Here is a 57,299-nt window from a genome sequence, read left to right as displayed (position 1 = left end):
TCGCAAAAGCAGATCAACGACACGAGGCTGCTCAAGGAGCAGCTCATGACGGAATTGTCCACGTGGATCGAGCAGCATCATCTGAAGCAAGCGGAGGCCGCGGAAATTCTCATGGTCTCGCGCCCGCGGGTCTCGGACGTGGTGAACAAGAAAACCACCAAGTTCACCATCGACACGCTCGTCGAAATGTTGAGCCGGATTGGCAAGCCGGTCACGATGGCGGTGGGATAGCGCGCGAGGTTGGCGGATTCGCGCGGCTCGCTGCTGGCAGCGAGCGCGCGCGCTTTGCCTGACCTGCTACATCGACCGGCTTACTCGACCGCGCCCGAACCGAACACTTCAGTGTGAATGTGCGTCGGCTCCACGCCCAATGCAACCAGCGCGTCGCGCTGCGCGCGCATGAAGGGCACGGGGCCGCAAATGTAGTAGTCGGCATCCAGCGCGATGACGCGATCCGCGATTTTCGTCACGTCGAGACGGCCTTCGAAATCGTAGTCGATGCCCTGCCGGTCGCTTGCATCAACGGCTTCGTAGAACACGACACGCTTCACGTTCGCATGCGACGCAGCGGTATCGTCGAGCCACTCGCGGAACGCATGCACGCGGCCGTTGCGGCATGCGTGAACGAAAGTGACGCTCCGCTCGCTGCCGTCGGCGAGCAATGTCGACAGCATGGACGTCATCGGTGTGACGCCCACGCCGCCGCTCATCAGCACGACCGGCGTGATCTTCTTGCGATCGAGGGTGAAGTCGCCCATCGGCGCGCTCACGTGCACGATCGTGCCCTCCTCCACGCCCGCATGCAGCAGGTTCGACACGTGACCCGGCGCGGCGTCCTCGCGGCCGTCTTCACGCTTGACCGAAATGCGCAGCCACTTGCCATGCGGCGCATCCGACAAGCTGTACTGCCGCGGCTGGTCGACGCCCAGCTTGTCGACAAAGCGCGTGACGCTCACGTATTGGCCGGGTTCGAACTCACAGGCTGCGGTGCCGTCGGCAGGCGTCAGATAAAAGGACGTGATCTCGTCGCTCTCCACCTGCTTGCGCGCCACCTTGAACGGGCGGAAGCCGCTCCATGCCGCGCCTTCGTACAGCTTCGCCTCGGTGCCGACGAAAATGTTCGCGAGTTGGCCATACGCGACCTGCCACGCGTCGAGCGTCGGCTGATCGACCGCGTCGCCGAGTACGTCGACGATCGCACCCAGCAGATGGCGGCCGACAATCGGATAGTGCTCGGGCCGAATGTTCAGGCTCGCGTGCTTGTTGGCGATTCGCGAGACGGCCGGGCCGAGCGCGCCGAGATTGTCGATGTTGGCCGCGTACGCGTACACGGCGCGAGCGAGCGTCTCGGGCTGATTGCCGCTTTGCTGATGCGTCTGGTTGAAGAGATTCTTCAGTTCCGGGTGATGCGCGAACATGCGCTTGTAGAAATGCTTGGTGATGGTCGTGCCATGTTCGGCGAGCACGGGAACCGTGGCTTTGACGCGGGCAATCTGGTCGGCGGTAAGGGCGGTCATTTGTACTTCTCCTTAAAGATGCGCATACGATACATCTTATAGAGCGCCCTCGCCCAGACAGATTGTCGCAGGCTGAATTGCCCTGGCGTTGATGCCTACAGAATCGCGTCTGCTGCCTAGCCGTGACCGCGGTCGTGCTGCCAGAGGACGTCGGTGCCGCCGTCAGCGCGATTGAGCACGCGAGCGAGCACGAAGAGCAAATCCGACAGACGGTTCACATACTGGCGCGGTGCCGCGTTGATCGTCTCTTCTTCGCCGAGCGCGACAATCGCCCGTTCGGCGCGGCGGCAAACCGTGCGGCAGACGTGAGCAAGCGACGCCGCCCGCGAGCCGGCCGGCAAGATGAACTCCTTGAGCGGCGGCAATGCGGCGTTGTAGTCGGCGAGCCAGCCGTCGAGTTGTGCGAGGTGGCGGTCGGCGATCATCGTGTGGCCAGGAATGCAGAGCTCGCCGCCGAGGTCGAACAGGTCGTGCTGGATCGCCACCAATGCCGCGCGCACGTTCTCGGGCAGGTTTTCGCACAGCAGCACGCCGAGATTGGAGTTGAGTTCGTCGACGTCGCCGATTGCCTCGATGCGGGCGCTGCTCTTGCGTATGCGCCGGCCGTCGCCGAGGCCGGTGGTGCCGTCGTCGCCGGTGCGGGTGGCGATTTTGGTTAGGCGGTTACCCATGGTGATCCTCTGGTTGGTCGGTCGGGATGCGGGTGGTGTGGCGGAGTCGCTGATGCCTCGGCCGATACGTTGGCCGGTGGGCGTTGATCATGCTTGGCGGCGGCTGGTTAGTCGCGGCGCAGCTATCGCATCGAACATATTGCGCGCATCGGGCGGCCGCCGCCATTATAGGAGCGACGTCCCGGCCGCAGTGATCGTCGGCGGCCTGCAAGGACTCGAGCCGGCCTGCAAACGATCGGCGTAAAATGAAACGGTTGCTGCAGAATCGCTTCGGCTGACAATGATTGATAACCGTGGTTGATGGACTGGGGTAAGCGCTGAGGTGCCAGACTTGGGTTGACCGCTAGCATGGGACCGGAGTAAGCGCTAAAGCGCCAACTTGGATCGACCGCTAGCATGGGACCCACGTAAGCGCTGAAGCGCTAACTCCAGTCGACCGCTAGCATGGGACCGGACTAAGCGCTGAAGCGCTAACTCCAGTCGACCGCTAGCATGGGACCGGACTAAGCGCTGAAGCGCTAACTCCAGTCGACCGCTAGCATGGGACTGGAGTAAGCGCTGAAGCGCTAACTCCGGTCGACCGCTAGCATGGGACTGGAGTAAGCGCTGAAGCGCTAACTCCAGTCGACCGCTAGCATGGGACTGGAGTAAGCGCTGAAGCGCTAACTCCAGTCGACACAGGAGACATGCGTGAATTATGGTGTTCCGCCGGCCGCGCTGCGCCGGCCATTTCCCCCCGAATTGCTAAACGCCCTCACCGACGCCTTCGGCGAACGTGTGTCGGTCGCCCAGGCCGTGCGCGAACATCATGGCCGCGATGAATCGCCGTTCGACCCGCAATTGCCCGACGCCGTCGTGTTCGCGCGCAACACCGAAGACGTGCAAACCATCGTCAAGCTCTGCGGCCAGTACAACGTGCCGATCATTCCGTACGGCAACGGCTCGTCGCTTGAAGGACATCTGCTCGCGGTGCAAGGCGGCGTGTCCATCGATCTGTCGGAAATGAACCGCGTCCTGTCGATCAACGCGGAAGATCTGACGGTCACCGTCGAGCCCGGCATCTCGCGCAAACAGCTCAACGAGGCGCTGCGCGACACCGGCCTCTTTTTTCCGATCGATCCAGGCGCGGACGCCAGCATCGGCGGCATGTCGGCCACGCGCGCGTCCGGCACGAACGCGGTGCGCTACGGCACGATGCGCGAGAACGTGCTCGGCCTGACCGTCGTGCTCGCCGATGGCCGCGTCATCAAAACCGGCACGCGAGCACGCAAGTCGTCCGCGGGTTACGACCTCACGCGTCTTTTCGTCGGCTCGGAAGGCACGCTCGGCGTCATCACCGAAATCACCGTGCGCCTTTATCCGCAGCCGGAAGCGGTCTCCGCGGCCGTCTGCGCGTTTCCGTCGATGGGCGATGCAGTGCGCGCCGTCATCGAAACGATTCAGATGGGCGTGCCGATCGCCCGCGTCGAATTCGTCGACGCGCTCGCGATCCGCTCGATTAACCGGCATTCGAATCTGACGCTGCGCGAGGCGCCCACGTTGTTCTTCGAGTTCCACGGCACCGAGGCCGGCGTGAAGGAACAAGCCGAACTCGTGCAGGAACTGGCCGCGCAGAACGGCGGCGAAGGCTTCGAATGGGCGACGCGGCCGGAAGACCGCAGCCGTCTGTGGAACGCGCGTCACAACGCCTATTTCGCGATGCTGCAATTAAAGCCGGGTTGCCGCGCCGTCACGACCGACGTCTGCGTGCCGATCTCGCGCCTCGCCGAATGCGTCGTCGAAACAGAGCAGGACCTGAAGACGTCGCCGCTGCCCTGCCCAATCGTCGGCCATGTCGGTGACGGAAATTTCCACGTCGCGATCCTGATCGATCCGAACAAGCCGGAGGAACTGGTCGAGGCCGAACGTCTGAATCATCGCATCGTGCAGCGCGCGTTACGCATGGACGGCACGTGCACCGGCGAGCACGGCGTCGGTCTGCACAAGATGAATTTTCTGCTTGAGGAACACGGCGATGTCGCGATCGACACGATGCGCTCCATCAAGCACGCACTCGATCCGCACAATCTGATGAACCCCGGCAAGATCTTTAGCTGGGCGGCTTGACGCGTCGGCAGACACACAGGCGAGCGCAAGCCAGCGCAATTCAGGCGCAATATGAGTAGTAGCAACGGTAGCAAACGCGGCATGAGCGCGGACCACCCCGCCGGCCGCAACAGTCGCCGCAATACAAGCGCGCGGGAAGCGCCCGGAAGTGCCTGAAAGCGCGCGCGGCGAAAGACAAGAGGAGACGACGCACATGAACGCACCCGCCGAACTGTCGGCAGAAGTTCTCGCCCAGCGCCAGCGCGAAGTCGTGCAGGCGCTGATGGCGGTCCTGCCGAACCACTGTCTGCTCTATCGCGACGAAGATACGGTCGCCTACGACTGCGACGGCCTCGCCGCATATCGTCGGCTGCCGCTTGCCGTCGCGTTGCCGGAGACCGAGTCGCAAGTCCAGCGCATCGTGCAGATCTGCCATCGCCTTGGCGTGCCGATCGTGCCGCGCGGCGCGGGAACCGGCCTGTCCGGCGGCGCGATGCCGATTCGTCACGGCGTCGTCGTGTCGCTCGCGCGCTTCAAAAAGATCATCGAAGTCGACTCGTACGCGCGGACCGCCACGGTGCAGCCCGGCGTGCGCAATCTGTCGATCTCCGAAGCCGCGGCGCCGTACGGCTTGTACTACGCGCCGGACCCGTCGTCGCAGATTGCATGCACGATCGGCGGCAACGTCTCGGAAAATTCGGGCGGCGTGCATTGCCTCAAGTACGGCCTCACCGTGCACAACGTGCTGCGCGTGCGCGCGGTGACGATGGAAGGCGAGATCGTCGAATTCGGTTCGCTCGGACCCGATGCGCCGGGGCTCGATCTGCTCGCGGTGCTGATCGGCAGCGAAGGCATGTTCGCGATCGTCACCGAAGTCACCGTCAAGCTGATTCCGAAACCGCAAACGGCGCAGGTCATCATGGCCAGTTTCGACGACGTCGTGAAAGGCGGCGATGCGGTCGCCGGCATCATCGCCGCGGGCATCATTCCGGCGGGGCTCGAAATGATGGACAAACCCGCCACGCGCGCCGTCGAAGAATTCGTCCACGCGGGCTACGACCTCGACGCGGCGGCGATTCTGCTATGCGAATCCGACGGCACACCCGAAGAAGTCGCCGACGAAATCGTGCGCATGACGGCGGTGCTGCGCGAGCACGGCGCAACGCGCATCGCGATCTCGCGCACGGAAAACGAGCGGCTGCGCTTCTGGTCCGGCCGCAAGAACGCGTTTCCGGCCGCCGGCCGCATCTCGCCGGATTACTACTGCATGGACGGCACCGTGCCGCGCCGCAGTATCGGGCCGCTGCTGTCGCGCATCGAGGAGATGGAGAAGAAGTACCGGCTGCGCTGCATCAACGTGTTTCATGCGGGCGACGGCAACATGCATCCGCTGATTCTCTTCAACGGCAACGACAAGGACGAGTGGCACCGCGCGGAAGCGTTCGGCTCCGACATTCTCGAAGCCTGCGTCGAACTGGGCGGCACGGTGACGGGCGAGCATGGCGTCGGCATCGAGAAAATCAATTCGATGTGCGTGCAGTTCTCGCCCGAGGAGCGCGATGCGTTTCACGCGGTCAAACGGGCCTTCGATCCGCCCGGCCTGCTGAACCCGGACAAGGGCATCCCCACTCGCGCGCGCTGCGCCGAATACGGCAAGATGCACGTGCGCGGCGGTCTGCTGCCGCATCCCGAGTTGCCGCGCTTCTAGCATCCACGCATCGCGCATAGCCCGTCGCGGCGGGGTTTCGCGTCATGTCACCCTGATTACCCGATAGGGGTCCGCTCCGGGTTGTCAGCGCGGCCCCGCCCGGTACAATCGTTCGAAACATAACGAAGCAGGGCATCATGGAAGAGGACGACATCGTCGCCATGTGGTCGGAGCGCGTGCGTTCCGCCAGCGCCGAGGGACGCGCGTTACGCGTGCGCGGCGGCGGCACGAAAGACTGGTACGGTCAGACGCTGGAAGGCGAGATCCTCGACACGCGCGCTTATCGCGGCATCGTCGCGTACGACCCGGCGGAGCTGGTCATCACCGCGCGCGCCGGCACGCCGCTCGTCGAGATCGAAGCGGCGCTCGCCGAACACAATCAGATGCTTGCGTTCGAGCCGCCGCACTTCGGGCCGCAGGCCACCTTCGGCGGCTGCGTGGCCGCGGGCATTGCGGGTCCACGCCGCCCGTCGGCCGGCGCGGCGCGCGACTTCGTGCTCGGCGCGGTCATCATGAACGGCCAGGGGCAAACGCTGCACTTCGGCGGCCAGGTCGTCAAAAACGTCGCCGGTTACGACGTCTCGCGCTTGATGGCGGGCTCGCTCGGCACGCTCGGGCTGATCCTCGAATTGTCGGTCAAAGTGCTGCCGCAGCCGCAGGCCGAAGCCACGCTCAAGTTCGACATGAACGGCACCGACGCCGTACGCAAGCTCAACGAATGGGGCGGCCGGCCGTTGCCGATCACCGCGAGCGCCTGGCGCCACGGCACGCTCGCCGTGCGTCTCGCGGGCGCGGAGAGCGCGGTCAAATCGGCGCGCTCGTCGCTGGGCGGCGAAGTCGTCGATGCGGTGGAAGCCGAACGCTTCTGGGCCGGCCTGCGCGAGCAGACCGACTCGTTCTTCGCCGCGATTCCGCCGAAGGCCGCGCTGTGGCGGCTCGCGTTGCCGTCCATCACCGAGCCGCTGCAACTGCCCGGCGCGCAACTGATGGAATGGGGCGGCGCGCAGCGCTGGTGGATCACGGACACCGACGCGCAAACGGTGCGCATCAGCGCGAAGCAGGCCGGCGGCCACGCGACGATCTTCCGCACCGGCCTCGGCTACGACCGCGGCGCGGGCGTCTTCACACCGCTTCCCGCGCCGCTGATGAAAATCCATCGCGGCCTGAAAACCGCTTTCGACCCGGCCCGCATTTTCAATCGCGGCCGTCTCTACCCCGACTTCTGAGCGCGCGATGCAAACCAATCTCGCGGACTTCATTCGCAATACGCCCGACGGCGACGAAGCCGACGCCATTCTGCGCAACTGCGTGCACTGCGGCTTCTGCACGGCCACGTGCCCGACCTATCAACTGCTCGGCGATGAACTCGACGGCCCGCGCGGCCGCATCTATCTGATCAAGCAAATGGTGGAAGGCGCGGAGGTGACGCGCAGCACGCAGGTTCACCTCGACCGCTGTCTGACGTGCCGCAATTGCGAAACCACCTGCCCGTCCGGCGTGCAGTACGGCAAGCTGGTCGAAATCGGCCGCAAGATCACCGAGGAAAAAGTGACGCGCCCGCTCGGCCAGCGGCTCACGCGCCGGCTGCTCGCGAGCTTCGTGCCGAACAGCGCGCTGTTCACGCCGACCATGCGCGTCGGCCAGCATTTTCGTGCGCTGTTGCCAAGAAAACTGCGCGACAAGGTGCCCGCGCGGCAGCGTCCGCTGACATGGCCGAGCGCGACGCACACGCGCAAGATGCTGATGCTGGCCGGCTGCGTGCAACCGTCGATGATGCCCAACGTGAATACCGCCACCGCGCGCGTGCTGGATGCGCTCGGCATCGAAACCGTGATCGCGCCGGACGCCGGCTGCTGCGGCGCGATCCGTCTGCACCTCGGCTACAACGACGAAGCGCTCGACGACATGCGCGCCAACATCGACGCATGGTGGCCGCATGTCGAACAGGGCGTCGAGGCGATCGTGATGAACGCGTCGGGTTGCGGCGCGACGGTGAAGGAATACGCGCACCTGCTGCGCGACGATCCGGAGTATGCGGAAAAAGCGCGCCGCATCGTCGAATTGACGCGCGACATCGCCGAAATTCTGCCGGATTTCGAGGAAGAGCTCGTGGCCGTCACGCGCCGCCGCGCGATCCATACGGTCGCGTTTCATCCGCCGTGCACGTTGCAGCACGGGCAAAAAGTGCGCGGCACGGTCGAACATCTGCTGACGAGGCTCGGCCTGGAAGTGCGACTGCCGGCCGACAGTCACCTGTGCTGCGGCTCCGCAGGCACCTATTCGCTGACGCAGCCGAAGCTCTCGTATGCGTTGCGCGATCAGAAGCTCGAGCGGCTGCATGCGCAGGAACCGCAGGTGATCGTATCGGCGAACGTGGGCTGTATTTCACATCTGCAAAGCGGCACGTCGACGCCGGTTGCGCACTGGATCGAACTGGTCGAGCACATGCTGTCCGTATAATCGGGGCATCGACTTCATCGACCCATCGACCTTTGGTCCGCTCCGGTTCGTTCCATGCCCGATCTGATTCATAACCTCGAAGCGGTGCAGCAACGCATCGCCCTCGCCGCGCACGTGGCGGGACGCGACGCGCGTTCCATCGCGTTGCTTGCCGTCTCCAAGACCTTTCCCGCCGAAGACGTACGCGCGGCCCATGCCGCCGGTCAACGCGCATTCGGTGAAAACTACGTGCAGGAAGCGCTCACGAAAATCGAAGTGCTCGCCGATTTGCGCAGCACGCTCGAATGGCATTTCATCGGCCCGTTGCAGTCGAACAAGACGCGGCCGGTGGCCGAACAGTTCGACTGGGTGCATTCGGTGGATCGCCTGAAGATCGCGCAACGGCTTTCCGAGCAGCGGCCGGAAACGCTGCCGCCGCTGAACGTGTGCTTGCAGGTCAACATTAGCGGCGAGGCGTCGAAAAGCGGCGTCAGCGTCGACGAAGCCGTGCAAGTCGCGAAAGACATCGCCGCGCTGCCGCGGCTCAGGTTGCGCGGCCTGATGGCGATACCCGAGCCGGCCGGCAGTATCGACGACCAACGCGTGCCGCATCGCCGCTTGCGCGAACTGTTCGAGCGTCTCGTCGGCGAGGGGCTCGAACTCGATACGTTATCGATGGGTATGTCGAGCGACCTCGAGGCCGCCGTGCTCGAAGGCGCGACCATCGTGCGCGTGGGCACGGCCATCTTCGGCGCGCGCGATTATTCGCACTAGCGTTGCGATTAACGTTGCATTAACGGGCGCACACGCGGTTTCACAAGCTCAATCCAACCTTCGCGGAACATCATGAAAATTGCTTTTATCGGCGGCGGCAACATGGCTGCGGCGTTGATCGGCGGCCTTATCAAGCGCGGTGTCGCGCCCGCCGATCTCTACGCGATCGATCCCAACGAAGACGCGCGCAAGCGCAATGAAGCGCAGTTCGGCATCAAGACCGGAGCGGCCGCGGACGCCGCGCTCGGCACCTATGACGCCGTCGTACTCGCGGTGAAGCCGCAGATCCTGAAGAGCGTCGCCGAAGCGCTCGCGCCGCATCTGAAGGCGGCGCAACTCGCGATCAGCATCGTCGCCGGCATTCGCATGGATGACATGTCGCGCTGGCTCAACGGCCATACGCGCATCGTGCGGGTCATGCCGAACACGCCGGCGTTGATCGGCATGGGCGTCGCCGGCTTGACCGCGACCGCGAGCGTCGACGATGCGGGCCGCGCGCTCGCATCGCAGGTGCTCGGCGCGGTGGGCGAAACCGTATGGTTCGACGACGAAGCGAAGATCGACGCCGTCACCGCGATTTCGGGCAGCGGGCCGGCCTACGTCTTTTACTTCATCGAAGCATTGCAGGAAGCCGCACGCCAACTCGGCATGGACGAAGCACAAGGCCGCGCGCTCGCCGTCGCGACTTTCACGGGCGCCGCGCAACTGGCCGCGAATTCCGACGAGCCGCCGGCCGTGTTGCGTGAGCGCGTGACGTCGAAGGGCGGCACGACCGCCGCGGCGCTTGCATCGTTCGACGCGAGCGGCATCAAGGAAGCCATCGTGCGCGGCGCGCTGGCCGCCGATGCGCGCGCGAAAGAAATGGGCGATGAATTCGGCAAGCAGTGAGCGGTTGTTGCTTGCTGAAACGTGACAAGCCGTGGAGCGCGGAGTCTTTATTCAATAAAGCCGGCGCCTCACGACACGAGGCCAACCGTCCACCCACGCCGCGCTAAAAACTAAAACGAAGCCACCGCATAATGCGCGGCAATGCCGACGAACAACGCGCCGCCGAGCCAGTTGTTATGCAGGAACGCCTTGAAGCACGGCATCCGTTCGCGGTGGCGGATCAGCGTGTAGTGATAGATCGCGCAGCCCGCCGCAGCCGCCCAGCCCAACCAGTACAGCACGCCAAAACCCAGCATCACGCCGATGCCGACATAGATGCCGAGCGTCGCCGCATAGCAGAGCATGATCGCCGCCACGTCGAAGCGGCCGAACGTGAGCGCCGACGTGCGAATGCCGATCCGGATGTCGTCGTCGCGATCGACCATCGCATATTCGGTGTCGTACGCGACGGACCAGAACACGTTGGCAAGCAGCATGACCCACGCGAGCATCGGCACCTGATTCTGCACGGCCGCGAACGCCATCGGAATGCCGAAGCCGAACGCGATGCCGAGATACGCCTGCGGAATCGCAAAGAAACGCTTCGTGAACGGATACGAGCCCGCGACGAACAGCGCCGCCACCGACAATTCCTTCGTCAGCGTGTTCAGCGGCAGAATCAGCAGAAAGGCCAGCAACGACAGCCCGGCCGCGAGCGCCACCGCTTCCCACGCCTTGATCTTGCCGGACGTGATCGGACGATTCTCGGTGCGCTTCACATAACGGTCGAAATCGCGATCCGCGTAGTCGTTGATCGCGCAGCCCGCCGAGCGCATCAATATCGTGCCCACCGTGAAGATGACGAGGAGCGGCCAGGACGGATGACCGTCGGACGCGATCCACAGCGCGTTGAGCGTCGGCCACAGCAGCAGCAGACTGCCAATAGGCTTGTCCATGCGCACGAGGCGCAGATACAGGGGAAGTCGGGCGAACATGGCGGACTCGTTGAATGCAGGCGAAGTGCGAGGACGGTGCCGTTATTTTACGGGATGCGGAAGGCGTGGCGCGTCGGTGCGAACTGCTACCGACGAAAGCAGATGGCAATGGCGACCCCGCCACAGCGTTCTCACAAACGGCGCGCAAAAAACAAAGCCTCCCGCGAAGGGAGGCTTTGCATCGTGCCACGTTACATCCGGCCATTCGGCTTCTGCGAAACGAACGCGAACAGCAACCGCAACCGACTCAAACCATCAAGCCAGCATCGAGCGCAGCATCCACGCGGTCTTTTCATGCGTTTGCATGCGCTGTGTCAGCAGGTCGGCGGTCGGCTCGTCGTTGGCGGCTTCCGTCGACGGGAAAATCGCGCGCGCGGTGCGCACCACGGCTTCCTGCCCTTCCACCAGCTGACGGATCATCTCTTCGGCGGCAGGCACGCCGTCCGCTTCGGGAATCGACGACAGCTTCGCAAAATCTTTATAGCTGCCCGGCGCATGCACGCCCAGCGCGCGAATCCGTTCAGCGATCGAATCGACGGCCAGCGCCAGTTCGTTGTATTGCGTTTCGAACATCAGATGCAGCGTGTTGAACATCGGACCCGTCACATTCCAGTGGAAGTTGTGGGTCTTCAGGTACAGCGTGTAGGTGTCCGCGAGCAGACGCGACAGACCTTCCGCGATCTTCTTGCGGTCCTTGTCGCTGATCCCGATATTGACGTGCTGTACAGCTTCTTTTTTGGCCATGATGACTCCTTCGAGAGTGATACGAACCGGTGACGAAGTAACGCGTGCGAGCGGCCTGCCGGCAGCAGGCCCGGCAAAAACGAGCGTTCGACAGTTTATCTTAGAACGGCGAAATGTTCGTGTGAGGTGTCGCCGCTACGCCGCGCCGCTCAGCCGCCAAACGCGTGTTGCAGCATTTGCGCCGCGATCACCGCGAATCCGCTCGTCACGATGGCGAAGCCCACGGCTCTGCGCAAGTTGAGCGTCTGCTGCTGTTGCGCGCGATGCATGGCCGGCGATCTGCCGGCGGTGGCTTTCATCAACTCGATCATGAGCGTGCTCCCTGTTAGTATCGATACTCGCGGGGCACACGCGCAAGCAACATGCACGCGCGCCCCGCTTTACACACTGCGTTACTTCTTGCCTTCCGCGAGTTCGGCCATCGCGGCGATCACGCCTTCGGCATAAGCGGGATCGATGCGGCGGAAATGCTCGACCGCACGCGCGACGATGTCCTGCGGCACACCGTTGATATGCCGCGCGATGTTGCCGAACAAACGTTGGCGCTGCGCTGCATCGAAGAGCGCGAACAGCATGCCCGGCTGCGTGTAGTAGTCGTCATCCGCGCGATGGTCATAGCGGTCCACCGCACCCGCGGCGAGCGCCGGCTCCAACGCATTCGCATCCTGAGCGAAGTCGCCGAAGCGATTCGGCTCATAGTTCACGTTGCCACCCAGGTTGCCGTCCGTGCGCATCGCGCCGTCGCGATGGAACGAATGCGGGTTCGCAACGCGCGACGCGTTCACCGGAATCTGATGGTGATTGATGCCGAGGCGATAGCGCTGCGTGTCGCCATACGAGAACAAACGGCCTTGCAACAAACGGTCCGGCGAGAAGCCGATGCCGGGCACCACGTTGGCCGGCGTGAACGCAGCCTGTTCCACGTCCGCGAAATAGTTGGCCGCGTTGCGGTTCAACTCGATCGTGCCGACGTCGATCAGCGGATAGTCTTTCTGCGACCACACTTTCGTGATGTCGAACGGATTGAAGCGATACGCCGCGGCTTCCGCCTCCGGCATCACCTGAATCGCAAAGCGCCACTTCGGGAAATTGCCTTCGTCGATGCTGCCAATCAGATCGCGCTGCGCGCTTTCGCGGTCTTGCGCGACGACTTGCGACGCTTCCGCATCGGTGAAATTTTCAATGCCTTGCTGCGACTTGAAGTGGAATTTGACCCAGAAACGCTCGTTGTTCGCGTTGATGAACGAGTACGTGTGCGAACCGAAGCCGTGCATCTGACGGTAGTTCTTCGGAATGCCGCGATCGCTCATCAGGATCGTGACCTGATGCATCGACTCCGGATGGCGCGTCCAGAAATCCCACGCGGCAATGTTGTTGCGCAGGTTCGTGTACGGATCACGCTTTTGCGTGTGAATGAAGTCCGGAAATTTCAGCGGATCGCGGATAAAAAACACCGGCGTGTTGTTGCCCACCACGTCCCAGTTGCCTTCGTCCGTATAGAACTTGATCGAGAAGCCGCGCACGTCGCGCTCGGCGTCGGCCGCGCCGCGCTCGCCCGCCACCGTCGAAAAGCGCATGAAAAGCGGCGTTTCCTTGCCGACTTGCGCGAACACTTTCGCCTTCGTGTAGCGCGAGATGTCGTGGGTGACCTTCAGCGTGCCGAATGCGCCGGAGCCTTTCGCGTGAACGCGGCGCTCGGGAATCACCTCGCGATCGAAGTGCGCGAGCTTTTCGAGCAGCCATACGTCTTGCAGGACGACCGGGCCGCGCACGCCGGCCGTCATCGAATTCTGGTTATCGGCGACGGGCGCGCCGGCGGCATTGGTGAGCTTCTGTTCGGACATGCGGGACTCCTGGATGGTTTTCGTTCAAAACGGATTGGGGGGAGAAGCGCGGCAAGGCAATGCCGAAAGCTTAGACGAACAATTAGCGGACTACGCGGACAAAGCGCGGTCGACCAGCAACGAAAACGCGGCCGTGCGCATGCCGAGCATGGCCGCCGCCAAGCCGGCATTGGCGCTGGCCGGTTCAGCGGCGAAGGTCTGAGTTTGCGGCACGTTCGATTGCGTCATGATGTCCTCCGGGTTTTTGTCATCGGGCGATGTATGAGGAAGACTATATCAACACTATCGAAATCGTGTGTTTTATAAATTTAATCTATGTCATAGGCGCAAGGCGGGCGCGAGTTGGGCCCCGCCTGCGGCTGCTGTTGCTTCCGCGCTCAACGCGCGTCAGTTCACCGCAACCGGCAAATCCAGCTTCTTCACGCCCGGCAAGTCGCAGGCGTTGATGGCGTCGCAGATCGCGTCGATGGCGGGCATCCGCGTAAAACTCTTGCGCCACGCGAGCACGACGCGGCGATCGGGCACCGGCTCGCCGAACGCGACATAGGACAGCAGGCCCGAGTCGATGCCGCCCGCGTGCGGCTTCACCTCATGCACCGACATGCGCGGCAGCACGGTAATGCCGACGCCGCTCGCCACCATATGGCGGATCGTTTCCAGCGACGACCCCTCGAACGTTTTCTGGATGCCGTCGGCGTTCTGCGAGAAACGCATCAGCTCCGGACACACGCCGAGCACGTGGTCACGGAAGCAGTGACCGCTGCCGAGCAGCAGCATGGTTTCCTGCTTGAGATCGTCGGCGTCGATTTTCGGACGGTTTTCCCACGCGTGACCGGACGGCAGCGCGACGACAAACGGCTCGTCGTAGAGCGGACGCAGCATCAAGCCCGTTTCCGGGAACGGCAGCGCCATGATCGCGACGTCGATCTCGCCCTGCTTCAGCAGTTCGATCAGCTTGAGCGTGTAGTTTTCCTGCAGCATCAACGGCATTTGCGGCACGCGCTTGATCATCTGCTTGACGAGCGTGGGCAGCAGATACGGTCCGATCGTATAGATGACGCCAAGGCGCAGCGGCCCGACGAGCGGGTCTTTGCCCTGCTTGGCGATTTCCTTGATGGCGAGCGTCTGTTCCAGCACCCGCTGAGCTTGCGTGACGATCTGCTCGCCGATCGGCGTGACACTGACTTCGCTCGTGCCGCGCTCGAAAATCTGCACGTTGAGCTCGTCCTCGAGCTTCTTGATGGCCACGGACAACGTCGGCTGGCTGACGAAACACGCTTCGGCGGCCCGGCCAAAGTGCCGCTCGCGGGCAACGGCGACGATGTACTTCAATTCGGTGAGCGTCATTGGGGGACCAATCAGTGCGGTGGATTCGATAGGTTCTAGTTATACACCCATAGGGTCGGTTCGCCAACCGGGTTCGCCGGTTTTCAATATCGGCGAAATACGCCATGCCGCGGCGCCGCCAACAGCAGCGTGTTCAAGCCTTCAGATACTGTTCGCGCGCGCCGAGCCAGCGCGCCAGATGCTGGGCGACGACTTCCGGATATTGCTCGAGCAGCGCCGCGGCCGCCTCGCGCGCGGGCTCGATCAGCCATTGATCGTTTTGCAGGTCGGCGAACCGCAGCATCGCCGCGCCCGATTGCCGCGCGCCGAGAAACTCGCCGGGGCCGCGAATCTCCAGATCGCGGCGCGCGATTTCGAAGCCGTCGGTCGTCTCTCGCATGGTTTGCAGGCGCGCGCGGGCGGTCATCGACAGCGGGCCGGTGTAGAGCAGCACGCACACCGACGCCGCGCTGCCGCGCCCCACGCGTCCGCGCAACTGGTGCAATTGCGCGAGGCCGAAGCGCTCGGCGTGCTCGATCACCATCAGCGACGCGTTCGGCACGTCGACGCCCACTTCGATCACCGTGGTCGCGACCAGCAATTGCACTTCGTTGCGCGTGAAGGCATCCATCACCGCGGCTTTTTCAGCCGGCGCGAGACGCCCGTGCACCAGCCCCACCTTCAATTCGGGCAACGCCGCGACGAGGGTTTCGTAAGTCTCGACGGCGGTCTGCAATTGCAGCGTCTCGCTTTCCTCGATCAGCGGACACACCCAGTAGACCTGACGCCCCGTCAGCGCGGCTTCGCGCACGCGGCCGATCACTTCTTCGCGGCGCGCGTCGGACACAAGCTTGGTGAGAATCGGCGTGCGTCCGGGCGGCAATTCGTCGATGGTCGAGACGTCGAGATCCGCGTAATACGTCATGGCGAGCGTGCGCGGAATCGGCGTGGCCGACATCATCAGTTGATGCGGCTGAAAATCGCGCGCGCCGTCGGCGGCGTTCTGCGCTTTCGCGCGCAGCGCGAGCCGCTGTGCGACGCCGAAGCGATGCTGTTCGTCGACGATCACGAGCCCGAGCCGCGCGAACTCCACCGTGTCCTGAATGATCGCGTGCGTGCCGATCACGAGTTGCGCGGTGCCGAGCGCGGCCGCTTCGATGGCCGCGCGCTTTTCCTTCGCCTTCAGACTGCCCGCGAGCCACGCGACGCTCACGCCGAGCGGCTCGAGCCAGCCGCGCAGCTTGCGCGCGTGCTGCTCCGCGAGGATTTCGGTGGGCGCCATTAGCGCGGCCTGATAACCGGCGTCGATTGCCTGCGCGGCCGCGAGCGCGGCGACAATCGTCTTGCCGCTGCCGACGTCGCCTTGCAAGAGCCGCTGCATCGGATGCGGCTGCGTGAGGTCGAGCGCAATCTCGCCGCCGACGCGCTCCTGCGCCTTCGTCAGCGAAAACGGCAGCGCTTTGAGCAAACGCGCGACCAGCGCCGCCTCATCGCCGAGCTTGCGGCGCGGCATGGCCGGCGCGGCGCGCGTGCGGCGCTCGTCGTGCGCGCGCTTGAGCGACATCTGCTGCGCGAGCAGTTCCTCGAACTTGATGCGCACCCACGCCGGATGCGTGCCGTCGATCAACGCGGTTTCGTCCGATTGCGCGTCCGGATGATGCAGCGTGCGCACCGCGTCCATCAGCGAGGGCACGCCAAGCGGCTGCAACCATTGACGCGCGACGGCCTCGGGCAACAGTTCGGGCAGCGACGTGCGCGACAACGCGTTGTCGATGGACTTGCGCAAATACGCCTGCGTCACGCCCGCGGTGCTCGGATAAACCGGCGTGAGCGCTTGCGGCAGCGGCGTGTCTTCATCGACGACGCGCACGGCCGGATGCACCATCTCCATGCCGAAAAAGCCGCCGCGCACGTCGCCGCGCACGCGCAGCCGTGCGCCGATCGCCATCTGCTTGACCTGTGAGCCGTAGAAGTTGAGGAACCGCAGCACGAGTTCGTCGCCGGCGTCGTCGCGCAGTTTGACGAGCAACTGGCGGCGCGGCCGATAGGCGATCTCGTTGTCGAACACGACGCCCTCGGTTTGCGCGATGCCGCCCGGCAGCAGATGGCCGATCGGCGTGAGGGAGGTTTCGTCCTCGTAGCGCATCGGCAGATGCAGCACGAGGTCGATGTCGCGCGTGAGGCCTAGCTTGGCGAGTTTGTCGACGGGCTTGTCGGCAGCTTTGGCTGCGGGCCTGGCTGCCGATTTGGCTGCCGATTTCTCGGCGGCTTTGGCAGACCCCGTTCGCGCCGCCCGTTTGCCTTGCGCCGCCGCGCCGCCGCGCGCGACGCCGGGTGCCGGCTCGGCGCTCGCATCATCGGTAGCGGAAGGCAATCGGCGGTCGGACAAAGGCATGGGCTGCTTCGCAAGTACAATATCGGCTGTCAAAAGTATCGAAGGCCGCGCGGCTGTTCGCGGGCTGCGCAAGCGCGCGGGCTCGCGGGCCGCCGCGGCGTCCCGCAATCATAGCCGCCCGGCTCAGGCTTCGGCTCAATTCAGTTTCCATTCGCTTCCAGTCGTTCGCATGTTTACGCTTTCCGATTTCGATTTCGATCTGCCGCCCGAGCTGATCGCGCAAGTCGCGCTGCCCGAGCGCAGCGCTAGCCGGCTGCTTCAGGTGGACAACGCGGCCGACGCCGATCGCGCCGCGCGCCTCATCGACCGCCGCTTCGCCGAATTGCCCGACTGCATTGCGCCCGGCGATCTGCTGGTCTTCAACGATACCAAAGTCCTGAAGGCGCGCTTCCTCGGCCAGAAGGCCAGTGGCGGCAAGATCGAGGTGCTGGTCGAACGCCTGACCGGCGAGCGCACGGCGCTCGCGCAAATCCGCGCGAGCAAGAGCCCGCAGCCGGGCACCACGATCCGTCTTGCCGATGCGTTCGACGTCACCGTCGGCGAGCGCGTCGAGCCGTTCTACACGCTGCATTTTCCCGCCGACTGCCTGACGCTGATCGAGCAGTTCGGGCGGCTGCCGCTGCCGCCGTACATCGAGCACGACCCCGACTCGATCGACGAAGCCCGTTATCAGACCGTGTACGCGCAAAATCCCGGCGCGGTTGCGGCGCCCACGGCGGGCCTGCATTTCGACGACGCGCTGTTCGCGCGGCTCGACGCGCACGGCGTGGAGCGCGCGACGCTGACGCTGCATGTCGGCGCCGGCACGTTCCAGCCAGTGCGCGTCGAGAATCTCGCCGAGCACAAGATGCATAGCGAGTGGTATCACCTGCCGCAATCGCTCGCCGACAAGATCGCCGCGACCAAGGCGCGCGGCAACCGCGTGATCGCGGTGGGCACGACGTCCATGCGCGCGCTCGAAGCCGCCGCGCGCGACGCCGAAGCCGCAGGCCGCCCGCTTGCGGCGACGAGCACGGAAACCGATATCTTCATCACGCCGGGCTACCGCTTCCGCGTGGTCGATCGGCTGGTGACGAATTTTCATTTGCCGAAGTCGACGTTGCTGATGCTGGTGTCGGCGTTCGCCGGCGTGGAGACGATCCGCGCCGCTTATCGTCATGCAATCGAACAGCGCTATCGTTTTTTCAGCTACGGCGACGCGATGCTTCTGACGCGGCGCGACGGTTGAGCTAACCCGGCGCTTCTTGTTTTCGTCGTTCCCTGAAGCCGCTGCGAACACTCGCGGCGGCGTTTTCTTATCGCGCCGGACTGTTTTCCGGTAGCACAGGAGTCATTTCAATGACCATCGGTCATCAAACGCAACCACCCGCCGACGGCCTCAAATTCGAACTGCTCGGCACCGACGGCCAGGCGCGGCGCGGCCGCGTCACGCTGAATCACGGCGTGGTCGAAACGCCGATCTTCATGCCGGTCGGCACGTACGGCACGGTGAAGGCGGTGCAGCCGCGCGAACTCGAGGAAATGCACGCGCAGATCATCCTCGGCAATACGTTTCACCTCTGGCTGCGGCCTGGGCTCGAAACCATTGGCGCGCATGGCGGGCTGCACGGCTTCATGGGCTGGAAAAAGCCGGTCCTGACGGACTCCGGCGGCTTCCAGGTGTTCTCGCTCGGCGACCTGCGCAAGATCACCGAAGACGGCGTGACGTTCGCTTCGCCGATCAACGGGGACAAGCTGTTTCTGTCGCCGGAAGTGTCGATGCAGATCCAGAAGGTGCTGAACTCGGACATCGTGATGCAGTTCGACGAATGCACGCCGTACGCGACCAACAACGTGCCGACCTCGCACAAGGAAGCCGCGGATTCCATGCGCATGTCGATGCGCTGGGCGCAGCGTTCCATCGACGAGTTCCGGCGCCTGGGCAATCCGAACGCGCTGTTCGGCATCGTGCAGGGCGGCATGTTCGAAGACCTGCGCGACGAGTCGCTCGCGGGTCTCGCGGAGAAGGATTTTCACGGTCTCGCGATCGGCGGGCTGTCGGTCGGCGAGCCGAAAGAAGACATGATGCGCGTGCTGAATCACATCGGCCCGAAGCTGCCGGCCAACAAGCCGCACTATCTGATGGGCGTCGGCACGCCGGAAGATCTGGTCGCGGGCGTCGCGGCCGGCGTCGACATGTTCGACTGCGTGATGCCGACCCGCAACGCGCGCAACGGCTGGCTCTTTACCGCGCTTTGGCGACATCAAGATTCGCAATGCCGCGCACAAGAATTCGCTGCGTCCGCTCGACGAGCAATGCGGTTGCTATACATGCAGAAATTTCACTCGCGGCTATCTGCATCATCTGCATCGTGTGGGGGAAATTCTCGGCGCGCAGTTGAATACGATCCACAACCTGCACTACTACCTGGAACTCATGCAGGAAATGCGCGATGCAATCGACGCGAAAATGTTCGAGCCGTTCCGCAAGCGCTTTCACGAGAACCGCGCGCGCGGCATCGACGACGCGCCATGACGGCGAACGTAATCTGATTGCGGACAAGAATCATCAGACAGCGAGCGAAAAACCTTACAATCCACTTTCGCGGACGGCAAAAATCGGCTTTAAGCGGTTGATCGCAAAGCCGAAACGCCGCGCCGACGCGCGCAATGCCGGTGGTAGAATAACCGGCTGATTTTTTTGATTGAATTGATCTATAACGGAGAGACCAACGTGTCGTTCATTTCCAATGCCTTCGCCCAAGGCACGGCCACAGGTGGTGGCATCGAATCAAACCTGATGAGCTTCCTGCCGCTGATCCTCATGTTCGGCGTGCTGTACTTCATCATGATTCGCCCGCAAATGAAGCGCCAGAAGGAACACCGCAACATGCTCGCCGCCATGGCCAAGGGCGACGAAGTGGTGACGAATGGCGGCATCGTCGGCAAGGTCACCAAGGTGGGCGAGGCTTACGTCGGCGTCGAAATCTCGGAAGGCACGGAAATCACCGTGCAGAAAGCGTCGGTCACGACGATTCTCCCGAAGGGCACGATCAAGTCGCTGTAAGGCCTGCTCTCTCGCGTCCGGCGCGGCCTCGCCGGCGATCCACGCATACCTGACCGGATCGCCCGCGCTCATCGCCGGGCGCATCGCTTTCAAGCCAACCTTCCGTTGGACCACTCATGAATCGTTACCCCCTCTGGAAATATGCCGTGATGCTGGTGGCTTTGGTCATCGGCCTCGTGTACACGCTGCCCAATCTGTTCGGCGAAGCGCCGGCGGTGCAGGTGTCGAGCGGCAAGGCAACGGTCAAGCTCGACTCGACCACGCTGTCGGCAGTCGAAGCCGCGCTCGCAGCCAATCAGATCAAGCCGGAAGACGTCACGTTCGACAACACGTCGGCCAACGCGAACATCCGCGTGCGCCTTGTCGACACCGACGTGCAACTGCGCGTGAAAGACCTGCTGCAAAAGTCGCTGAACACCGATCCGAACGACCCGCAGTTCATCGTGGCGCTGAACCTGCAAAGCGCGTCGCCGCGCTGGCTGACCGCGTTGCACGCGCTGCCCATGTATCTCGGTCTGGATCTGCGCGGCGGTGTGCACTTCCTGCTGCAAGTGGACATGGCGGGCGCGCTGAACAAGAAGCTCGACTCCGACGCGTCCGACGCCCGCACGCTCCTGCGCGACAATAATATCCGCGACGGCGGCGTGAACCGCGTCAACCAGACGGTGGTGATCAATTTCGCCGACCAGGCGACGGCGGATGCGGCGGCGAAACAACTGGGCCGCGGCATCGGCGAATTGCAATGGGCGTCGCAAAACAGTCCGGACGGCTCGGTGCAACTCGTCGGCACGTTCACGCCGACGGTGCAGAAAGCCGTGCAGGACGCCGCGCTCAAGCAGAACATCACCACACTGCATAACCGCGTGAACGAACTCGGCGTGGCCGAGCCTGTGATCCAGCAGCAAGGCACCGACCGGATCGTGGTCGAACTGCCGGGCGTGCAGGACACGGCGAAGGCGAAGGACATCATCGGCCGCACGGCGACGCTCGAAGCGCGCCTCGCCGATCCGGTCAACACGCATCCGAATCCGTCCGATCCGGTGCCGCCAGGCGACGAACTGTTCACGCAAGGCAACCAGACGCCGGTGCTGCTGAGAAAGCAGATCATCTTCACGGGCGACCGGATTATCGACGCGTCGGCGGGCTTCGACGAGCATCAGCGTCCGTCCGTCAACATTCGCCTCGACTCGGCCGGCGGCCGCGCGGTGCGCAGTGTCTCGCGCGACAACATCGGCAAGCCGATGGCGATGGTGCTGTTCGAAAAGGGCAAGGGCGAAGTGCTGACGGTGGCGACCATCCAGTCGGAACTGGGCGACCGCTTCCAGATCACCGGCCAGGCCACGCCGCAAGGCGCCGCCGACCTCGCGCTGCTGCTGCGCGCCGGTTCGCTGGCCGCGCCGATGGACATCATCGAGGAACGCACCATCGGCCCGAGCCTCGGCGCCGACAACATCAAGAAGGGCTTCCACTCGGTGGTGTGGGGCTTCGCGGCCATCGCCGTCTTCATGATCGCGTACTACATGCTGTTCGGCGTGATCTCGATGATCGGCCTGTCCGTGAACCTCTTGCTGCTCGTCGCGGTGCTGTCGATGTTGCAGGCCACGCTCACGCTGCCGGGTATCGCGGCTATCGCGCTCGCGCTCGGCATGGCGATCGACGCCAACGTGCTGATCAACGAACGCGTGCGTGAAGAACTGCGCAACGGCGCGCCGCCGCAACTGGCGATCCAGAACGGCTACGCGCATGCGTGGGCGACGATTCTCGACTCGAACGTCACCACGCTGATCGCCGGTGTCGCGCTGCTCGCCTTCGGCTCCGGTCCGGTGCGCGGTTTTGCAATCGTCCACTGTATCGGCATTCTCACGTCGATGTTCTCGGCGGTGTTCTTCTCGCGCGGTATCGTGAACCTCTGGTACGGCGGCAAGAAGAAGCTGAAGTCGCTGGCCATTGGCCAGGTGTGGCGTCCGGAAACCGCGGCCGCGGGCTCGGCTGCTTATCTGGGTAATGACCTGACCGCAGACGACGCTGCAACCGACACCGCGCAAGCCATGCGCGCGGCAAGCGCAGCCGCCGCCGCGAAGCAGAAAGCGCCGGCCGCCGCCGCGCAGTCGCGCGCGGGCAAGCCGACCGTGCGTCGCCGCAACGCGCCGGGCACGCCGAGCTCGTCGCAGAAACCGGGTTCATCCCGCTGAGTCCCGGAGAACAAGACCATGGAATTTTTCCGCTTTCGCAAAGACATTCCGTTCATGCAGCGTGCGTTGATCTTCAACGCCATTTCGCTGCTGACGTTCCTCGCCGCCGTGTTCTTTCTCGTGCATCGCGGGCTGCATCTGTCGGTGGAGTTCACCGGCGGCACGGTCATCGAAGTGCAGTATCCGGGCGCGGCGCCGCTCGACCCGGTGCGCGGCACGTTGAACAAGCTCGGCTATGGCGACGCGCAGGTGCAGAACTTCGGCACCTCGCGCGACGTGCTGATCCGTTTGCCGCTCAAGCAAGGGCTGACGTCCGCGCAGCAGAGCGACCAGGTGATGAGCGCGCTCAAGACCGATACGCCGCAGGTGCAGTTGCAGCGCGTGGAGTTCGTCGGCCCGCAGGTCGGCAAGGAACTCGCCACCGACGGCCTGCTCGCGCTCGCCTGCGTGGTTGTGGGCATCGTGATCTATCTGTCGTTCCGCTTCGAATGGAAGTACGCGGTGGCCGGTGTGATCGCGAACTTGCACGACGTCGTGATCATTCTCGGCTTCTTCGCGTTCTTCCAGTGGGAGTTCTCGCTGTCGGTGCTGGCTGCGGTGCTCGCGGTGCTGGGTTATTCGGTGAACGAATCGGTGGTTATCTTCGACCGGATTCGCGAGACCTTCCGCCGCGAACGCAAGATGACGGTGATCGAAGTCATCAACCACGCGATTACGAGCACGATGTCGCGAACCGTCATCACGCACGGCTGTACGCAGATGATGGTGCTGTCGATGTTCCTGTTCGGCGGCCCGACGCTGCACTACTTCGCGCTGGCGCTGACGGTCGGTATTCTGTTCGGTATCTACTCGTCGGTGTTCGTCGCGGCGGCGCTCGCAATGTGGTTCGGCGTGAAGCGCGAGGATCTGGTGAAGGACAAGAAAGAACGCGTTGATCCGAACGATCCGAATGCGGGTGCGCAGGTGTGATGGCGTTTAACTAACGCGCAGTGCATCGTTGTAAAGCAAAAGGCCGGTTCATCGACGAACCGGCCTTTTGCGTTTACCGCGCGATGTCCGCTTACGAGCCTACCGGAACCCCAACTTCCGTCGCGCCGCCACCAGCGACGCCAGGCTCAACAGCGCGGCGAAAATCAGGTAATAACTCGGCGCGGCCTTCGAACCGGTAAAGCTGATCAGCCACGCGATGATGAACGGCCCGAAGCCGCCGAACACCGTGACCGCGATGTTATAGGCGAGCGACATGCCGGTCGTGCGCGTTTGCACCGGAAACATCTCCGACAGCAAGCCCGGCAGCGCCGCGAAATAGCCGGTCATCAGGAAACCGAGCAGGATTTGCAGCGCGATCAGCGTGCCGAACGTAGGATGTGCGACCAGATAGACGAACGCCGGATAGATCAGCACGAGCAGCAGCACGCCGGAGATCAGCATGATCGTCGTGCGTCCGTGCCGATCCGACAGATGCCCAACGAGCGGCGCAAACACCATCTGGATCAGGCCGGTCAGCGCGATCGCCGAAAACGCAACCGATGGCGCGAGCCCCAGTTGCTTCACGCCGAAGGTGGGCATGAACAGCACGAGGTAAGTCGACACCGTGCCGAGCACGACCGCGCCGATTGCGATCAGGAGCCGCAGCTTCTGGCTCGTGAAGGTATCGCGCAGCGGCGTCGTGGTGGTATCCGCGGCGAGAAACTCGGGCGTCTCGTCGAGCTTCGTGCGAATGTACCAGGCAACCGGTCCGATCAGCAGCCCGAAGAAAAACGGCACGCGCCACCCCCAGGCCGCCATCTGCTCCGGCGTCAGATTGCCCGTCAGCACGACGCCGAAACCGGCCGCGAGCAGCGTCGTGAGCCCCTGGCTCGCGACCTGCCAGCTTGCGAAAAAGCCGCGCCGCGCCGGCACATGCTCCGCGAGAAACGCCGTCGCGCTGCCGAATTCGCCGCCGGCCGAGAAGCCCTGCATCAAACGCGCGATGACGAGAATCACCGGCGCCGCGATGCCGATGCTTCGGTACGTCGGCAAAATCGCGATGATCAGCGTGCCGCCCATCATCAGCAGGATGGACAGCGTGAGCGCCGCCTTGCGTCCGGCGCGGTCGGCGTACGCACCGATCACGATGGCCCCGAGCGGCCGCATGAAGAACGACACGCCGAACGTGCCGAGCGTGAGCAGCAGCGACACGGTGTCGTTGCCGGCCGGAAAAAACAGCTTCGCGATCACCACGGCAAAAAAACCGTAGACCACGAGATCGAACCATTCCAGCGCGTTGCCGATGGACGCGGCGATCACCGCCCGCCACGAATTTCGCCGGCTTCCCGCAAGGCTTGCTGCAGTCGTTGCGTTCATGCAGATCTCCAGTTCGCGCGAATATTATGGATGCGAGCCGACGCCCGATCTCGCCGCATTGGATGCGCGCACAACCAATGCGGTGCCAGCGCTCTATGTACCCGAAAAATTAAAGCGGCGCGAGTGCGAAATGTCGAACCGGCCTCACATAACGCCTCGATCGCCTTCGATTTCCGGCGACGCCATGAAAAAGCCGCTTCGTCGCGAAAGCGACGAAGCGGCCGGAACAGCGGTAAAACGCGCGGTAAAACGGACCGTTTGCTTTTTGATGCGCCGCGACGGCGGCATCCTCTCAAGCGCAACCGCAAGCGGCAGGCGCAAGCGGGCAGGCGCCCGCTGCGCCCTCACCAGCGCTTATTGCTTGATGCCCTCAGCCTGGATATGCAGCTTCGTCTCCATGCTAAAGCCGTACTTGCTGCCGAAATCCATGCCGTAATCCGCGCGATTGAATTGCGCGCTGGCCTCGACGCCGCACACTTCGCGCTTGAGCACCGGGTGCTGCATGCACTTGAACGACTCCACCTTCAGATTCAGCGGCTTCGTCACGCCGTGCAGCGTCAGGCTGCCGACCACTTCCGACGGCTTGTCGCCGTCGAACTTGATGTCGGTGCCTTTGTACGTCGCGGCGGGAAACTTGGCGACGTCGAAGAACTCCGCCGTCTTCAGGTGATCGTCCAGCTTGCCGTTGCCGGTGGAAATCGACGCCGCATCGACGTTCACTTCGACCGTGCCGGTCTTGGCCACGCGGTCGAGCGTGACCGTGCCCGAGCTTTTCGTGAACTTGCCGCGCCACACCGACAGGCCGCCGAAGTGGTCCGCCTCGAAACTCGGATAGGTGTGCGTCGGGTCGAGCTGATAGGTGTCGGCTGCGGCGAATGCGCCAAGCGAAACGCAGGAGGCCAATGCACCGGCGGCGATCAACGTGGATGTCTTCAATTCATGCTCCCAGTCAGGTAAGAACGGCTGCGCTCAACGCGCAGCGCAAGTCACTTGCGTGCGGCTACGATATGAAACTTGATGACGACGTCGTCGGCAACCACGGACGTGTCTTTCCACTCGCCCGTGCCGATGTCGAACTGCGAACGCTTGATCGGCAACGAGCCGTCGAACGCCTGCGTCGCGCCCTGCTGCGTCACGGTGACGGGCACCACGACCGTCTGCGATTTGCCCTTGATGGTCAGCTTGCCCGTCACCTTGTACTGATTGCCGCCGGCCGGCGCAATCGCGCTCGAAACGAAGGTCGCGCTCGGATAGGTCTTCGCGTCGAACCATTCCTTGCCGCGGACCTGATCGTTATAGCTCTCGTCGCCGAGATCGTAGCTCGCCACGTCGATGTTCAGTTGCGCGCTGCCCTCGGCGGGCTTGGCCGGATCGAACTTGACCTGCGCGGTGAATTTGCCGAACTTGCCTTCGACCGGCACGTTCATCTGCTTCGAGGTAGCCGTCACCGAACTCTTCGCGGTGTCGACCTGGGCCAGCGCGCCGCCGGCCGCGGTCAGCGAGGCTGCGGCAAACGCCGCCAGCATGTAGCGATAAAACGAGACCTTCATGGTGGTCCTTATTTGAGGAAGGGAATCATGCGCGACAGCAGCCCGTCGCGGTCCAGCCACTGATGCTTGAGCGCCGCCGCGACATGCATCGCGACCAGCGCCAGCAACGTGTAATTCAACACGATGTGGACGTTCTTGAGCAGTTCCTTCAGATGCGGGTCCGGCGCGATCAGCCGCGGCAGCGGGATCAGACCGAGATAGACGACCGGCACGTTCGCCGCCGAGCTATACAGATAACCGGAGACGGGAATTGCAATCATCAACGCATACAGCAGCAGATGCACGAGATGGGCGGCGCCGCGCTGCCAGGCGGGCATGCGGCGCGGCATCGCCGGCGCGCCGTGCGTGGCGCGCCACAGAATGCGCACGACAGCGAGCGCGAACACTGTCACGCCGATCCACTTATGCCACGAAAAATAGCGCAGCTTGGTCGGCGTGAAACCGGGAATGTCGGTCATCACCCAGCCGAGCGCGAAGCCGCAAACGATCAGCAGCGCGATCAGCCAATGAATCGCAATGGCGGTCCGCGTGTACGACTCCCGGCCGCCGAATGAAGGATTGTGTGCCATGACAGGTCAACGCTTGCTAAGAGAGGTTAACGGCGCGGCACCCCCGGCTATTCCCCGCCGATGTAAAGTCCATCGCCAAAGTGCCGGGCGCCGCGGCCTTCGAGACGCACCAGGCCGCCATGCTACCCGAAGCGCAAAAAGCTGGCTGCGGCAAAGCGAAATTGACCGAAGGACGCCTTCACGTTCCCGGATCAGCCGGTTGAACAATTGGGGACGGACGCTGTCAGAACCGTTGCGCGCCAAGCGTTTCGCGCTCACCGGCGCGGCGCGGCAATGCCTTTTGGTACTATTGCTCCACGAATTTTTACAGACCCGCCGAATCGGCTACATTGCGACCCGCATTGCAACCAGTATTGCCACCGAAATTGCGACCGGCATTGCACGCTCACTTACATATCGTTGGCCCGCTGCCGCATGGAACATGACAACCTGATCGCGTGCCATGAATGCGATACGCTGTTCCGCAAGCCACGGCTTGTCGGGCGCAAAGTCGCCCGCTGTCCGCGCTGCGGCGCCACGCTCTACGCGGGCGTATCGCGCAAGCTCGACGGCATCAGCGCCATGACGCTCGCCGCGCTGATCACGTTCCTGATCGCGCAGGGCTTCCCCATCGTCGAGCTGGAGACTAATGGCATTACCTCGCAGACCACGCTGTTCGGTGCGCTCGTCGCGCTGTGGAACGAGAACATGCAGATCGTCGCCGTCATGGTGTTCTGCTCGACGATTCTGTTTCCGCTCACCGAACTCGTCGCGCTGCTCTACGTACTGGTGCCGCTGCGCGCCGGCTATGTGCCGGGAGGCTTTAACCGCGTGTTGCGCGCGATCCAGTTCGTGCGGCCCTGGGGCATGATCGAAGTGTTCATGCTCGGCGTGCTCATCACCATCGTGAAGATGGTCAGTCTCGCGCGCGTGATTCCGGAAGCGGCGCTCTTCGCGTTCGGCGCGCTCACGCTGATGTTCGCCGTGGTCGTCACGTTCGATCCGCGCATTCTGTGGGACCTCGCCGACGAACTCGGCGCGCGCGGCCAGCGGCCGCTGCCGCGCACGTCGGCCGACAGCGCGGCAGCCGCGCTCGGCTCGATGGCCGGCCCGCCCGCGCCGCCGCTGCTGCAAGCCGGCGACGAAGCCGACTCCAGCCGCGACACACGCAGCGACCTTGGCCGCGGCACCACTCCCGGCGCCCCGCCGGCCTCCAATCGAGGATGACCCGCGCGATGAAATACGTCACCGCAAAACGCGCGGGGCTCGTGGCCTGCCATGCGTGCGGACGCGTCGAGCCGCGCATCCGCTCGGTCACGCCGCAGCACTGCGGGCGTTGCGGCGCACATCTGCACTCGCGCAATCCCGACAGCCTGATGCGAACCTGGGCGCTGCTGATCGCCGCAGCCTTGCTGTATATTCCGGCAAATTTGTTGCCGGTCATGCACACGTCGTCGTTGCTCGGTTCCGAGGACGACACCATCATGAGCGGCGTCGTTTATTTCTGGACCTCCGGCGACTGGCCGCTCGCGGTGATCGTGTTCATCGCCAGCATCATGGTGCCGATGCTGAAGCTGAGCGTGCTCGTGCTGCTCACCGTCACCGCGCAGCGACGCTCGCGCTGGCGGCCGGAGCAGCGCACGACGCTCTATCGGATGGTCGAGCGGATCGGCCGCTGGTCGATGCTCGACGTGTTCGTCGTCACGTTGACCGTGGCGCTCGTGCGTTTCAAATCGCTTGCCGTGATCACGGCCGGCCCGGGCGCGATTGCGTTCGGCTCGGTAGTGATCCTGACGATGATGGCCTCCATGCAATTCGATCCACGGCTCATCTGGGACCACGTGGACGGCAGTACCCAAAAACCTCAGGACCTCGAACATGACTAGCCCGCCAGGACCGACGCCCGCCTCCGATGCGCCGCGCAACGATTCGAACGGACCGAAGCTGCCGCCCCAACTGCCCGACCCCGACATCGAGCCGCGTAGCCGCTGGCTGCCGTCGCTCGTCTGGGTGATCCCTCTGATTGCCGCGCTGATCGGCATTGCGCTCGTCATCAAATCGGTGACGGAAAAAGGCCCGACCATCACGATCAGTTTCATCAGCGCGGAAGGGCTAGAGCCTGGCAAGACCAAGGTCAAGTACAAGGACGTCGACGTCGGCGCGGTCAAGTCGATCACGTTGTCGAAGGATCTTTCGCACGTGCTCGTGCAGGTGCAGTTGACGAAGGAAGGCGAAGACTTCGCGGTCAAGGATTCGCGCTTCTGGGTCGTGCGGCCGCGCGTGGGCGCGAGCGGCGTGTCGGGCCTCACCACACTGCTCTCCGGCGCCTATATCGGCGCGGACGCCGGTCATTCGCCGGACAGCGAGAAGAACTTCGTCGGCCTCGAGACGCCGCCGCCGATTACCGGCGACCAGAAGGGCCATCAGTTCATTCTGCATGGCGATTCGCTCGGCTCCATCGACATCGGCTCGCCGATTTTTTATCGCCGCGTGCAGGTCGGCCAGGTGGTCGGCTTCTCGCTCGACAAGGACGGCACCGGCGTGACCATGCAGGTGTTCGTGTCCGCGCCGTTCGACCAGTACGTCGGCACCAATTCGCGCTGGTGGCATGCGAGCGGCGTCGATCTGCGGCTCGATTCGAGCGGCTTCAAGCTGAACACGCAGTCGCTCGCGACGGTGATCGTCGGCGGCTTGTCGTTCCAGTCGCCGCCGGGTCAGGGCGTGGGCGCGCAGGCGCCGAACAACATGACGTTCCGCCTCGGTTCCGACGAAGGCGACGCGATGCGCGAGCCGGACGGCGTGCCGCTGCGCGTCGTGATGAACTTCAACCAGTCTCTGCGCGGTCTGTCGGTCGGCGCGCCGGTCGATTTCCGCGGCATCGTGCTCGGTCAGGTGACCAACATCGGCATCGACTACGATCCGAAGACGCGCAGCTTCACGATGCCGGTGACGATGAACATCTACCCTGACCGCCTCGGCAAGCGCTTCCGCGAAACCGCGCCGACGCCGGGCAGCCTCGCCGGTCAGACGCTGCTGCAACAACTCGTCAAGCACGGACTGCGCGGCCAGTTGCGCACGGGCAATCTGATCACGAGCCAGTTGTACGTCGCGCTCGACATTTTCCCGAAGGCGCCGCCGGCCACCGTCGACGTAGCCAGCGACCCGCTCGAATTGCCGACCATTCCGAACACGCTCGACGAGCTGCAATTGCAGGTCGCCGACATCGCGAAGAAGCTCGACAAGGTGCCGTTCGATCAGATCGGCAACAACCTGAACAGCGCGCTGAAGAATGCCGACCAGCTCTTCAAGCGACTGGACACGGAAGTCGTGCCGCAAGCCCGCGACACGCTGGCCGCCGCGAAACAGACGTTCGGCTCGGCCGAGGCGACGTTGCAGCAGGACTCGCCGTTGCAGTCGGATGTGCATCAGGCGTTGCAGGAATTGACGCGCACGTTGCAGTCGCTGAATGCGCTGTCGGATTATCTCGAGCGCCACCCGGAATCGTTGTTGCGCGGTAAAGCAGGAGACAAGCCATGATGTTCGTTCGACTCCCCCGTTTGTCGCGCGTAGTGGCGCGCAGCGCTGTTCGTGCCGGTGCGCTCGCCGCGGTGCTGGCGGTCGCGGCGTGTGCGTCGCCGAGTAGCCGGTTTTATACGTTGGGCGATGTGAATGGCGCTGCGTCCGCTGCGGCGTCGGGCTTGCGGACGTCGGCGGCGCCTGCGTGGCTGATCGAAGTCGCGCCTATCGATGTGCCGCCGCAAGTCGCGAAGACTCAGCTCGTCGTGCAGACGGGACCGACGCAGGTCAAGGTGCTGGAAGAAGATCGCTGGGCGTCGCTGCCCGGCGATGAACTGCGCCGCGCGTTGTCGACCAGTCTCACTCAGCAACTCAATACGATTGATGTGTACGGGACGGCTTATTCCGATGCGACGCCGGTGTATCGCGTGAGCATGAATGTGCAGCGGTTTGAGTCGTGGCCTGGGTCGCATGCGCTGATCGATGCGGTGTGGAGCGTGCGGGCCGTGCGCAGTACTGCTGTGATGACTTGCAGGAGTGTTGTTAGTGAGCCTGTCGGTGGTGGGTATGATGCGCTTGTTGATGGGCATCGGCGGGCTTTGATGCGCGTTTCTGCGCAGGTGGCTGCTGCGTTGCAGGCTATGGCTGCTGCTGCGGGTTCTGCTTCTGCTTCGCAGGGGACGAAGGCGAGTACTCGCGGTAGTGTGCCGGGGTGTCCTGCTTTGGATGCGGGTGTTGCTGGGCGGTGATTGGTTTTTGTGCTTTTCACGTTGGTTTTTTTGCTTTCTTTTTTGCCTTTCCTTGAATTCGTTGTGGTCTATTCGTGTTGCCCCTGTGCGGGGCGGCACTTACTTTCTTTGCCGCCGCAAAGAAAGTAAGCAAAGAAAGCGGGCTTACACCGCTAGCTTATAAGTGGAGCCCCTTGCTCGGAGATGGCGGTGGCACGCCTTACATCCGTGCTCTCGCGCACTCCGCACTTGTGACAAGGCAGTCATGCTTCCCGACTCGCACTCGTGCTCGTCGGAAGGGTTCGCTGTGGTGTCTGTTTCGCTCTTCGCTCTTCGCTTTTCGCTTTTCGCTTTTCGCTTTTCGCTTTTCGCTTTTCGCTCTTCGCTTTTCGCTCTTCGCTCTTCGCTCTTCGCTTTTCGCTCTTCGCTCTTCGCTCTTCGCTCTTCGCTCTTCGCTCTTCGCTCTTCGCTCTATTGAAGGGTCAGCGCTCGCTCATTGCGTTGGTTGCTTTGGGTCGGGGCCGAAGCGGTTTTGGCCTCGCGTTCCCTCGAAGCAGGCAAACACCAGGTTGGCGACGGGGCAAAGGGCCCACCAACCGCTTCGGTTGGAATCGTGCATGCGACGAACCAGCGCCGCCAGGCCCGGAAGGAACACCAGCAAGGGATAAAGGTTGCGCCAGAACCTGGACTCTTCCAGATCGAGGATGACCAGCACGACTCCGTAGGCAATCCCGATGATTACGTTGAACAGTAGGAACATCCAGTATTCCTTGCGACGCGCTCGTCCACTGAATTCAACGTACTTCGAAAGCACTAGCAGATACCATTTCATGTTTTTTCTCTTTCTGATAGAAACGACCGAAAAAACCGCGCGCCGTGACGGACGCCACGCGATAGATGCCATTAAGACCGTGGAAACGTGTGCAGCGCTGGTTGCGACGGCTGTGCAGCTCTGACCAGACTTCCACGTGGCACCCAATACAAGACTACGCCGGCGAGAACGGGATAGGCGCGGGACATTTCGCAAGACAACAGGCGCGATTTCCGGTCGTGCGCGAAGCGGCGTGCGCGCCGGAAGCAACCCTTCCGGCGAGCACGCAGTGCAAGTCGGGAAGCATGACTGCCTTGTCACTAACGCCGAATGCGCGAGAGCACGGATGTCTGCCGCACCACTGCCCGCACCGAGCAACGGAACCCACTTATAAGCTGGCGGTGTGAGCCCGCTTTCTTTGCTTACTTTCTTTGCGGCGGCAAAGAAAGTGAGTGCCGCCCCGCACAGGGGCAACACAAATAGACCACCATGAAAACAAGGAAAGGCCAACGGCGTTAACAAGCAAGCGAGAGGCTCTAAGCGAACCCTTCCGGCGAGCACGCAGTGCAAGTGGGGAAGAATGACTGCCTTGTCACGGGCGTCGAATGTGCGAGGGCACGGATGTCAGGCGCACCACTGCCGCCTCAGAACTGGGGGAGCCATCTATAAGCTGGCGGTGTAAGCCCGCTTTCTTTGCTTACTTTCTTTGCGGCGGCAAAGAAAGTGAGTGCCGCCCCGCACAGGGGCAACGCCAATAGACCACCGAGAAAACAAGGAAAGGCCAAAGCAAGCCAGGTGCAACACAAATAGACCACCGACAAAAAACAAGAAAAGGCCAAAGGGCCAAAAAGCACCCCCCACACCCCACCGCGTACAATACCCCCTTACCCACAGCCCACCGGCTAGCCCCTCCATGTCCTTCGATTTCTTCCTCCCCTGCCCGCGCGGTCTCGAAGCCGCGCTCGCCTCCGAACTCGCCGAGATCGCCGCGAAGCATCTGCACGGCGCGCCGTTCGCGCCCGGCTCGCAAGTCCCCGGCGGCGTGCATTTTCGCGGCGGCTGGGCAGCCGGCATGGCGGCCAATCTGCATTCGCGCCTCGCGAGCCGCGTGCTGCTGAAAATCGCGCATCGTCCGTATCGCAGCGAGCAGGACATCTACGCACTCGCCGTCGAACAACGCTGGGAGCAATGGTTCTCTGCGAACGAAACGCTGCGCGTCGACGTCACCGCGATCAAGTCGCCGCTGCGCAGCCTCGAATTCACCACGCTGCGCGTGAAGGACGCGATCTGCGACCGTCTGCGCGAAGTCAGCGGCGCGCGCCCGAACATCGACACTGCGACGCCCGACGTCCGCGTGTTCGCGTTCCTCACCGCGACGGACTGCACGCTTTACCTCGACACGTCCGGCGACCCGCTCTTCAAGCGCGGCTGGCGCCTCGACAAGGGCGCGGCGCCGCTGCGCGAAAATCTCGCGGCGGGCATTCTGCGTCTGACGGGCTGGAGCGCCGGCACGCCGCTATACGACCCGATGTGCGGCAGCGGCACGTTCCTCGCCGAAGCCGCGCAGGTCGCGCTCGACATCGCGCCCGGCGCCGAACGCCGCTTCGGCTTCGAAAAGCTCAAGCAGTACGACAGCAAAACGTGGCAGACGCTGAAGGCCGCCGCGCTCGACGCCAAGCACGCCGCCCGCAACTCGCGCGCCGACCTGCAGATTTTCGGCAGCGATATTTCCGGCGACATGCTCGACAAGGCGCGCGCGAATTTCCAGCGCGCCGGCTTGCCGACCATTCCGCTCAAACAGGTCGACGCGCGCGGCATGACGCCGCCGACTTCGGCGCCGGGCATTCTCGTCGCCAATCCGCCGTATGGTGAGCGGATCGAAGTGCGCGGACGCAACGCGCGCGGCGAAATCCGCGAAGGACGTGAAGGACGCAGCCGCGACAACCGCGAGGACGACAGCTTTCGCCGCGCCCAGGAAGAAGCGCCCGACAGCGAGTTCTTCCAGTCGCTCGGCGACGCGCTCAAGCAGCGCTTCACCGGCTGGCACGCATTCATCCTGACGTCGGATCGCAAGCTGCCGGGCCAGTTGCGCCTGCGCGAATCGACGAAGACACCGCTCTTTAACGGAGCGCTCGAATGCCGGCTGTTCCGCTTCGATCTGATCGCGGGCAGCGTGCGTCAGCGGCCGCAAGGCGATACGCCTGCCGGTTAAGACAAGCGGCAAGCGACAAACAACAAGCGCCAAGCAAACGCAGCCAGAAACAAACCGCGGCCACACACAGTGCCGCGGTTTTTTCTCACCTCGCCCATCCGCACGATCGCACGACCCAGCCCGACCGCCCCACCCTACTGACACCACGCTGTCAGCAGCACCCCCGCACACTCCTCCTCACGCCATCCGGCGATTTATCCGGCCTACCGCCATCCACAGGAGAGTGTCATGTCCGCATCGTCCAAAGTTGTTGCATGGTTCGAAATCCCGTCCGTCGATTTCGACCGCGCCGTGCGCTTTTATGAAGTCGCGCTCGACGTGAAGCTGAACCGCCAGGAAATCGGCGGCCAGCCCATCGCCGTGTTCGGCTACGAAGAACCGGCGACGGGCGGCGCGATCGTCCACAGCCCGTCGATGACCCCGAACGGCGACGGCGTGCTCGTCTACCTGAACGCGCAGCCGACCGTCGACGCTGCGCTCGCCCGCATCGAAGAAGCCGGCGGCAAGACCGATGGACCGGTCATCAAGCTGCCGCAGGACATCGGCTATATCGCGTTTTTCATCGACAGCGAAGGCAATCGCCTCGGCCTGCATTCGCGCACCAACGGCTAACCGCGCTGCGGACAGCGGCCATCGAACGGGTAACGCCCGCGCGGGCGACACACGCATCGAACCCGCCGTCCGAACGCTCACCTGAGCATCCACTCAAACGCTCGCGCGAACGCACACCCAAGCGCTGAACCCAACGCTAACCCGAACGCTGACCGGAGCGCGGCATGCGGCGCTATCATCGCGGGACTGTCCCTGTCCTCTTCTACAAGACGCCCACGATGACGCGCCGCGCCGACCGTCTGTTCCAGATCGCCGAATTGCTGCGCGGCCGGCGTTTGACCACGGCGCAGCAACTCGCCGACTGGCTCAACATCTCGCTGCGCACCGTCTATCGCGACGTGCGCGATCTGCAGCTATCCGGCGTGCCGATCGAAGGCGAGGCCGGCATCGGCTACCGGCTGAGCCGCAGCGCGAGCCTTCCGCCGCTCACCTTCACCGCCGATGAACTCGCGGCGCTCGCCGCCGGCGCGCGCATGCTCGAATCGTGGGGCGGAGCCGGCTTTGCAAGCGGAGCGCGCGGCGCACTGGCCAAGATTGCGTCGGCGATGCCCGCAGACAAGCGCGCGTCGCTCGAACGGCTCGCGATCTTCGCGCCGTCGTTCCATATCAAAAGCGATTTTTCGACGCAGCTCGACACGCTGCACCGCGCGATCGACGCGCGGCATGTCGTAAGTTTTGCGTACACGGATGCCAACGGCGCGGCGACGGAGCGGCGCGTATGGCCGCTCGCACTCGCCTATTGGGGCGCGCGCTGGACGCTTGGCGCGTGGTGTGAATTGCGCGGCGATTTCCGCAACTTCGGGCTCGAGAAGATCCAGCAACTCGAAGTGCGCGAGCCGTATCCCGATCAGGAAGGCAGACGGCTCGCGGACCTGCTGCGGCATGTGAACGCCAAACCGAAACAGAAGTGAGCATTGCGCGGCGCAGACCTTCGGGCGCCGCGCAATTTATCGCGTGTTATTCGACCGCCTTGACCATATCCTCGATCACTTTCTTTGCGTCGCCGAACACCATCATCGTCTTGTCCATGTAGAACAGATCGTTGTCGAGCCCCGCGTAACCCGCCGCCATCGAACGCTTGTTGACGATCACCGTGCGCGCTTTATAAGCCTCGATGATCGGCATGCCCGCAATCGGCGACTTCGGATCGTTCTTCGCGGCCGGGTTCACGACGTCGTTGGCGCCGAGCACGAGCACCACGTCGACCTGACCGAACTCGCCGTTGATGTCGTCCATTTCGAACACCATGTCGTACGGCACTTCGGCTTCGGCGAGCAGCACGTTCATGTGACCCGGCATGCGTCCCGCGACCGGGTGAATCGCGTACTTCACCTCGATGCCTTTCTCCACGAGCTTGTCGGTCAACTCCTTCAACGCATGCTGCGCGCGCGCAACGGCAAGGCCATAACCCGGCACGATGACGACGGTTTCTGCGTTGCCGAGCATGAACGATGCGTCATCGGCAGAACCCGATTTCACCGGACGCTGCTCAGCCGATCCGCCCGCCGCAGCCGCGCCCGGCTCGTTGCCGAAGCCGCCGAGAATCACGTTGAAGAACGAGCGGTTCATCGCGCGGCACATGATGTACGACAGAATCGCGCCCGACGAGCCCACCAGAGAGCCCGCGATGATCAGCATTGGATTATTCAGCGAGAAGCCGATGCCCGCCGCCGCCCAGCCCGAATACGAATTGAGCATGGACACGACGACCGGCATGTCCGCGCCGCCGATCGGAATAATGATCAGCACGCCGAGCACGAACGCGATCAGCGTCATGATGATGAACGGCAACCACGACTGCGTGAAAAAGAAGATCACGCCGAAGCCGAGCATCGCAATCGCGAGCATCAGGTTGATCAGATGCTGACCCGCATAGACGACCGGCGCGCCCTGGAATAACCGGAACTTGTACTTGCCCGACAGCTTGCCGAACGCGATCACCGAGCCGCTAAAAGTAATTGCGCCGACGAACGTGCCGATGAACAACTCGACGCGATTGCCATAAGGCAGAAAGCCCGGCACCGGATTCTCCGGATCGATCAATCCGAATGCCGCTGGCTCCGACACCACCGCATACGCGATGCACACCGCCGCGAGACCGATCAGCGAGTGCATCGCCGCGACGAGTTCCGGCATCTTCGTCATCTCGACGCGCGCGGCGACGAACGCGCCAATCGCACCGCCGACAATCAGCGCGGCGAACAGCAAGCCGAGCCCGAGCGCAAGATTCGAGCCGAGTGCATTCGCCTGTTTGGCGATCAGCGCGATGGTCGTGAGAATCGCAATCGCCATCCCGACCATGCCGAACGTATTGCCGATGCGCGCCGTCTTCGGATTCGACAGCCCCTTGAGCGCCTGAATGAAGCAGACCGACGCAACCAGATAAAGCAGCGTGACGACGTTCAGACTCATTACGCGTTCTCCTTGCTCTTATCGGCGATGAGCTTTTTCGGCTCTTTCTTGCGGAACATCTCGAGCATTCGCCGCGTGACGAGGAAGCCGCCGAACACGTTGACCGCCGCGAGCGCGACGGCGAGCGTGCCGAAGAACTTGCCCGGCGTGCCGAGCGTAAGGCCGGTCGCAAGCATTGCGCCCACAATCACGATCGCGGAAATTGCGTTGGTCACGGCCATCAGCGGCGTGTGCAGCGCGGGCGTGACGTTCCAGACGACGTGGTAGCCGACGTAAATCGCCAGCACGAAAATAATCAGGTTGATGACGGTGTGGTTGAGCACTTCCATCGCCGTTTCTCCAGGTGAATTCGCGTTATGCCTTGCGCGCGACTTCGCCGTCGCGGGTGAGCAGCGTGGCCGCGACGATGTCGTCGGCGAGGTCGATGTTCAGCGCGCCTTCCTTCGTGATGATGAGCTTGAGGAAGTCGAGCAGGTTGCGCGCGTAGAGCGAGGACGCGTCCGCGGGCACCATCGAGGCGAGATTCGTGTAGCCGACAATCGTCACGCCGTGCCTGACGATCACTTTGTCGGCTTCGGTGAGCGGGCAGTTGCCGCCGCGGCGGCCTTCATAGTCCGCGCCGCGGCCCGCTGCCAGATCGACCAGCACCGAGCCCGGTTTCATCGCCTGCACGGTCTCGACGGAGAGCAGCGTCGGCGCCGCGCGGCCCGGAATCAGGGCGGTGGAGATCACCACGTCGGCCTGTTTCGCGCGTTCGTGAACGAGTGCCGACTGGCGTTGCAGCCAGGAAGGCGGCATCGGCCGCGCATAGCCGCCGACGCCTTGCGCGGCTTCGCGCTCTTCATCGGTTTCGTAGGGGACGTCGAGAAACTTCGCGCCGAGCGATTCGATCTGCTCTTTGACGGCGGGACGCACGTCGGATGCCTCGATCACGGCGCCGAGGCGCTTCGCGGTCGCGATCGCCTGCAAGCCCGCCACGCCCGCGCCGAGAATCAGCACGCGCGCGGCTTTCACCGTGCCCGCGGCGGTCATCAGCATCGGCATGAAGCGCGGATAAAGCGTCGCGGCGAGCAGCACCGCCTTGTACCCGGCGATGTTCGCCTGCGACGACAGCACGTCGAGGCTTTGCGCGCGCGTGGTGCGCGGCGCGGCTTCGAGCGCGAAGGCGGTGACGCCCGCCGCGGCGAGTTGCTGCGCATTCTCCGCATTGAACGGATCGAGCATGCCGACCAGCGTCGCGCCGCGTTTGAGCAGCGGCAGTTCGGCTTCGGTGGGAGACTGGACTTTGAGGACGAGGTCGGCGCCAAAAGCGGTGGCCGCATCGACGATTTCCGCGCCGGCTGCCGCGAGAGCGTCGTCGGGAAAGCTCGCGCCGGCCCCGGCGCCGCTCTGGATGGTGACCCGATGGCCCTGCGCCACGTACTTCTTGACGGTCTCGGGCGTCGCGGCGACGCGGGTTTCGTGCGCGCGCGTCTCGGCTGGCACTCCGATGTGCATCGTGTTCCTCCTCGACTTACTGTTTGACGACAGATCGGCCGACGAGGCACGCCGGCTTGCAAGTGCAACGGCTAACGCCTCACTTTACCCGAAACATGGGGGGCGGCAGAAATCGGGGACAATCCGGGGGTGTGCGCGGATACGGGGCTCCGAGGCGTGTGGGCGGCGGCAGTCGCATGCGGCAAGTCGCCGCAGCCGGCCGCATGTCACCGGTCACCGCCGGCCGCCGCAATGAACCGGCAACGACCCGGCCGCGTCCCGCCCGCATCCCGGCAGTGAGCGGCCATAAACGGTAAAATGCGCACCCATGAAACCGGAAACCTGGCTGCCGCATGTGACCGTCGCGGCCATCGTCGAGCGTGACGGGCGCTTTCTCGTGGTCGAGGAACACACGGCCGCCGGGCTGCGCCTGAACCAGCCGGCCGGCCATCTGGAAGCCGGCGAAACGCTGCTGGAAGCGGTGATCCGCGAAACGCTCGAGGAAACCGCGCATCCGTTCACGCCCGAGGCGCTCGTCGGCATGTACATGACGCATTTCGAACGGCCGGACAACGGCGGCGTCACCTATTTGCGCTTCACGTATTGCGGCGCCGGCGGCGAACCGGAAGCAGAGCGCGCGCTCGATCCCGACATCGTTCGAACCTTGTGGATGAGCGCCGACGAACTGCGCGCCTGCCCCGAAAGGCACCGCACGCCGCTCGTCATGCAATGTATCGACGATTACCTGGCAGGCCGGCGTTTTCCGCTCGATTTCGTGCATACGCATTCGGTCGGGCCAAAGAGGTAGCCGTCACGAGCGGTCACAAGCCGCCACAAGCGGCCATCTCCACGATCCATGAAGTCACGCAGTACCCAGTGAGCATCTTATGAGCAAGCAGAAAGTCGTAGTAGGCATGTCGGGCGGCGTCGATTCGTCGGTCACCGCGTGGCTGCTGAAGGAACAGGGCTACGACGTGGTCGGCCTCTTCATGAAGAACTGGGAAGACGACGACGACAGCGAATACTGCTCGACGCGCCAGGACTGGATCGACGTGGTGTCGGTGGCGGACCTGATCGGCATCGACGTCGAAGCGGTCAACTTCGCGGCCGAATACAAGGACCGCGTGTTCGCCGAATTCCTGCGCGAATATTCGGCAGGCCGCACGCCGAATCCGGACGTGCTGTGCAACGCCGAAATCAAGTTCAAGGCCTTCCTCGATCACGCGATGTCGCTCGGTGCGGAAACCATCGCGACCGGCCACTATGCGCGCGTGCGCGAAAACAATGGCCGCTTCGAACTGCTGAAAGCGTTCGACCATACGAAGGATCAATCGTACTTTCTGCATCGGCTGAATCAGGCGCAGTTGTCGAAAACGCTGTTTCCGCTCGGCGAAATTCCGAAGACGAAAGTGCGCGAAATCGCCGAACAGATCGCGCTGCCCAATGCGAAGAAGAAGGATTCGACCGGCATCTGCTTTATCGGCGAGCGGCCGTTTCGCGACTTCCTGAACCGCTATCTGCCGACCCAACCCGGCCCGATGAAAACCACCGACGGCAAAGTGGTCGGCGAGCACATCGGCCTAGCCTTCTATACGTTCGGGCAGCGCAAGGGCATCGGCCTCGGCGGCAGCAAGGACGGCAGCGGCGAGCCGTGGTTCGTCGCGGGCAAGGACATTCCTTCGAACACGCTGTATGTCGCGCAAGGGCACGATCATCCGTGGCTGTTGAGCCATACGCTGAGCGCGGGCAACACGAGCTGGGTCGCGGGCGAGCCGCCGGCGGAAGGCTTCGCGTGCGGCGCGAAGACCCGCTACCGGCAAGCGGACGCGCGCTGCACGTTCAGCCGCGCGAATCAGCGCGAAGGTCTGTTCGAACTCACCTTCGACGATGCGCAATGGGCTGTCACACCGGGGCAATCGGCCGTGCTTTACGATGGCGACGTGTGCCTCGGCGGCGGCATCATCGAACACGCGGCGACCGGGCAGCCGGCCGTGCGCGAGCCGCAAAAGGCGGCACTGCTGAGCGCGCGCTAGCTTGCTGCGTTTCGCTCGCCGACTTCAACTCAGCAAGCCTTTGCACGACGTTTAAACCTCACAACGACCCGCTCACGTCTTCCCGACAGGCAGTCGCTCGTTTTTCCCACGGTGGATCTGCCTGTGCTCCGCGCCCGGCAATCGCTCCGTGACGATTCACTGCACCGGAGTCCTCATGTTTTCTCGACGTTATCTGGCCATGTGGAGCGCCATCGCGCTCCTCGGTTTGTCCACGGCGCTCGCCGCGACGCAACACGTTTCGTGGTTGTGGATCGTCGTGCCGCTCGCGCTCGTCGCGCTCGGCATCTTCGATCTGACGCAACAGCGCCACGCGATTCTGCGCAACTATCCGCTGTGGGGTCATTTCCGTTTTCTGTTCGAGTTCATCCGCCCGGAAATCCGCCAGTATTTCGTCGAAAACGATACCGACGAAAAACCGTTCTCGCGCGCTCAACGCAGCATCGTCTATCAGCGCGCGAAGAACGACGTCGACAGCCGGCCCTACGGCACCGAACTCGACGTGAAGGCCGTCGCGCACGAATGGATCAGCCACTCGCTCGCGCCGACCACGCTCGATAGCCACGACTTTCGCATCGTGGTCGGCGCCGATCGCGCACAGCCTTATTCGATGTCGATCTTCAACGTCTCGGCGATGAGCTTCGGCTCGTTGTCGGCGAACGCGATCATGGCGCTGAACCTCGGCGCGAAGAAAGGCAACTTCGCGCACGACACCGGCGAAGGCTCGATGTCGAAGTATCACCGCGAGCATGGCGGCGACATCATCTGGGAAATCGCGTCGGGTTACTTCGGCTGCCGAAACGACGACGGCACGTTCAGCGCCGACAAATTCGCGAAGCAGGCCGCCGAGCCGCAAGTGAAAATGATCGAGGTGAAGCTGTCGCAAGGTGCGAAGCCCGGTCACGGCGGCGTGCTGCCCGCCGCGAAGATCACGCCGGAAATCGCGGAAACGCGCGGCGTGCCGATGGGCCGCGATTGCATTTCGCCGGCCACGCATTCGGAGTTTTCGACGCCGCGCGGGCTGCTCGAATTCGTCGATCGGCTGCGCACACTGTCGGGCGGCAAGCCGACCGGCTTCAAGCTGTGCATCGGGCATCCGTGGGAATTCTTCGGCATTGCGAAGGCGATGCTCGAGACGGGCATTCTGCCGGACTTCATCGTCGTGGACGGCGCCGAGGGCGGCACCGGCGCGGCGCCGCTCGAGTTCACCGATCACGTCGGCGTGCCGTTGCAGGAAGGCTTGCTGCTCGTGCACAACACGCTGGTCGGCATCGGCTTGCGGCAGCGGATTCGCATCGGCGCGAGCGGCAAGATGATTACCGCGTTCGACATCACGAAGACGCTCGCGATCGGCGCGGACTGGGTCAACGCGGCGCGCGGCTTCATGTTCGCGGTCGGCTGCATTCAGGCGCAGACGTGCCACACCGGACGCTGCCCGACCGGCGTCGCGACGCAAGACCCGGTGCGCCAGCGCGCGCTCGTCGTGCCGGACAAGGCCGACCGCGTATTCAGCTTCCATCACAACACGCTGCATGCGCTGAAGGAGATCGTTCAGGCTGCAGGCTTGAAGCATCCTGCGGAACTGCGCGCGCATCACATCGTGCGACGTGTGTCGTCGCATGAGGTGCAGTTGATGTCCGAGCTGCTGAAGTATCTCGAGCCGAACGATCTTCTCAACGGGAATTATCGTTACTCGTTGTATGAGAAATGGTGGCCGGTTGCGCAAAGCGATTCGTTTTCGCCGAAGGTGGAGTTGGCGGTGGCGTGAAGGCCTCCGCTGACGAGAGTCGCTCCCCCTCCCAAAACGGACACCCCCCCGCCTTTCCGTTAAAATCTCCGGTTTAGCACTTCGCTCCACGGCCGCCCCGCGCGCTCACGCGCCCGCGGCGCGGCCCCATGCCCGAAAGGCACTTCATGCTCACGTTTCAGCAAATCATCCTGACACTGCAGTCCTATTGGGATAAGCAGGGTTGCGCGTTGCTCCAGCCGATCGACATGGAAGTCGGCGCGGGCACCTCGCACGTCCACACCTTCCTGCGCGCGATCGGCCCTGAGCCGTGGCGCGCCGCGTACGTGCAGCCGTCGCGCCGCCCGAAAGACGGCCGCTATGGCGAGAATCCGAACCGTCTGCAGCATTACTACCAATACCAGGTCGTGCTGAAGCCGGCGCCGGAAAATATCCTCGATCTGTATCTCGGCTCGCTCGAAGCGCTCGGCTTCGATCTGAAGCAGAACGACGTGCGCTTTGTCGAAGACGACTGGGAAAACCCCACGCTCGGCGCCTGGGGCCTCGGCTGGGAAGTGTGGCTAAACGGCATGGAAGTGACGCAATTCACGTACTTCCAGCAGGTCGGCGGTCTGGATTGCAAGCCGGTGCTCGGCGAAATCACCTACGGCCTCGAGCGTCTCGCGATGTATCTGCAAAAGGTCGAGAACGTCTACGACCTCATCTGGACCGAGTGGGAAGAGCAAGGCCCGAACGGCCCGGAAACGCGGCGCCTCACCTACGGCGACGTGTACCACCAGAACGAAGTCGAACAGTCCACGTACAACTTCGAGCACGCGAACGTCGATCTGCTGTTCACGTTCTTCAACAGCTACGAAGCGGAAGCGAAGCGCATGATCGAAGCGCAGATCGCATTGCCCGCCTATGAACTCGTGCTGAAGGCCGGCCACACGTTCAACCTGCTCGACGCGCGCGGCGCGATTTCCGTGACGGAGCGCGCGGCCTACATCGGCCGGATTCGCGCGCTGTCGCGTCTTGTCGCGCAGGCTTATTACGATTCGCGCGAGAAGCTCGGCTTCCCGATGCTCGGCAATCCGGTGCACGGCGTGCCCGGCCTCACGACCGACGAGCAGGACGCCGCCATGCCGGCGTGGGCGCCGCCGCTGAAAGTCGAACGCAAGATCGACCAGGACTGACGAGAACATCAAGAAATGACTCAATCCCATCAAGCTACCCTGCTGGTCGAACTGCTGACCGAGGAACTGCCGCCCAAGGCGCTCGCCCGTCTCGGCGACGCTTTTGCCGAAGGCATCGCGGAACGCCTCGCCGGGCGCGATCTGATCGAAGGCCAACTGTCGTTCGAACGTTATGCGACGCCGCGCCGCCTCGCGGTCACGGTGAAAAACGTGCGCACGGTCGCGCCGGAAAAACACGTCCGCGAAAAAGTGCTGCCGGTTTCCGTCGCGCTCGATAAAGACGGCCAGCCCACCGCGCCGCTCGCGAAGAAACTGGCCGCGCTCGGCTTCCCCGATTTTTCCATTAGCGACCTCGAACGCGCGCAAGACGGCAAGGCCGAAGCCTTCTTCCTGCGCTATGCCGCGCCGGGTGCGACGCTCGCGGAAGGCTTGCAAGCCGCGCTCGACGAAACGCTCAGCAAGCTGCCCATTCCGAAGGTGATGACCTATCAGCGTCCCGACGGCTCGAACGTGCAGTTCGTGCGTCCGGCGCATCGGCTCACCGCGCTGCATGGCGACCAGGTGGTGCCGGTCAGCGCGCTCGGCATCGACGCCGACGACACCACGCTCGGCCATCGCTTCCTGTCCGAAGGTTTCGTGCAGATCCAGCACGCCGATTCCTACGCGGACACGCTGATGCACAAAGGCCGCGTGGTCCCGAACTTCGCTGATCGCAAGGAAACGATCCGCACGCATCTGCTCGCGCACGCTGACGGCGACCAGGTCGTGATGCCCGAATCGCTGCTCGATGAAGTGACGTCGCTGGTCGAATGGCCGGTGGTCTACGCATGCCGTTTCGAGGACGAATTCCTGCAAGTGCCGCAGGAATGTCTGATCCTCACGATGCAGACGAATCAGAAATACTTCGCGCTGACCGATGCGAACGGCAAGCTGCGCTCGCGCTTCCTGATCGTGTCGAACATTGGAACGGCCACGCCGGGCGACATTATCGAAGGCAACGAACGTGTGGTGCGTCCGCGTCTTGCCGACGCGAAGTTCTTCTTCGAGCAGGACAAGAAGAAGCCGCTCGCCGATCGCGTGCCGCTGCTTGCGAACGTCGTGTATCACAACAAGCTCGGCTCGGCGCTGCAACGTGTTGAGCGGGTCGAAGCGCTGGCCGGTGCGATCGCCGCGTTGATCGGCGCCGACGTCGCGCTCGCCAAACGTGCCGCGCGTCTCGCGAAGGCGGATTTGATCACCGACATGGTCGGCGAATTCCCCGAGCTGCAAGGCACGATGGGCACGTACTACGCGCGCCACGACGGCGAGCCGGAAGAAGTGGCGCTCGCATGCTCGGAACACTATCAGCCGCGTTTCTCGGGCGACGCGTTGCCGGGCACAGCGACCGGTACGGTCGTCGCGCTCGCCGACAAACTGGAAACGCTGGTCGGCATCTGGGGCATCGGCCTGCAACCCACCGGCGAAAAAGACCCGTTCGCGCTGCGCCGTCATGCGCTCGGCGTGCTGCGCATCCTGGTCGAAAAGCAACTGGCCGTGGACTTCGTCGAACTGCTGCGCACCGCTTACGCGCAGTTCGCCGCGGTGCCGAACGTCGCCGATTCGACGCAAGCCATTTACGACTTCAGCATGGATCGTCTGCGCGGTTTGCTGCGCGAACGCGGCCACGCGCCGGGCGAAATCGACGCGGTGCTCGCGCTCAATCCGACGCGCCTCGACGACATCGTCGCGCGTCTCGATGCCGTGCGAGAATTTGCGGCGTTGCCCGAAGCGGCATCGCTCGCGGCAGCCAACAAGCGCATCTCGAACATTCTGAAGAAGTCGGAAAGCGCTAGCGCGAGCGGCGGCGTGCAGCCGGCGTTGTTAGTTGAAGCGGCGGAAAAAGCGCTGCATGCGCAGCTCGAGCAGGTTGCGCCGCGCGTGCAGTCGCAACTCGCCGCACGCGACTACACCGGCGCGCTGACCGCGCTCGCCGCGCTGCGCGAACCGGTCGACACTTTCTTTAACGACGTGATGGTCAACGCGGAAGATCCGTCGCTGCGTGCAAACCGCCTGGCCCTGCTCGGCGCGCTGCATCAGCAGATGAATTGCGTCGCGGACATTTCCCGGCTCGCCGCCTGAGCCGCACGCCATGCCGACCAAGAAAGTAGTCATCCTCGACCGCGACGGCGTGATCAACGTCGATTCGGACGCGTTCATCAAGTCGCCGGACGAGTGGGTCGCGCTGCCGGGCTCGCTCGAAGCGATCGCGCGTCTGAGCCAGGCGGGCTATCGCGTGGCGATCGCGACGAACCAGTCGGGCATCGGCCGGGGTCTGTTCGACATGAACGCGCTCAACGCGATGCATCTGAAGATGCATCGCATGGCGGCTTCGGTCGGCGGGCGCATCGACGCGGTGTTCTTCTGCCCGCACACGGCGGAAGATCACTGCGAATGCCGCAAGCCGAAGGCCGGCATGCTGAAGATGATCAACGAGCGTTTCGAGGTCGCCCCCGAGAACACGCCGGTAGTCGGCGACGCGATGCGCGATCTGCAAGCGGGCGCGTCGCTCGGCCATCCGGTTCATCTGGTGCTGACGGGCAAGGGCCGCAAAACACTCGCGGCCGGCGGACTGCCGGAAGGCACCACGGTCCACGACGATCTGCGCGCGTTCGTGCTCGACTTCCTCGCCGACGCTCAAGAGTGACGCGCACGTCGCGCGTCCCCAACCCTCACAGACCACGCCGATGCGCTTCATTCGTTCCTTGCTGCTGCTGATCTACTTCGTCGTATTCACGGTGCCCTACGCGACCGCGTGCTTCATCGCGTTTCCGTTCATGCGCGCCGACAAGCGCTACTGGATGGCGGCGGGCTGGTGCCGTGTCACGGTCATCGTCGCTCGCTGGCTGACCGGCATCCGCTACACGCTCGAAGGCATGGAGAACCTGCCCAACGGTCCGGCCGTGCTGCTGTCGAAGCATCAATCGGCATGGGAGACGCTCGCGTTTCCCGCACTGATGCCGCGGCCGCTGTGCTATGTGTTCAAGCGCGAGTTGCTGTACGTGCCGTTTTTCGGCTGGGCGCTCGGTCTCCTGAAGATGGTTCACATCGACCGCAAGGAAGGCAAATACGCGTTCGAGTCGGTCATCAGGCAAGGCAAGGCGCGCATGGCGGAAGGCGCATGGGTCATCATGTTTCCGGAAGGCACGCGCACGCCGACTGGCAAGCAGGGCAAGTACAAGACCGGCGGCGCGCGCTTCGCGATCGCCACCGGCGCGCCAGTCGTGCCGATCGCGCACAACGCCGGACGCGTGTGGCCTCGCAACTCGTTTCTCAAATATGCGGGTATAGTCACAGTGTCAATCGGCAAGCCGATCGACACCACGGGGCTCACGCCCGATGAAGTGAACACGCGCGTCGAACAGTGGATCGAAGCTGAAATGCGTCGCATCGATCCCACTGCGTATCGCGCGGCGGATAGCAGTTCCGCCGCCGCACCAATCTGACGCGCCCACGCCCTCGAAGGCGTACTTGCGCGAAGCCGAATCCGATGCAGAAGTCTCCTACGCCGCAGCCCGCCGCGGCGCTCGATAACCGGCAACTCGATCTCCCGCTCTTCGCCGAGCCGGGTTCGACGTCGTCGTCTCCTTCGCCGTCCGCACCTACCGCGACGCCTCACGGGCAGCAGCCCGCTGTCCCGCTTGCACCCGACGGCAGCAAGCTGCGCAAACTGGTGATCGGCTCACGCACGCTGCATTACGCGCTCAAGCGTTCGGCGCGCCGCTCGATTGGCTTTGCCATCGACAGCACCGGCCTCACGATCACGGCGCCGCGCTGGGTCACGCTCGCCGATATCGAAACCGCGATCACCGAGAAGCAGCGCTGGATTTTCACGAAGCTGATCGAATGGCAAACGCGCGTCGAACAGCGCGCGTTGCCGAAGGTCGACTGGAAAGACGGCGCGCAAGTGCCCTATCTCGGTCAGCCGGTGCATGTGAGGCTCGGCTCGCCGCAAGGCACGCTCGCGTTCAGCGCGGAAGATTCCGCGCTGCAAGTGCCGCTGCCTTTGCAAGCCGATCCGCAGCAGATCAAGGACCGCGTGCAAGGCTGGTTGCAGGGCGAAGCGAAGCGTGTGTTCGGCGAGCGCCTTGCAATTTACGCGGAGAAGCTGGGCGTCAACTATCGCGCGTACGCGCTTTCGTCAGCGGCCACGCGCTGGGGCAGTTGTTCGAGCGACGGCAAGATTCGCCTGAACTGGCGGCTGATTCACTTCCCGCTTTCGATTATCGATTACGTGGTTGCGCACGAACTCGCGCATCTGCGGGAAAATGAACCACAGCCCGCGCTTCTGGCAAACGGTCGAATCGATCTTCCCGGAATTTCGCGAAGCGCGGCAGACGCTCAAGTCGCATCCGCCTGAATTGCTGCCGACGCTTTAAGGCCCGTGGCCCGCGTTACTTCTTCTTCTGGATGAACTCGATCTTGTAGCCGTCCGGATCGGTCACGAATGCGATCACGGTCGTGCCGTGTTTCATCGGGCCCGCTTCGCGCACGACTGTGCCGCCTTGCGCCTTGATTTTTTCGCAGGCGGCGTAGGCGTCTTCCACTTCCACGGCGAGATGGCCGAAACCGTTGCCGAGGTCATAGGACGGCGTGTCCCAGTTATGCGTCAATTCGATGACGGTGCCGTCGCGCTCATCCGTGTAGCCGACGAACGCCAGCGTGAACTTGCCATCCGGATAATCGTCGCGGCGCAGTAACTTCATGCCGAGCAGTTCGGTGTAAAACGCGATTGAACGATCCAGGTCGCCGACCCGGAGCATGGTGTGAAGCAGGCGCATCGTGTACTCCCTGTTGCTTTGACGTCGAGACCGTCAATGTACCCGGAATCGCCCGCCGTTGCAGCGGACGCAATGCTCGCAATCGACGTGTGAAACGCGCTTCGCAAGGCTTCAGAACTGATGCCGCAGCCCCGCCATCAAGCCGATTTGCGAGCCTTTCTGCGCGAGGCCCACGGCATTCACGCCCTGCAATTGCGCGCCGATCAGGTCGCCGCGATACAGCGAATAATCGCCTTCGACGTAGACGTCCGTGCGCTTCGACAGGTTGTAGTCGGCGACGAGCTGGTATTGCCACGCCGAGCCGTCTTTCGCGGGAGTTTTGCCGTCCTGCAGGGTCCGCCAGACATTCGCCGCCACATGCCACGCGTTGCCGATCTGCTGCGTGATGCCGCCCATGAACATGCGTCGTCGCGAGAAGTCGGTGTACTTGAGCGCGGTCAGCGAGGCCGCGGAAAACGGTCCGTTGGCGAACGTGGAGAAACCGGCGTCGGCCCGATTGACGATGTAGCCTAGCGAAAAGCGCGTCTTGTCCCACGTGTACGAGCCGCCGAATGTCCACGCTTTCGCCGACGCGCCGTTGACCGAGTCTTTCGACTCCTCATACGCGCCGCCAACGCTGAACGGCCCTCCCGCCGGCGCATAGGCCGCCGCTGCGCCGATCTGGCTGCCGTACGAGTTGCCGGCGTTGCCGCCGAACGCGTAGCCCGCTGCAAAGGTGAGTCCGTTGTACTTCGCCTGATACTGCACCTGGTTGCTGGTCCAGATGCCGCCCGTCATCGTCACTTCGGGCTGAAAGCTGAAATCATACGGAATCCACGGATTGCTGCCGTAGCCGCCTACCGTGATGCCTTCGATCATCACGTTGTACTGACGGCCGAAAATCACCTGACCGTAGGAAGTGGAGCGCACACCGATCTGCGCTTCGTTGAAGAACGGCAAGGTCGGGTCACTCTGCCCGCTGTTGATGTAGATGCGGTTCTCGAGCTTGAAGAAGGTCGACCAGCCACCGCCCAGGTCCTCGACGCCCTTGAGCCCCCAGCGGCTTTGCGTCATGCCGCCGGTGCCGAGTCCGAGCGACGAATCGCCGGCCTTGTTGGCATGCGTCAGATAGCGCACGCTCTCGTCGACCACGCCGTACAGCGTCACGCTCGATTGGGCGTGCGCGGCCGGACAGCCGAGCGACATCAACGTGACAACGGCCGCGCCTCTGCTGAGGGTCATCATGTCGTTTCCTCGTATCGGCTCCGCTTTGCGCGGATAGAGTTTGACTGCTGACGCGGCGCAGCGTCCGCGAGGTCGGCTTCCTACAGAAGCCCGGAATCGGCGACACAGTGCGCACTAACGTACTGACAGGCAGTGCTCACGGCGCTGTCGTCGAACCTTAGCGCGAAATAACGACGGTAAGAAATAGGTGTTGCGCGAGGTGTTGCGCGGGCGTTGCGCAAAATCAGCAAAAGGACTTGCGAGTTATAGGAAGCACGCGTAGGCGGTGGGGGCATCGGCCGGGCGGGCCGGCGGGTTTGATATGGTACGTGCTGCGCCGTTCAACCGTCTTGCCTTCCTCTCACGACATCGCCCATGAGCACCACCGCCCTGCCCGCGCGCCGCGCCCCCGATGGCTTCGCCGTCCTGCTGATGGTCGGCTTGTGCGCGATCTGGGGCTTCCAGCAAGTCGCCATCAAAAGCACCAACGCCGCGTTGCCGCCGCTATTTCAGGCAGGCTTGCGCTCGACCATCGCGGCGTTGCTCGTGTGGGGCTGGGCTCGCTCGCGCGGCACGCCGCTCTTTCGCGACGACGGCACGCTCGCCGCAGGTCTGCTGGCGGGCGTCCTGTTCGCCGCCGAATTCGTGTGCATCTTCCTCGGGCTGACGCTGACCAGCGCGTCGCGCATGGCGGTCTTTCTGTACACCGCGCCGTGCTTTACGGCGCTCGGGCTGCACTGGTTCGTCGACGGCGAGCGGATGCGGCGCATCCAATGGATCGGCATTGTCGTCGCGTTTGCGGGCATCGCGCTGGCTTTCGCGGATGGCTTCCTGCATGGCGCCACGGCGAGCGGCTCGTCACTGGCCGCGGTGGCCGGCGACGCGCTCGGCGTGCTGGCAGGCGTCGCGTGGGCCGCGACGACCGTCGTGGTGCGCGCCACGCGGCTCGCGCAGTCGAGCGCGAGCAAGACGCTCTTCTATCAACTGACTGTGTCGGCCGTGGTCCTGCTCGTGATGGCGCTGGCGCTCGGCGAGGCGCATGTCGACACCGTCACGCCGCTCGCGGTCGCGAGCCTCGCGTATCAGGCGGTGGTAGTCGCGTTCGTCAGCTATCTAGTGTGGTTCTGGCTGCTCACGCGCTATGTCGCGTCGCGGCTGTCGGTGTTCTCGTTTCTGACACCGCTCTTTGGCGTGACCTTCGGCGTGCTGCTGCTCGGCGAGTCGTTCAGCTTGCGTTTTCTGATGGCCGCGGCGCTCGTGCTGACCGGTATCGCGCTCGTCAATGCGCCGGGGAAACGGGCGGGAGCGTAGCGCGCACTATCCGCTATACGCTCGCTATATGCCGGCTATAAAAGCGGCGAGGCGTCGCAAAGAAGCCAGGCCGCCACTGAGCCGCGTATCAGGCCTTGGCCGCCACGATCTGCGCGACGCGCACATATTCGGCGACCGGCACATCTTCGGCGCGGCGTTGCAGGTCGAAGCCGATCGCCTCGAAGTCGACGCGATCGCGGAATGCAGCCAGCGTGTTGCGCAGCATCTTGCGCCGCTGCGAGAAGGCAGCGGTGACCACCTCGCCGAGCACGCGCTCGTCCACGGGCGTCAGTTCGTGCGGCGCATATGGAATCATTCGCACGATCGCGGAATCGACTTTCGGCGGTGGCTGGAACGCCTCGGGCGGCACGTCGAGCTGCTTGTCGATCACATAGCGATATTGCAGCATCACCGAAAGACGGCTGAACGCCTTCGTGCCCGGCTCGGCCACCATCCGCTCCACCACCTCGTTTTGCAGCATGAAGTGCTGATCGATCACGCGAGGCGCGAACGACACGAGATGAAACAGCAGCGGGCTCGAAATGTTGTACGGCAGATTGCCGACAATGCGCAGCGACGGCGCGTCGCCAGGCGCGGCCAGCGAGCCGAAGTCGAACGCGAGCGCATCGCCCGCATGCAGTTCGAGCAGCTCGCCGAACTTGTTCTTCAGACGCCCGATCAGATCGCGGTCCAGCTCGACGGCATGCAGCGGCGCCTCGGGCGTGGCGAGCCGCTCGATCAGCGGCTGCGTGAGCGCGCCGAGCCCCGGCCCGATTTCGACCATGCGCTCGCCGCGTTGCGGCCGGATCACGTCGACGATCGAATCGATCACGCCCATGTCGACCAGAAAGTTCTGCCCGAAACGCTTGCGCGCGATATGACCTTGGTGGCGGCCCTGCTGCTGTCTGCTGGTGGACATCGAAGAAACGCTAAAGAAAGAGCACTGCTTGAAAAGAGACGACGCGCGAGGCTGCCGCGGCAGCGTTGAATCAGCCCGCGCGGCGATGTTGCGCCATGGACACCGCTGTGTCGATGGCGGCGATCAGGCTGCCCGCGTCGGCGCGGCCGGTGCCGGCGAGATCGAGCGCGGTGCCGTGATCGACCGACGTGCGGATGATCGGCAAGCCGAGCGTGATGTTGATGCCTTCGCCGAACGTCGCGTACTTCAGTACCGGCAAGCCCTGATCGTGGAACATGGCAAGCACGCAGTCGGCTTCGTCCAGATAACGCGGCTGAAACAGCGTGTCGGCCGGATAAGGACCGCGCGCGTCGATGCCTTCACCGTTAGCGAGCTTCAGCGCGGGCGAGATCACGTCGATTTCCTCGCGCCCGAGATAGCCGTTTTCGCCCGCGTGCGGGTTGAGCCCGGTCACGAGAATGCGCGGCGCGGGCAAGCCGAAGTGATGCCGCAAGTCGTGATCGACAATGCGCAACGTTTCGACGAGACCTTGCTGCGTCAACGCGGCGGAAACATCTTTCAGCGGCAGATGCGTGGTCGCGAGCGCGACCCGCAACGGACGCTTGCCGGTGCCCGCCAGCATCATCACCACGCGCGGCGTGTGCGTGCGCTCGGCGAGATATTCGGTATGGCCGGTAAAGGGCACGCCGGCGTCGTTAATCGTGCTCTTTTGCAGCGGCGCGGTGACGATCGCGTCGAAGGTGCCGGCCATTGCGCCGTCGATTGCGCTGTCCAGCAGATCGAGCACATAGCGCCCATTGGCCGCGTTCAGTTTGCCCGCGACCGCCGGCGCGCCGAGCGGCCGATGCTGCACGCTAATGCGCCCCGCCTGCGCGGCGAGCGCGCTCCAGTCGACACCCACTGCGCGCGCGCGTTCGGCGAGCAGCGTTGAATCGCCCAGCACCGTGAACTGTGCGCCGGGCCAATGCGCCGCCGCGCCCGCGAGCGCCTGCGCCGTGAGTTCGGGACCGACGCCGGCCGGCTCGCCGGTCGTGATCGCGATCTGCAACGGCAAACGGGCGGACTGGGCGGCGGTGTTCATGACGATTACCGAATGCTCGACAGATCAGGCTTGACTTCGACGTACGCAGTATCGCGCAGTTCGCGCAGCCAGTCGGCGTAAGCCTGTTCGGCCTTGCGCTGACCGATCGCCTGGCGCGCAAGATCCATTTGCTGTGCAATCGAGCCTTGCGCTTCGCGGCGCTCCAGCACCTGAATCAGGTGATAACCGTATTCGCTGCGCACCGGGTCGCTGATCTGGCCGTCCTGCAGCGAGTTCATCGCGCGCTCGAATTCGGGCACCGTCTCGCCGGGGCTGATCCAGCCCAGGTCGCCGCCTTGCGACGACGAACCGTCTTGCGAATAGGTGCTGGCGAACTTCGAGAAGTCGCCGCCCGCGGCGATTTCCTTCCTGATTTCGAGCAGCTTCTGACGCGCTTGCGGCTCGGACATGCCGTCGCCGACGCGCAGCAGAATGTGGCGCACATGCGTTTGCACGAGCTTCGGCGCATCGGAACTCGTGCCCTGACCGGCACGGCGATCGACGAGACGCACGACCTCGAAGCCGTCGCTGGTGCGGATCACTTCCGGATTGACCTGGCCCGGACGCAGCGCCGACGCCGCCTTGACGAACTCCGGCGGCAGCTTCGACGGCGCCGCATAGCCCATGTCGCCGCCCTTCGACGCATCCGGCGCCTGCGAATTCGACTTCGCGAGTTTTTCGAAGTTGGCACCGCCCTTCGCCTCGGCGAGCAATGCCTCGGCCTTCTTCTGAGCCGCCTCGATATCGGGTTGCGGCGCGTTCAGCGGCGCCTTCAGCAGAATGTGCTCCAGGTGCAGGTCGCTCGTCGCGCCCGCGTTCGGGCCGCGCTGACTTGCGATGTAGTTCGCGACTTCCGCGTCCGACACCGTGACCTTGCTGTCCACTTCCTTCTCACGCAGACGCGAGAGCGTCAGTTCGGTACGCGCGTCGCTCGTGAACGTGGTCCAGGGCACGCCTTGCGCCTCGATACGCGCGCGGTAGACGTCGAGCGACAGGTTGTTCGCCTGCGCGAGCCGCTCCAGCGTTTTCTGCACGGCTGCGTCGTCGATATTGATGCCGTCTTCCTTCGCCTTCTGCAACTGGATGCGTTCCAGCACCATCTGGTTGAGCACCTGCTGACGCAACTGGTCGGCCGGCGGGATCGGCGCGTTTTGCTGGTTCAGCCGGCGCGTGATGAGGCTCACGCGTTCTTCGAGTTCACGCCGCGTGATGACACCGTTGTTGACCACTGCGGCGATCGTGTCGACCGTCTGGCCGCGGTTGCCGGCAAGCGCCTGCGCGTGCACCGGCGCCACCGACAGGAAAGACGCCACGGCGGCGAGACCTGCCGCGAGCGTTGCCAAGCGAAGCTTTTTCATGATTGCCACAGATACTCCAATGATGTCGGGCACGCCTGGCCCGTCTTTTCGCATTCGATGAACGACCGGGCGAGCGTCATTCGTAATTGATGAACCGCGACTCCGGCGGCGGCGGTGGCGGCAGCGGCGTATAGCCCGCCACGCTGCTGCGGAACGCGGCAATCAGCCCGTTGTCGACGCTCGACAAGCCCTTGAACGTCAACTGCGCGAGAAAGCGCGTGCTCGACTGGTGCTGCCCCGACGTATTCAGCCCGTTTGCGTAGCGCTGAAGACCCGCGCCGAGCGTCCAGCAATCTGCGTCGTACTGCAGACCAACGAGTCCGTCGACGATGCGATGTCCGCCCAGATCGTAATTGAAGCGCCCGACACCGAACACCCGATGCGCCAGCGGCCATTGCCCCGACACCAGCACCTGGTTGATAGGCTCGTTGTCGAGCGTGGTGTTCGCGCGCGTGTACCGATACGCGACGTTGAGCACCTTGCCGGTTGCCGGACTGAATCCGAAGCCGACGCTCGTCTTGACCAGCTGGTTGTTGTCGGCATTATATTGGAACGCAGTTTCCGACGCGAAACCGGCCCCGAGCTTGAGCGACGCGCCCACGATCAGATCGGAATGCGTGGCCTGCGTGCTCGTCTGCGTCGGCGTCAGCGTGACGCGCTGATCGCGGAAATAGTACTGCTGCGCGATCACGAAGCGCGCGCGTTCGTCGCCCGTTGCCGGGTTGATGAAGCGCGTGGTGAGGGCCGCGGTCAGGCGGTTTGCATCCGCGATACGGTCGTTGCCGACGAACGTGTTCGGCGTGAAGATTTCGGCGAGCCCGAAGTCGGATTCCGCGGTATCGAAGAGCGGCGCTGACTGCTGGTTGCGATACGGCGTGTACACGTAGTACAGGCGCGGTTCCAGCGTCTGGATGTAATCCTCGCCGAAGAGCCGGACCGAGCGGTCGAAAATCAGACCGGTGTCGAACGTCAGCGTGGGGATCGATTCGGTGAAATTCTTCGGCGTGCCGGCGGGCACATCGTTGCTGATGTTGTTCAGGTTGTACGACGCGAAGTGCCACTGCACCTTCGGCGTGACGAAATAACCCGGCCCCACCACGGAGTACGAAATATACGGGTTGAACATCACCCGTTGACCCTGGGTCATGTCCGCGGTCGTGATGCGGAAATTCGTGTAGTCCGCTTCGGCGCCGAAGTCGAAGCCGCCCACGTTGTACTTCGCGTACCTCACGTTCAACTGCGGCTCGCGGCCATACGGCGCGACCGACGGCGTGAGCGTCTGCCAGTGCTGTTCGCGCGCGAGCACGGACCACGGGCCGTTGTTGTAGGTCAACCCGGCCTCCTGCTGATACAGGAGCTGGGTGCCGTTCATGAACTGATTCGACGACGACGACAGGTCTTCCGGATACGTATTGTCCGAAACCTTGTTGTAGTAGATATAGCCGCCGAACCCGTTGCCGAAGTTCTGGTTGTGCTGGATATACAGCGCGTAGCGGTTGGTCTTCGTCAGCCGGTCGTTCGGCAGGTACTCGCCGGTAATCGAGCCAGAATACGTGGGCGACAGATAGCGGAAGGTGCTTTGCAACTGCACGCCGCGCTTCGAAATGATCCGCGGCGTGACCGTCAGATCGCGATTCGGCGCGATGTTGAAGTAATACGGCACCGACAGTTCGAAACCGTTCGTCGAACTGAGCGAGAAGGTGGGCGGCAAGATACCGCTGCGCCGCTCGCCCGACAGCGGAAACGAGAGCCACGGCGACGCGAACACCGGCACGCCCTGGAAAAACAGCACGCTATTGTAGGCCACGCCTTCGTCGGCACCGGTATCGAAATCGAACTCGCTGCCCTTGATATACCACGCCGGATTATCCGCGCACGCGCAGGCCGTGTAGGTGCCCTTCGTGAACACCGAGCGCTCGTTGTCGAGCAGATCGACGCGCTCCGCGCTGCCCGAACCGCCCGTCACGTTGAAGTGATACTTGGGCGCGGTCATGAAGCCTTCGCTCGAATCCACGCGCATGTGCGCCTCGGGCCCCGCGAAGGTTGTACCGTTGTTGCTGATGTGAACCTGGCCGTATGCATCGGCCATGTCCGAGTCCTGATCGTAATGCAGCGCGTCGGACTTGATGACGACCGTACCGCGGCGCACTTCGGCCGCGCCCTTGACGGCCATGTCCTGGTCCGTCGTGCCGTTGGTCGAATCGCCGAGCACGAACGTGGCCGGCTTTTGTCCCGGCTGCAGCACATGGTCTTCGAGTTGCGGAGCGAGTTGCATGCCCCACGGTGGATCGATTGGCTGCGGCTGCGCCGCCTCACCGACCAATTGGGCGTGAGCAAGCGCGGGCACGAGGCCCGGAACGGCGATCAACGCCGCGACGAGCCGCCTTTTGCGCGGCATCGCGGCACAAGAGGGATTCGTTTGGGAAAGCTGTCTAGGCGGCATGTATCGTTTGGCGAATCGGCCCGTCCGTCAGCTTTTGCAGTCACGATCCACCGCCTGCACACCACGACCGTGACAGTCGGCTGCACACAATATTTACAATCTCCGAACGGTGAGGCGGGCGGTAAAGCGGAATACGCGAAAGCTGGCGTGAGTCGCGTCAAAAAAGTCGTGGGGTATTATATGGCAAGACGTTGTCCCTCTGAATTTGCCGCCGGTTTTCATGACGCTGCCCCCTTCCCAAGACTTCACACACCATCCCGCCGACAGCCGCCTCGAACTGCTCAAGGCCTGGCTGCAAGGCCACGCGGCCCGTTATGCACTCGACATCAGCACGCTCGCGCCCGCTTCGTCCGACGCGAGCTTTCGCCGCTATTTCCGGC

51 protein-coding genes and 2 pseudogenes (2 of these 53 running past the window's edge) are annotated in these 57,299 nt (G+C 63.7%); 30 read left to right on the top strand and 23 right to left on the bottom strand.

The features are described 5' to 3' along the window. Positions 1-231: the 3' portion of a helix-turn-helix domain-containing protein gene (locus tag ABIE53_RS04115; RefSeq protein ID WP_006047896.1), read on the top strand. Its footprint begins 102 nt before the window's first position; only the last 231 of its 333 coding nucleotides appear in the window; its start codon lies beyond the left edge, outside the window; its stop codon occupies positions 229-231. 80 nt (positions 232-311) lie between these two features. Here the strand turns inward: ABIE53_RS04115 and hmpA are convergent, their stop codons facing one another. Both hmpA and ABIE53_RS04105 read right to left on the bottom strand, forming a co-directional pair. Continuing rightward, positions 312-1,517 carry an NO-inducible flavohemoprotein gene (gene hmpA, locus ABIE53_RS04110; protein ID WP_107707317.1) on the bottom strand — a complete coding sequence of 402 codons (1,206 nt, stop codon included), beginning with the start codon at positions 1,515-1,517 and terminating at the stop codon, positions 312-314. A gap of 116 nt (positions 1,518-1,633) precedes the next feature. After that, the gene (locus tag ABIE53_RS04105) at positions 1,634-2,188 is read right to left on the bottom strand and encodes a cob(I)yrinic acid a,c-diamide adenosyltransferase (protein ID WP_107707318.1); all 555 of its coding nucleotides are present in this window, start codon (positions 2,186-2,188) and stop codon (positions 1,634-1,636) included. A 690-nt stretch (positions 2,189-2,878) separates the two neighbouring features. On the opposite strand from ABIE53_RS04105, the gene ABIE53_RS04100 reads away from it, so the two are divergent. The 6 genes from ABIE53_RS04100 to proC all read left to right on the top strand — a co-directional run bounded on the left by ABIE53_RS04100 (position 2,879) and on the right by proC (position 10,082). Continuing rightward, positions 2,879-4,294: an FAD-linked oxidase C-terminal domain-containing protein gene (locus tag ABIE53_RS04100; protein WP_053857528.1), complete on the top strand. Its 1,416-nt coding sequence runs from the start codon at positions 2,879-2,881 to the stop codon at positions 4,292-4,294. 193 nt (positions 4,295-4,487) lie between these two features. Next, complete coding sequence (locus tag ABIE53_RS04095; protein ID WP_006047900.1) at positions 4,488-5,981, top strand: FAD-linked oxidase C-terminal domain-containing protein; 1,494 nt, start codon at positions 4,488-4,490, stop codon at positions 5,979-5,981. A gap of 137 nt (positions 5,982-6,118) precedes the next feature. Next, the gene (gene glcE, locus ABIE53_RS04090) at positions 6,119-7,207 is read left to right on the top strand and encodes a glycolate oxidase subunit GlcE (protein ID WP_006047901.1); all 1,089 of its coding nucleotides are present in this window, start codon (positions 6,119-6,121) and stop codon (positions 7,205-7,207) included. A gap of 7 nt (positions 7,208-7,214) precedes the next feature. Further along, positions 7,215-8,441: a glycolate oxidase subunit GlcF gene (glcF, locus tag ABIE53_RS04085; protein WP_107707320.1), complete on the top strand. Its 1,227-nt coding sequence runs from the start codon at positions 7,215-7,217 to the stop codon at positions 8,439-8,441. 54 nt (positions 8,442-8,495) lie between these two features. Continuing rightward, the gene (locus tag ABIE53_RS04080) at positions 8,496-9,194 is read left to right on the top strand and encodes a YggS family pyridoxal phosphate-dependent enzyme (RefSeq protein WP_029970439.1); all 699 of its coding nucleotides are present in this window, start codon (positions 8,496-8,498) and stop codon (positions 9,192-9,194) included. A gap of 72 nt (positions 9,195-9,266) precedes the next feature. Continuing rightward, positions 9,267-10,082, top strand: coding sequence for a pyrroline-5-carboxylate reductase (gene proC, locus ABIE53_RS04075; RefSeq protein WP_107707321.1), 816 nt, complete (start codon positions 9,267-9,269; stop codon positions 10,080-10,082). 110 nt (positions 10,083-10,192) lie between these two features. On the opposite strand, the gene ubiA is transcribed toward proC, so the two are convergent. The 7 genes from ubiA to recG all read right to left on the bottom strand — a co-directional run bounded on the left by ubiA (position 10,193) and on the right by recG (position 17,365). Next, positions 10,193-11,056 carry a 4-hydroxybenzoate octaprenyltransferase gene (ubiA, locus tag ABIE53_RS04070; RefSeq protein ID WP_107707322.1) on the bottom strand — a complete coding sequence of 288 codons (864 nt, stop codon included), beginning with the start codon at positions 11,054-11,056 and terminating at the stop codon, positions 10,193-10,195. Positions 11,057-11,311: 255 nt separating this feature from the next. Beyond that, positions 11,312-11,800 carry a Dps family protein gene (locus ABIE53_RS04065; RefSeq protein ID WP_006047907.1) on the bottom strand — a complete coding sequence of 163 codons (489 nt, stop codon included), beginning with the start codon at positions 11,798-11,800 and terminating at the stop codon, positions 11,312-11,314. Between the two features lie 149 nt (positions 11,801-11,949). After that, positions 11,950-12,111: a hypothetical protein gene (locus ABIE53_RS04060; RefSeq protein WP_165919808.1), complete on the bottom strand. Its 162-nt coding sequence runs from the start codon at positions 12,109-12,111 to the stop codon at positions 11,950-11,952. An 81-nt stretch (positions 12,112-12,192) separates the two neighbouring features. Beyond that, positions 12,193-13,644, bottom strand: coding sequence for a catalase (locus ABIE53_RS04055; RefSeq protein ID WP_006047909.1), 1,452 nt, complete (start codon positions 13,642-13,644; stop codon positions 12,193-12,195). Positions 13,645-13,734: 90 nt separating this feature from the next. Beyond that, the gene (locus ABIE53_RS04050) at positions 13,735-13,872 is read right to left on the bottom strand and encodes a hypothetical protein (RefSeq protein WP_006047910.1); all 138 of its coding nucleotides are present in this window, start codon (positions 13,870-13,872) and stop codon (positions 13,735-13,737) included. Positions 13,873-14,031: 159 nt separating this feature from the next. Continuing rightward, positions 14,032-14,991, bottom strand: coding sequence for a LysR substrate-binding domain-containing protein (locus ABIE53_RS04045; RefSeq protein WP_006047911.1), 960 nt, complete (start codon positions 14,989-14,991; stop codon positions 14,032-14,034). Positions 14,992-15,124: 133 nt separating this feature from the next. Then, positions 15,125-17,365 carry an ATP-dependent DNA helicase RecG gene (gene recG, locus ABIE53_RS04040; protein ID WP_107707323.1) on the bottom strand — a complete coding sequence of 747 codons (2,241 nt, stop codon included), beginning with the start codon at positions 17,363-17,365 and terminating at the stop codon, positions 15,125-15,127. Positions 17,366-17,534: 169 nt separating this feature from the next. Here recG and queA point away from each other — a divergent pair, with 169 nt between their 5' ends. The 5 genes and pseudogenes from queA (at position 17,535) to secF (ending at position 23,572) form a co-directional block, all read left to right on the top strand. Further along, complete coding sequence (gene queA / locus ABIE53_RS04035; protein ID WP_006047913.1) at positions 17,535-18,593, top strand: tRNA preQ1(34) S-adenosylmethionine ribosyltransferase-isomerase QueA; 1,059 nt, start codon at positions 17,535-17,537, stop codon at positions 18,591-18,593. Positions 18,594-18,703: 110 nt separating this feature from the next. Beyond that, a pseudogene (tgt, locus tag ABIE53_RS04030) lies at positions 18,704-19,880 on the top strand (tRNA guanosine(34) transglycosylase Tgt). A 198-nt stretch (positions 19,881-20,078) separates the two neighbouring features. Next, positions 20,079-20,411: a preprotein translocase subunit YajC gene (gene yajC / locus ABIE53_RS04025; RefSeq protein ID WP_006047915.1), complete on the top strand. Its 333-nt coding sequence runs from the start codon at positions 20,079-20,081 to the stop codon at positions 20,409-20,411. A gap of 116 nt (positions 20,412-20,527) precedes the next feature. Next, entirely contained in the window at positions 20,528-22,603 is a 2,076-nt protein-coding gene (gene secD / locus ABIE53_RS04020; protein WP_192700024.1) for a protein translocase subunit SecD, read from the top strand. 18 nt (positions 22,604-22,621) lie between these two features. Beyond that, positions 22,622-23,572, top strand: a complete 951-nt coding sequence (secF, locus tag ABIE53_RS04015) for a protein translocase subunit SecF (protein WP_006047917.1) — start codon at positions 22,622-22,624, stop codon at positions 23,570-23,572. A gap of 99 nt (positions 23,573-23,671) precedes the next feature. Here secF and ABIE53_RS04010 read toward each other — a convergent pair whose 3' ends face one another. The 4 genes from ABIE53_RS04010 to ABIE53_RS03995 all read right to left on the bottom strand — a co-directional run bounded on the left by ABIE53_RS04010 (position 23,672) and on the right by ABIE53_RS03995 (position 27,068). Further along, positions 23,672-24,949, bottom strand: coding sequence for an MFS transporter (locus ABIE53_RS04010; protein WP_107707326.1), 1,278 nt, complete (start codon positions 24,947-24,949; stop codon positions 23,672-23,674). Between the two features lie 354 nt (positions 24,950-25,303). Further along, positions 25,304-25,885, bottom strand: a complete 582-nt coding sequence (locus ABIE53_RS04005; RefSeq protein WP_107707327.1) for a YceI family protein — start codon at positions 25,883-25,885, stop codon at positions 25,304-25,306. 50 nt (positions 25,886-25,935) lie between these two features. Beyond that, positions 25,936-26,499 carry a YceI family protein gene (locus ABIE53_RS04000; RefSeq protein WP_006047920.1) on the bottom strand — a complete coding sequence of 188 codons (564 nt, stop codon included), beginning with the start codon at positions 26,497-26,499 and terminating at the stop codon, positions 25,936-25,938. 8 nt (positions 26,500-26,507) lie between these two features. Next, positions 26,508-27,068: a cytochrome b gene (locus tag ABIE53_RS03995; protein ID WP_029970446.1), complete on the bottom strand. Its 561-nt coding sequence runs from the start codon at positions 27,066-27,068 to the stop codon at positions 26,508-26,510. 199 nt (positions 27,069-27,267) lie between these two features. Here ABIE53_RS03995 and ABIE53_RS03990 point away from each other — a divergent pair, with 199 nt between their 5' ends. Genes ABIE53_RS03990 through ABIE53_RS03970 form a run of 5 tightly spaced genes read left to right on the top strand, consistent with a single transcriptional unit; the run spans position 27,268 to position 31,312 of the window. Further along, positions 27,268-27,501 (top strand): hypothetical protein, encoded by a 234-nt coding sequence (locus tag ABIE53_RS03990; RefSeq protein WP_132384551.1) that lies wholly within the window; start codon positions 27,268-27,270, stop codon positions 27,499-27,501. After that, on the top strand, positions 27,483-28,274 hold the full coding sequence (locus ABIE53_RS03985) for a paraquat-inducible protein A (protein WP_053857523.1): 792 nt from the start codon (positions 27,483-27,485) through the stop codon (positions 28,272-28,274). The genes ABIE53_RS03990 and ABIE53_RS03985 overlap by 19 nt, the downstream gene beginning before the upstream one ends. Before the next feature lie 8 nt (positions 28,275-28,282). Further along, a complete protein-coding gene (locus tag ABIE53_RS03980) occupies positions 28,283-28,933 on the top strand; it encodes a paraquat-inducible protein A (protein ID WP_006047923.1) in 651 nt (216 codons plus the stop codon). Further along, positions 28,926-30,584 (top strand): PqiB family protein, encoded by a 1,659-nt coding sequence (locus tag ABIE53_RS03975; RefSeq protein WP_029970448.1) that lies wholly within the window; start codon positions 28,926-28,928, stop codon positions 30,582-30,584. Before ABIE53_RS03980 ends, ABIE53_RS03975 begins: the two co-directional genes overlap by 8 nt. Beyond that, a complete protein-coding gene (locus ABIE53_RS03970; RefSeq protein WP_107707328.1) occupies positions 30,581-31,312 on the top strand; it encodes a PqiC family protein in 732 nt (243 codons plus the stop codon). Before ABIE53_RS03975 ends, ABIE53_RS03970 begins: the two co-directional genes overlap by 4 nt. Positions 31,313-31,784: 472 nt before the next feature. Here ABIE53_RS03970 and ABIE53_RS03965 read toward each other — a convergent pair whose 3' ends face one another. Beyond that, on the bottom strand, positions 31,785-32,123 hold the full coding sequence (locus ABIE53_RS03965) for a DUF805 domain-containing protein (RefSeq protein ID WP_029970450.1): 339 nt from the start codon (positions 32,121-32,123) through the stop codon (positions 31,785-31,787). A gap of 892 nt (positions 32,124-33,015) precedes the next feature. On the opposite strand from ABIE53_RS03965, the gene ABIE53_RS03960 reads away from it, so the two are divergent. From ABIE53_RS03960 to ABIE53_RS03950, 3 genes are all read left to right on the top strand, one after another. Next, entirely contained in the window at positions 33,016-34,314 is a 1,299-nt protein-coding gene (locus ABIE53_RS03960; RefSeq protein WP_029970451.1) for a THUMP domain-containing class I SAM-dependent RNA methyltransferase, read from the top strand. Between the two features lie 228 nt (positions 34,315-34,542). Next, positions 34,543-34,926: a VOC family protein gene (locus ABIE53_RS03955; protein WP_029970452.1), complete on the top strand. Its 384-nt coding sequence runs from the start codon at positions 34,543-34,545 to the stop codon at positions 34,924-34,926. A 164-nt stretch (positions 34,927-35,090) separates the two neighbouring features. Next, positions 35,091-35,837: a helix-turn-helix transcriptional regulator gene (locus tag ABIE53_RS03950; RefSeq protein WP_006047929.1), complete on the top strand. Its 747-nt coding sequence runs from the start codon at positions 35,091-35,093 to the stop codon at positions 35,835-35,837. A gap of 46 nt (positions 35,838-35,883) precedes the next feature. Here ABIE53_RS03950 and ABIE53_RS03945 read toward each other — a convergent pair whose 3' ends face one another. From ABIE53_RS03945 to ABIE53_RS03935, 3 genes are read right to left on the bottom strand one after another with little or no spacing between them, the layout of a single operon-like run. Continuing rightward, positions 35,884-37,338, bottom strand: coding sequence for an NAD(P)(+) transhydrogenase (Re/Si-specific) subunit beta (locus tag ABIE53_RS03945; RefSeq protein ID WP_006047930.1), 1,455 nt, complete (start codon positions 37,336-37,338; stop codon positions 35,884-35,886). Continuing rightward, positions 37,338-37,667 carry an NAD(P) transhydrogenase subunit alpha part 2 gene (locus ABIE53_RS03940; RefSeq protein WP_006047931.1) on the bottom strand — a complete coding sequence of 110 codons (330 nt, stop codon included), beginning with the start codon at positions 37,665-37,667 and terminating at the stop codon, positions 37,338-37,340. Before ABIE53_RS03940 ends, ABIE53_RS03945 begins: the two co-directional genes overlap by 1 nt. 25 nt (positions 37,668-37,692) lie before the next feature. Further along, positions 37,693-38,835 carry a Re/Si-specific NAD(P)(+) transhydrogenase subunit alpha gene (locus ABIE53_RS03935; protein ID WP_053857519.1) on the bottom strand — a complete coding sequence of 381 codons (1,143 nt, stop codon included), beginning with the start codon at positions 38,833-38,835 and terminating at the stop codon, positions 37,693-37,695. Positions 38,836-39,142: 307 nt separating this feature from the next. Here ABIE53_RS03935 and ABIE53_RS03930 point away from each other — a divergent pair, with 307 nt between their 5' ends. The 8 genes and pseudogenes from ABIE53_RS03930 to ABIE53_RS03895 all read left to right on the top strand — a co-directional run bounded on the left by ABIE53_RS03930 (position 39,143) and on the right by ABIE53_RS03895 (position 48,202). Next, complete coding sequence (locus ABIE53_RS03930) at positions 39,143-39,622, top strand: NUDIX hydrolase (protein ID WP_006047933.1); 480 nt, start codon at positions 39,143-39,145, stop codon at positions 39,620-39,622. Positions 39,623-39,701: 79 nt separating this feature from the next. After that, positions 39,702-40,847, top strand: a complete 1,146-nt coding sequence (gene mnmA / locus ABIE53_RS03925) for a tRNA 2-thiouridine(34) synthase MnmA (protein WP_006047934.1) — start codon at positions 39,702-39,704, stop codon at positions 40,845-40,847. 175 nt (positions 40,848-41,022) lie between these two features. Continuing rightward, entirely contained in the window at positions 41,023-42,633 is a 1,611-nt protein-coding gene (locus tag ABIE53_RS03920) for an FMN-binding glutamate synthase family protein (protein WP_006047935.1), read from the top strand. Positions 42,634-42,779: 146 nt separating this feature from the next. Beyond that, positions 42,780-43,787, top strand: coding sequence for a glycine--tRNA ligase subunit alpha (glyQ, locus tag ABIE53_RS03915; protein WP_006047936.1), 1,008 nt, complete (start codon positions 42,780-42,782; stop codon positions 43,785-43,787). A gap of 15 nt (positions 43,788-43,802) precedes the next feature. After that, positions 43,803-45,905: a glycine--tRNA ligase subunit beta gene (gene glyS / locus ABIE53_RS03910; RefSeq protein WP_192700023.1), complete on the top strand. Its 2,103-nt coding sequence runs from the start codon at positions 43,803-43,805 to the stop codon at positions 45,903-45,905. Positions 45,906-45,915: 10 nt separating this feature from the next. Further along, positions 45,916-46,470, top strand: a complete 555-nt coding sequence (gmhB, locus tag ABIE53_RS03905) for a D-glycero-beta-D-manno-heptose 1,7-bisphosphate 7-phosphatase (RefSeq protein WP_006047938.1) — start codon at positions 45,916-45,918, stop codon at positions 46,468-46,470. Between the two features lie 40 nt (positions 46,471-46,510). Next, positions 46,511-47,269 carry a lysophospholipid acyltransferase family protein gene (locus tag ABIE53_RS03900; RefSeq protein WP_006047939.1) on the top strand — a complete coding sequence of 253 codons (759 nt, stop codon included), beginning with the start codon at positions 46,511-46,513 and terminating at the stop codon, positions 47,267-47,269. 44 nt (positions 47,270-47,313) lie between these two features. Next, a pseudogene (locus tag ABIE53_RS03895) lies at positions 47,314-48,202 on the top strand (M48 family metallopeptidase). A 15-nt stretch (positions 48,203-48,217) separates the two neighbouring features. Here ABIE53_RS03895 and gloA read toward each other — a convergent pair. Beyond that, entirely contained in the window at positions 48,218-48,604 is a 387-nt protein-coding gene (gloA, locus tag ABIE53_RS03890) for a lactoylglutathione lyase (RefSeq protein WP_006047941.1), read from the bottom strand. A gap of 111 nt (positions 48,605-48,715) precedes the next feature. Then, complete coding sequence (locus ABIE53_RS03885; protein ID WP_192700022.1) at positions 48,716-49,828, bottom strand: porin; 1,113 nt, start codon at positions 49,826-49,828, stop codon at positions 48,716-48,718. A 354-nt stretch (positions 49,829-50,182) separates the two neighbouring features. On the opposite strand from ABIE53_RS03885, the gene ABIE53_RS03880 reads away from it, so the two are divergent. Next, on the top strand, positions 50,183-51,118 hold the full coding sequence (locus tag ABIE53_RS03880; RefSeq protein ID WP_029970460.1) for a DMT family transporter: 936 nt from the start codon (positions 50,183-50,185) through the stop codon (positions 51,116-51,118). A gap of 88 nt (positions 51,119-51,206) precedes the next feature. Here the strand turns inward: ABIE53_RS03880 and rsmA are convergent, their stop codons facing one another. The 4 genes from rsmA to ABIE53_RS03860 form a co-directional block, all read right to left on the bottom strand. Beyond that, positions 51,207-52,037: a 16S rRNA (adenine(1518)-N(6)/adenine(1519)-N(6))-dimethyltransferase RsmA gene (gene rsmA, locus ABIE53_RS03875; protein ID WP_114155796.1), complete on the bottom strand. Its 831-nt coding sequence runs from the start codon at positions 52,035-52,037 to the stop codon at positions 51,207-51,209. A gap of 70 nt (positions 52,038-52,107) precedes the next feature. Beyond that, a complete protein-coding gene (gene pdxA, locus ABIE53_RS03870; RefSeq protein WP_192700021.1) occupies positions 52,108-53,118 on the bottom strand; it encodes a 4-hydroxythreonine-4-phosphate dehydrogenase PdxA in 1,011 nt (336 codons plus the stop codon). Between the two features lie 5 nt (positions 53,119-53,123). Further along, complete coding sequence (locus ABIE53_RS03865; protein WP_006047946.1) at positions 53,124-54,485, bottom strand: peptidylprolyl isomerase; 1,362 nt, start codon at positions 54,483-54,485, stop codon at positions 53,124-53,126. 67 nt (positions 54,486-54,552) lie between these two features. Further along, complete coding sequence (locus tag ABIE53_RS03860; protein WP_029970463.1) at positions 54,553-56,919, bottom strand: LPS-assembly protein LptD; 2,367 nt, start codon at positions 56,917-56,919, stop codon at positions 54,553-54,555. 220 nt (positions 56,920-57,139) lie between these two features. Here ABIE53_RS03860 and ABIE53_RS03855 point away from each other — a divergent pair, with 220 nt between their 5' ends. After that, positions 57,140-57,299: the start of an aminoglycoside phosphotransferase family protein gene (locus ABIE53_RS03855; RefSeq protein WP_192700020.1), read on the top strand. It continues 953 nt past the right edge of the window; the window shows 160 of its 1,113 coding nt (coding positions 1-160); the start codon lies at positions 57,140-57,142; the stop codon falls past the right edge of the window.

Origin of the sequence: Paraburkholderia sp. OAS925, from assembly GCF_040543975.1 — a bacterium.
GTDB classification, from domain to species: domain Bacteria; phylum Pseudomonadota; class Gammaproteobacteria; order Burkholderiales; family Burkholderiaceae; genus Paraburkholderia; species Paraburkholderia graminis.
This window is presented reverse-complemented; position numbering and strand designations above follow the sequence as displayed.

Coding starts and splice junctions, on each gene's coding strand:
- ABIE53_RS04000 (WP_006047920.1), bottom strand. CDS start 26,499: ATGAAGGTCTCGTTTTATCGCTACATGCTGGCGGCGTTTGCCGCAGCC.
- gloA (WP_006047941.1), bottom strand. CDS start 48,604: ATGCGCCTGCTTCACACCATGCTCCGGGTCGGCGACCTGGATCGTTCA.
- ABIE53_RS03860 (WP_029970463.1), bottom strand. CDS start 56,919: ATGCCGCCTAGACAGCTTTCCCAAACGAATCCCTCTTGTGCCGCGATG.
- ABIE53_RS03985 (WP_053857523.1), top strand. CDS start 27,483: ATGGAACATGACAACCTGATCGCGTGCCATGAATGCGATACGCTGTTC.
- ABIE53_RS03965 (WP_029970450.1), bottom strand. CDS start 32,123: ATGAAATGGTATCTGCTAGTGCTTTCGAAGTACGTTGAATTCAGTGGA.
- ABIE53_RS04080 (WP_029970439.1), top strand. CDS start 8,496: ATGCCCGATCTGATTCATAACCTCGAAGCGGTGCAGCAACGCATCGCC.
- rsmA (WP_114155796.1), bottom strand. CDS start 52,037: ATGTCCACCAGCAGACAGCAGCAGGGCCGCCACCAAGGTCATATCGCG.
- ABIE53_RS03880 (WP_029970460.1), top strand. CDS start 50,183: ATGAGCACCACCGCCCTGCCCGCGCGCCGCGCCCCCGATGGCTTCGCC.
- secD (WP_192700024.1), top strand. CDS start 20,528: ATGAATCGTTACCCCCTCTGGAAATATGCCGTGATGCTGGTGGCTTTG.
- pdxA (WP_192700021.1), bottom strand. CDS start 53,118: ATGAACACCGCCGCCCAGTCCGCCCGTTTGCCGTTGCAGATCGCGATC.
- ABIE53_RS04045 (WP_006047911.1), bottom strand. CDS start 14,991: ATGACGCTCACCGAATTGAAGTACATCGTCGCCGTTGCCCGCGAGCGG.
- glcE (WP_006047901.1), top strand. CDS start 6,119: ATGGAAGAGGACGACATCGTCGCCATGTGGTCGGAGCGCGTGCGTTCC.
- hmpA (WP_107707317.1), bottom strand. CDS start 1,517: ATGACCGCCCTTACCGCCGACCAGATTGCCCGCGTCAAAGCCACGGTT.
- ABIE53_RS03960 (WP_029970451.1), top strand. CDS start 33,016: ATGTCCTTCGATTTCTTCCTCCCCTGCCCGCGCGGTCTCGAAGCCGCG.
- ABIE53_RS03980 (WP_006047923.1), top strand. CDS start 28,283: ATGAAATACGTCACCGCAAAACGCGCGGGGCTCGTGGCCTGCCATGCG.
- ABIE53_RS03940 (WP_006047931.1), bottom strand. CDS start 37,667: ATGGAAGTGCTCAACCACACCGTCATCAACCTGATTATTTTCGTGCTG.
- ABIE53_RS03885 (WP_192700022.1), bottom strand. CDS start 49,828: ATGATGACCCTCAGCAGAGGCGCGGCCGTTGTCACGTTGATGTCGCTC.
- mnmA (WP_006047934.1), top strand. CDS start 39,702: ATGAGCAAGCAGAAAGTCGTAGTAGGCATGTCGGGCGGCGTCGATTCG.
- ABIE53_RS03945 (WP_006047930.1), bottom strand. CDS start 37,338: ATGAGTCTGAACGTCGTCACGCTGCTTTATCTGGTTGCGTCGGTCTGC.
- ABIE53_RS04105 (WP_107707318.1), bottom strand. CDS start 2,188: ATGGGTAACCGCCTAACCAAAATCGCCACCCGCACCGGCGACGACGGC.
- ubiA (WP_107707322.1), bottom strand. CDS start 11,056: ATGTTCGCCCGACTTCCCCTGTATCTGCGCCTCGTGCGCATGGACAAG.
- ABIE53_RS04050 (WP_006047910.1), bottom strand. CDS start 13,872: ATGACGCAATCGAACGTGCCGCAAACTCAGACCTTCGCCGCTGAACCG.
- ABIE53_RS03950 (WP_006047929.1), top strand. CDS start 35,091: ATGCGGCGCTATCATCGCGGGACTGTCCCTGTCCTCTTCTACAAGACG.
- ABIE53_RS03935 (WP_053857519.1), bottom strand. CDS start 38,835: ATGCACATCGGAGTGCCAGCCGAGACGCGCGCGCACGAAACCCGCGTC.
- secF (WP_006047917.1), top strand. CDS start 22,622: ATGGAATTTTTCCGCTTTCGCAAAGACATTCCGTTCATGCAGCGTGCG.
- ABIE53_RS03930 (WP_006047933.1), top strand. CDS start 39,143: ATGAAACCGGAAACCTGGCTGCCGCATGTGACCGTCGCGGCCATCGTC.
- ABIE53_RS04010 (WP_107707326.1), bottom strand. CDS start 24,949: ATGAACGCAACGACTGCAGCAAGCCTTGCGGGAAGCCGGCGAAATTCG.
- glyQ (WP_006047936.1), top strand. CDS start 42,780: ATGCTCACGTTTCAGCAAATCATCCTGACACTGCAGTCCTATTGGGAT.
- gmhB (WP_006047938.1), top strand. CDS start 45,916: ATGCCGACCAAGAAAGTAGTCATCCTCGACCGCGACGGCGTGATCAAC.
- proC (WP_107707321.1), top strand. CDS start 9,267: ATGAAAATTGCTTTTATCGGCGGCGGCAACATGGCTGCGGCGTTGATC.
- ABIE53_RS03975 (WP_029970448.1), top strand. CDS start 28,926: ATGACTAGCCCGCCAGGACCGACGCCCGCCTCCGATGCGCCGCGCAAC.
- ABIE53_RS04095 (WP_006047900.1), top strand. CDS start 4,488: ATGAACGCACCCGCCGAACTGTCGGCAGAAGTTCTCGCCCAGCGCCAG.
- ABIE53_RS03900 (WP_006047939.1), top strand. CDS start 46,511: ATGCGCTTCATTCGTTCCTTGCTGCTGCTGATCTACTTCGTCGTATTC.
- recG (WP_107707323.1), bottom strand. CDS start 17,365: ATGCCTTTGTCCGACCGCCGATTGCCTTCCGCTACCGATGATGCGAGC.
- ABIE53_RS03970 (WP_107707328.1), top strand. CDS start 30,581: ATGATGTTCGTTCGACTCCCCCGTTTGTCGCGCGTAGTGGCGCGCAGC.
- glyS (WP_192700023.1), top strand. CDS start 43,803: ATGACTCAATCCCATCAAGCTACCCTGCTGGTCGAACTGCTGACCGAG.
- ABIE53_RS04065 (WP_006047907.1), bottom strand. CDS start 11,800: ATGGCCAAAAAAGAAGCTGTACAGCACGTCAATATCGGGATCAGCGAC.
- ABIE53_RS03995 (WP_029970446.1), bottom strand. CDS start 27,068: ATGGCACACAATCCTTCATTCGGCGGCCGGGAGTCGTACACGCGGACC.
- ABIE53_RS03920 (WP_006047935.1), top strand. CDS start 41,023: ATGTTTTCTCGACGTTATCTGGCCATGTGGAGCGCCATCGCGCTCCTC.
- ABIE53_RS03955 (WP_029970452.1), top strand. CDS start 34,543: ATGTCCGCATCGTCCAAAGTTGTTGCATGGTTCGAAATCCCGTCCGTC.
- glcF (WP_107707320.1), top strand. CDS start 7,215: ATGCAAACCAATCTCGCGGACTTCATTCGCAATACGCCCGACGGCGAC.
- ABIE53_RS04055 (WP_006047909.1), bottom strand. CDS start 13,644: ATGTCCGAACAGAAGCTCACCAATGCCGCCGGCGCGCCCGTCGCCGAT.
- queA (WP_006047913.1), top strand. CDS start 17,535: ATGTTTACGCTTTCCGATTTCGATTTCGATCTGCCGCCCGAGCTGATC.
- ABIE53_RS04060 (WP_165919808.1), bottom strand. CDS start 12,111: ATGATCGAGTTGATGAAAGCCACCGCCGGCAGATCGCCGGCCATGCAT.